This window comes from Rhizobium sp. 1399, from assembly GCF_031455475.1.
Lineage (GTDB): Bacteria > Pseudomonadota > Alphaproteobacteria > Rhizobiales > Rhizobiaceae > Rhizobium.
Window position 1 is genome coordinate 1,094,829 of record NZ_JAVDSU010000002.1, and the last position, 56,262, is coordinate 1,151,090.

Genomic DNA, 56,262 nt, shown 5'->3' on the forward strand with positions numbered 1-56,262 from the left:
TGTACTGCCGGGGGCGACGCTCCGTCAATTCAGCGAGGAGGAGATGGCCGTCTATCGAGCGCCGTTCCCGATACCGGCCTCGCGCCTGCCGACCTGGCGATTTCCCAATGAGCTGCCGATCGCCGGCGAACCGGCAGATGTCTATGCGACCATGGAAAAGGCGCATGAGGCTCTGGCGGTATCGAACTATCCGAAGCTTCTCTTCGCTGGCGATCCCGGCGCCCTCATTCCGACCGCCTTTGCCGAGGATTTTGCAAAACGTCTGCGTAATTGCCGGCTGATCAAGCTGGGCAAAGGCCTGCACTACCTGCAGGAAGATCATCCTGAAATCATCGGCGAGACGGTTGCCGAGTTCATCGCCGAGATCGAGGCGCAGAGCCTGGTCGCATAAGGCAGCGGAGCGATTGCCGCCACTGGAGAACGAAGGCGAGCCTCGACTTCGTTCTCTTCTCTATCCGGCTACCGCAGATGCTAATGTATTCTTTTTGCGGGGCGAACGGTGCGTTGTTCGATCCGCCCTGCGATGGAGAATATCAGCACATCGACATCGGCATCGATCGTCGACCCATCCAATAGCCGGACGACGTCGTCTATCCCCGACACCGGATGGCCGCCGATTGCGAGCAGATAATCACCCTCGCGAAGGCCGGCCCTGGCTGCAGGACCATCGTCTTCGACGCGGCGCAGGCGGACCGTTGTCCGTTGGGGAACGCCGGCCTCAAGCGCAATGCGCCGATGCAGATCGACCGTATCGGCTGCGATGCCGATATATCCGCGGCGGACCTCGCCGAAGCGGAGGATTTCGGACACGACATGCTTGGCGGTATTCGATGCGACCGCAAAGGCAATGCTCTGCGCGCCCTGGATGACCGCGGTGTTGACGCCAATGACCTCACCTGACGAAGAGACCAGCGGACCGCCTGAATTGCCGGGGTTAAGCGCCGCGTCGGTCTGGATGATATCTTCCATCAGGCGACCGCTCGCAGCGCGCATCGAGCGTCCGAGAGCGGAAACGACGCCGGCTGTGACAGTCCATTCGAAGCCAAGCGGATTGCCGATGGCAACAGCGATATGCCCGCGCTTCAGCTTCTTCGAGTCGGCAAGCTGCGCCCAGGCGCCGGACCAGTCGTTGGCCCGGATCAGGGCAAGGTCGGTGTCTTCATCCCGGCCGAGCACCCGGCCTTCTACGACTGCACCATCAGGCGTCTTGATGGTGACGGCCTTTGCATCGCCGACGACGTGATTATTGGTGACGATGAGACCGTCGGGCGAGATGGCGAAGCCGGAACCATGCCCCGCCCGTCCGCCGATGCGCTCGATGCGGCTGACTGCCGGGCCGACCATGTCGACGGTATTCGACACCGTTTCGGAATAGGCATCCAGCAGTCCGGCGTCTGACGACGGCTGAATGTCACGATCAATGAATCCCATGAAATCTCCTCCGACGCGCGAGGCGTCGACGTTGAGGACCGGCAGCGACTGCTGGAGGCAAAGGGCTGTCGTTCGACAGGTGAACAATGGAGATATCAGGTGAGACTTGCAGGGCGGTCTTTCAAGAGCCGTGATTTCCGGAAGCGGCGAGGTACGAAGCCGCCACCTTGCAGGCAGCCAGCGCTGCGGCGCCGGCGTCAAGACCTCCGATGATGGCATCAATGTAACCACCAGCGAAATAATCCCCCGCTCCCGTCGTATCGCGCACGGGGGCTGCGGGCGGTAACTCGACGATGATCGAATCCTGCCGGCTGACGATCTCGATGGGTTGCATGCCGCTCGTCAGCACGAGGGTTTCAAGCCGCGGCGCAGCGATTTCAGCAGCTGCCTGCCAGGCGGTTTGCGCCGCTCCTTTCACGTCCGAGCGCGAAGCGATCAGAACATTGGCCGGCCTGCGTTCAGCCGAGAGCGGATATTGCGAAACCACCTGGTCGAAATCATCCAATTGCCGCAGGGCGGCCGGGCTCATCGCCCGTGCATTGAGGTAGACGAGCGAAGCATCGATCGGCGGCAGGGCTTCGATACCAGGCCTGCGGCGGCCAGCAGGCGCGATGATGGTGCGTTCACCGCTGGGGTCGACAAGGATGTCGACGGCTTCTGTCTTTCCGGGCACGAGGCCTACGAAATCGGTGTTGAAGCCACGCTTGCCGAGATCCTTCAGATAGGTTCGCCCTCGATCATCGTCGTGAAGACTGGTGACGAGCATCACCTCATGGCCGAGATCGAGCAGGACCAGGCCGGCATTGAAGCCGCCGCCGCCATAGCGCTCCTCAATCGATTGGCAGGCGAGCCTCCCGCCGGGCACAAGCGGTCGGTCGAGCCACCAGATTCGGTCGACATTGGCATTGCCGACCACCATTATCCTTGCCATTCCATCTCCCTTGCCGCGCTCTTCCGCCGCTTAGCGTGCGCTGTCATTCTTGCCGATGATCTTACCGCGCAGCCAGGCGGAGGAAAGATCGATAACATAAACGACGGCGACGATCAGGAAGATGATCGTCCAGGCTTCCGGCCAGCGATAGGCGGCAATGCGGTCCGCCAGCAGAAACCCGATTCCGCCGGCGCCGACAGTGCCGAGAATGGTGCCTGAGCGGGTGTTGGATTCGAAATTGTAGAGCATGATCGAGGGATCACCGGCATGGCCTGCGGCATGATGGCAAGGCGGATCGTCTGCAGCGGTCCGCCGCCCGATGCGAGAACGCCATCGACGGGTTTGCGCGAGGTATTTTCGATCGCTTCCGAAAAAAGCTTGGCGAAGGTGCCGATTTCCGAAACGGCGATGGCAAACACGCCCGGGTAGTTACGCTATTTTTTTCAAGTAATACATCCGGAAATCCCGGATGTATTTTATTCAATGGCAGCTCTCGGCGCTTCGCCGCTAGAGGCTTCTTATGCAGCCTTTTGAAATCGCGGGACAATTCCGTCCGAATAGACCTGCCTGCCCCGGCAGAAAGTGGCCCGCACCCGCGGAAGGCGGCCATGCTCGGCGATGACGAGATCGGCACGCAGTCCAACTTCGATCGCGCCGCGATCCGTCAGCCCAAGCGCCTTGGCGGGATTGGCGCTGACCAGCGCCACAGAAGCCGGCAGTCCGCCCGATCCGGCTTCCGCAAGTGCGATGGCAGCCGGCAGCATGGCGGAGGGATGGTAATCGCTCGCCAGGATGTCGAGAACGCCGCGTTCATAGGCCTCACGGGCAGAAAGATTGCCTGAATAGGAAAGCCCGCGAAGCGCATTCGGTGCGCCCATGGCCGTTGCCAGCCCGAACTTGCGGGCCTCCTGTGCAGCCGCCATCGTCACCGGAAACTCGCTGATACGCGCGCCGAGTCCCTCGACGATCGCCACTTTTTCGATACTGTCGTCGTCATGGGAGGCGATGATGACGCCATGGTCGCGCGCGGTGGCGGCGATGCCCTGCAGATTGTCGACCGCGTCATTGTTCTGGGCGCGGTTTTCCATGCGTTGCTGAACACGCTGGGCAGCCTGTTCGAGACTGATCTTGTTGTTGCGCGCGATCGTCTCGATATGGCGTTCGACATCGCGGTACTGGCCCTGGCCCGGCGTGTGGTCCATCAGCGAGACGAGATCGAGGGCGCCGGCCCGCAGCAGGTCTTCGATGACGGCGCGGGCATGGGTGAAGGTGATTTCGAAGCGTGCGTGAACCCTGTGGTCGATCAGGAGATCGTTCTTCCGGAGTTCGACCAGCGTCTGGATGATCGAGCGCGAATGCTCTTCCGAGCGAATGTGGCCATAGCTGCTATTGGCATGGAAGGACAGCGCCGCATAGGCGGTGGTGATGCCATTGCCGGCAAGCTTCTTGTCGAGTTCGAAAATGCCGAGTTCCAGCGGAAAGCGCACATTCGGCCGCGGCTCGATCTCACGCTCGATCATATCGCCATGCATGTCGATGAAGCCTGGAAGCAGCAGCCTGCCATCGCCGGAAATATCGGCCCCAGCCACCGGCTCTTCTCTGATGTCGGCGATAATGCCATCTTTAATCCTGACAGCGCCGCGCGGTATGACCCTATCGCGCAGCACGATTTCGAAATCACTCAGCCACATTCTCTGCTCCATCCTGGATCTGTCGGGTTTGAAGGCTGATTTCGCGGTCGATGAGATCCGCGACATCCTCGGGGTGGTGAAAGACGCCGATCATTGCCACGCCTGCAGCCTTCAGCTCGGCAAGGCGGGCAACGAGTGCGCGGCGCGCATTCTTGTCGAGCGAGGCAGTCGGCTCGTCGAGAAAGAGGAGCCGCTGCGGCAGGATGAGGGCGCGCGCCAGATTGACCTTTTGCTGCTCGCCGCCGGAGAAGGTAGAGGGATAAGCGGCCCACAGTCCCGGCTTGACGCCGAAGGCGGAAAGCCAACGGCGCGCCTGTTCAATCGCCTCGTCGTAAGGCTGGCCGGCAAGGCGCAGCGGCTCGGCGACCAGTTCTTCGGCCGCCACGCGCGGACGGGCCTGCAGGAACTGCGTCACGAAGCCGATCTCGCGCTTGCGCAAAAGGGCGATATCGACGTCGGCTGCGACTGTCAGATCGATGACACCTTCGCGCGTATGATAATAGGCGTGGCCGGCGCGCGGTACGTAGGAACGGTAGAGCGTGCGCAAGAGCGTCGATTTGCCGGCGCCGTTTTCGCCGGTCAGCAGGATGAATTCACCTTCGCGGAGTTCGAAATCGACCTTGTCGAAGGCGTGCAGCGTGCGTTTGAGATGATGCATCTCGAAATGCTTGGCGAGGCCCTGGACGGAGAGAATGGTCTGTGCCGAAGCGGCAGGATGTGTGTGCATGTTCACCGGCTCGGTCTCCTCTCAAAGCTTCGCATGCACGAGCTGCTGGGTATATTCATGCTGCGGATCCTGGAAGATCTGGTCGGCGAGCCCCTCTTCGACGGCTTCGCCGTTACGCATCACCATCACACGATCTGCCATCGTGCGGATAACACCGAGATCATGCGAAACGATGACGATGGTGATCCGGCGTTCGCGCTGCAGCCGCTTCAGCGTGTCGAGCACCAGCGCCTGGACGCTGACATCGAGCCCCGTGGTAGGTTCGTCGAGCAGCAGAAGCGCCGGTTCGAGCGCAATCGCCTTGGCAAGCTGCACGCGCTGCTGCATGCCGCCCGAGAGTTCCGCGGGACGGGCATCCATGCGCGCGACTGGAAATTCCGAGGCATCGAGTGCGCCCTTGGCGCGGGCGCGAAGCGTTGCGAAATTCCGCTCGCCGGCAATCAGCAGCCGCTCGGCGACATTTCCGCTGCTCGTATGGTTCATCCTCAAACCAAGATGCGGGTTCTGGTAGACAATACCGATATGGCGCGCCCGCAGCATGCGCCGCTCGAAACGGTCGAGCGTGAAGAGGTTCAGATCCTCACGGCCGGGAAGCGCCAGCCTGTATTCACCGTCATCCGGCCGGTCTTCTAGGTTCATCATCCTGAGCAAAGTCGATTTGCCGGAACCGGATTCGCCGACGATCCCGAGCACTTCGCCCGGATAGACAGTCACATCGACGCCACGCAGTGCCTGCACCTCGCCGAAGCTCTTGCGAATGCCGTTCATCGTCAGGATCGGCGAGGACAGCATCAGCCGCGGCGGCTGGCGCCCGGATGCCGAAAGATTTGCGGCAGAAAGATTGGAGGCGGAAAGGGGGGCGGCGCTCATTGCTCGATCTTGCCTTGCTTGTAATAGGTTTCGCCGATGGCAACGGTCTCGCCGTCCTGCTTGCGGATATGCTTGACGCCATACTGGCTGTCGGAAACCTGGAAGGTGGAGGAGCCATCATCCTGCGGTAGTTCGTTCATGAAATAGCCTGTTACGCCGCTGCGGTGACAAATCTTGTCAGCATGATCCTCGACCCGGTAGGGCACGTCGTCGAATACAAGCGGTTCGACGCGCGTGTAGGGTGGCACGGCATGGATGCGCTTTTCGCGGCCGGCCGAGAGGATGGTGAGGTTCGCCGCCTGGTTCATCTTCGGCACATCCCAGCGCGGGATCGGCGAAGGGGTCATCACATGGCGACCATTGACCATGCTCGGATAGCTGGAACCTTGCATGATCCGGCCGGAGCGCACCAGCTGCTCGTAGAGGGTCAACCAGAGCTGGCCGTAATCGGCATCACCATGCATGATACGCGCTTCTGACATGTCCGGCTGGACAGGCCGCAGCGGTTCGGGATTGGGAACCTGCAGCACGAGGATCTGGTCCTCGCGCAGCTTCTCTTCTGGGATGCGGTGGCGCGACTGGATGATGTCTGCCTCCAGCGTATCCAATGTCTCCCGGGCCGAGCTAACCCGGCGCAGGAACTTGCGGATGCTGCTGGCATTGACCGAATCGTCGGCACCCTGATCGATGACCTTGACGACGGATGTCGGCTTCAGGAGCGTCAGCGTCACCTGCAGGCCGCCGGTTCCCCAACCGCGGGCAATCGGCACTTCGCGGCTGGCATAGGGCACCTGATAACCGGGAATGGCGATGGCTTTGAGGATGCGGCGGCGCATCTCGCGCTTGGCGGATTCGTCCAGGAAGCCATAGCTGAAGGCCGCCCAGGGTTTTGTCAGTTGATCAAGTTTCACGGCATTGCCTTTTCGAGTTCGGCCTGCTTGACGGCGCCGTCCTGCGGTGCGCCGGTTTCATTGGCTGCCTTGTCGGCTTTGACGCGCCTGATAGCATCGAGGCTCGACTGGAAGGTCACGTAATGCGGCAGCTTGAAGTGGATGCAGAAGCCCGAGCTTTCGACGGGTTCCGTATGGTAGAGGACGAATTCCTCATTCGAGGCCGGATGGGGATTGGGCTGATTGGAGGCGAGATCGAGCGAGGCGGCGGCAATGACCTTCACCTCGTTCCAGCCGAACGTGGCGGAAAAGCCGAGTTCGAGGCCCTTGCTCTTGGAGATGACCTCCGTTTGGCTGACGCGCACGCGTCCGGCGCTGAAGAGCGTGCCGCGCGGATGGCGGATGCGCACTTCGGCTTCGGCGAGCCGCAATTCGTTGACGGTCGGATGCACGCTGCCATAACCGCGCATGGTCGAGTAGCCGAGCGCCAGCGTCCCGCCGGTATCGGCACGCGCCAGACTCTGCAGCTTGTGGGCGCGGCTTGCCGGAAAGAGCAGCGGCTCGCGCGTCACATCGGGGATCTCGTCGAGCGGTACGTCTTCCGTTGATGTCTCCTCGATCAGGCCCTGCGCCTTCTGCCAGTCGGTGAGCGACGGCTGGGTGGCGGGTGCGGGTGTCTTTGCGGCTTCCACCGGTTCTGGAACGAAGGTCGCGCCGTTCAGCACATCGACATTCAGCAGACGGTGCGAATAATCGAGCGTCGGCCCGAGGATCTGGCCGCCTGGAATATCCTTGAAGGCTGCCGAAATACGCCGCACTGTAAAGAGATCCCGCTGGCGCACCGGTTCAGCAATCGTCAGGCGCGGCTGGGTGGTGCGATAGGCGCGCAGCAGCAGCACTGCCTCGTAGAGGTCGCCGCCGGACTGGGCCAGCGCCAATGCGGCAAGCTCCGGCGCGTAAAGCGAGGCTTCGCCCATCACGCGGTCGACCAAGTAAGGCAGGCTCTCGCCGATCGCGTCGACACGGGCCTTGTCGATCTGTCCGAGTTCTTCGCGATAGAAGCGCTCGGACTGTTCAATGGCGTGTTCTCCGCCACGTGTTGCAACATAGGCCATCAGAGCACCTCTATCTTGGTGGAGCGGGGAATGCCGATCAGGCTTGCGCCGTCGGCTAGATAGATGTCCCAGCCGAGCGGATAGTGGGTGGCTTCGGCGCGCAGCGCCCAGAAATCCGGATGCACGCCGCCGACCGCGATATCGATGGAACCGTTGACGCCGGGGCCTGTCAGGCGAAGCCTCGTTCCCGATCCGATGATGGCCGGCGCGAAAATCGTTGCGGAGGCATCTGGATAGAGCAGATTGCCGCTGAGCATTACCGAAAGCGCGGAGACTTCGGCGCGGTCGCCGATCGATGCGAAGACATATTCCGCCTGATGCAGGGCAACGGCATTGGCGCCGGTCCCGACAATCTCTGCCTTCAATCTCTCATCGGTGCAGAAGAAGCTGCATTCGCGGTCGAGCAGGCTTTCGGCCAGCGCAAGAAGGCCCTGAAAGGGCAGGGGCTGGACGCGGCCGGGACGGGCAAGTGCCCACATCAGCGCATCGAAGGTGGCGTTCGTGCGCATGTCCTCATCAGTCGGAAGGAGCAAGGTCTGTGTCATCAGAAGGTCTCCATGCGCACGCGCGTCGCTTCGACCTTGCGCAGCCTGATATCGTCGTCCTGAATCTGGCGGCGCTGTTCGCTGGTCAGGAAGGTCTCGATGCCGGTCTTGCCGATCTTGCCTGCGAAACTCGCATCGATGACGGCGATCGCCATGGCGTGTTCGAGATCGCGCCCGACGACGGCGCCATAACCTTCCACGCCATGATCCGACAGGCGTATATGGGCCTCGGCCATCAGCACTTCGCCGAGATGGAAGACCGTGTTATGCACGGTGTCAGTGTAGGGCAGCATCGCAAGGCCGGTGCGGTTCACGAGAACCTCAACCGCTCCCACGTCATCGAGCAGTTCCTCTGCAACGGCTTTGATCCCTTCCGCATCCGCCCTGGCAAGTATGTCGAGCATGCTTGCATGGTTGAAGCTGGCAGGGGGCGCGCCGGCTTCCATGGTGTCATTCATCGTCCTGTCCTTTCGCCGTGGTCGCAGCGCGATCCTCCGGCTCGTTGTCAATGCTGAATTGCACGCGTTCTCCGGCCCAGACGGTCTCGGAATAGGCGATTGGCCGGCCTTCCATGTCGACGTCGGTTTTCTGGACGACGAGCACCGGCTGCTGGGGCGACTGGGCAAGAAGCTGCGCTTCGTCACCAATCGCGCGGCGGGTGAGGATCATGGTGCTCTGCCTGACATAGTCGGGGATGCCGAAGGCAGCGTAGATGCTGGTGACCGATTCACCCGCGCGGCGGCGCAGGTGCATGTTCGGGAAGCGCTCGACCGGATGGTAGGAATGACTGAGGCTGATCGGCACATCGTCGGCAAAGCCGCGGCGGGCGATCATGTAGACCTTTGCGCCCTCCGGGAGCTTTAGTGCTGCGGAGATCCCCGGCGGCGCCACGATCTCCAACTCCGAGACCGGCTGGCCGGAGGGAACGCGTCCTTGTTCCAGAAGGTTTTTGCGGAAGCGCGTTCGCCGGGCGATATTGTAGGTGATGACGGAGTGCTCTTCCACGAAGGTACCGCGCCCCTGCTCGACCCGCACCTTTCCGGCAGCAGCAAGCTCGGCGATAGCCCGTCGTACGCTGTGGCGGCCGACCTGGAACTGCTCCATGATTTCGGTTTCCGTCGGCAGGCGGCTTCCCGGCTGGAGCGCGCCTGACGCGATATCCCTGTTGATCTGTTTCTCGACGATCTGCCAGTGGCCGGACCGCGATCTTGCTTCGATCGAATGTTCTTCATTAGTCATTCGGATGAATCCAAAATTCATTCGGATGACTTAAATATAGCGGCTGTCGGTGACGCTTTTGTGTAAGCGACGGACGAACTCTTCGCTGATTGACTAGCTGACTGAAGCGAACCGGTCGCGCAGGCCCGATCCGGAAGATCCGGATGTACAAACCGGATGTACAAATAGGCTGCCGACGGATCACCATCCGATATCGGCGTCGCGTTCATGTCCGACGCCAGGAGAACCGATGGCACCAGATGACTTGGCGTGGGAGGGAAACGAAATTCAGACCGCGTAGGGATTTTCCGCGGGCGTCGTGAACCAGTGCGGGCCATCTTCGGTCATGTAGATATGGTCTTCGAGGCGAACGCCGAATGTGCCGGGGAAGACGACCATCGGCTCGTTCGAGAAGCACATGCCCGGTGCCAGCGCTGTTTCGTTGCCGCGGACGATATAGGGCGCCTCGTGGATTTCGAGGCCAAGGCCATGGCCGGCGCGATGCGGCAGACCGGGCAGGCGATAGTCCGGTCCGAGCCCATGCCGCACAAACACGTTGCGGGCGGCCACGTCCAGACTTTCGCAGGGCGTGCCGAGTTTTGCCGCATCGAAAACGGCCTGCTGGCCCTCACGCTCGATTGCCCATGCGCGTACGAATTCGCGATTGCCCTCGTCCAGCATATAGGTGCGTGTCAGATCTGAATGATAACCGTCGATCCGGCAGCCCGTATCGACGAGAATGACGTCACCCGCCTGCAGGATCTGTTCGCCATCCGCCCCATGCGGCAGTGCTGTCGCCGCACCAAAGGAGACGATGCAGAAGGTCGAGCCGCCATCGGCGCCGGCAGCGCGATGCTGCTGGTCGATGAAGCGCGCAACGTCCGAGGCGGCTATGCCGGGCGCGAGAGTGTCGTGGACCTTGCGATGAATATCGAGCGTGATACCCATCGCATACCGGATGAGGGCGATTTCAGCCGGCGATTTGATGGCGCGTAGCGCGCGGATGACAGGCCCTGCATCGACAAGGCGGGTCGCCGCCATCTCTCTGTTAAAGGCGTGATAGAAGGCAAGCGGCAATGCATCGTCGAGCGCGAGCTTGCCGGACGGACCGACGAGCCGTGATACCAATGCGGCAGGGCTTTCCTCTTCTTCCCAGACGGCAATCTCACCGGGCAGGTGCGCCAGGGTCTCGACGCGGCTGCGCTCAAAACCGGGTACGATGTAAGTGAGTTTATCGTCAGTCACGACCGCGCCGAGCAGCCGCTCGCTCAGGTGCCAGACGAGGCCGGTGAAATAGAGTAGACTCTCGGTCGGGCCGAGCAGCGTGGCGGCGATGCCATGCGCCTGCATGCGCTCGCGCAAGCGCGACAGGCGGTTGCGCCGTTCTTCATCAGTGATGGCTGCGACGGGATGGGACCAGACCGGGAGAGACACGCTATATATCCGTTATCTTTGTCAAAATTGAATGCTTGATTCCAGCATAGGGCAATTGTAGGCAGTGTGTCGACAAACATTCCACAGGATTTGATCATGCTCGTCAGCGAATATACGATCCCCGGCGTTCATGTCTGCGACCATCTCGTCGACGTGCCGCTCGACTGGAAAAAGCCTGATGGCGCCTCGGTCAAGGTCTTCGCGCGCGAGGTTTGCGATCCCGCACGCAAGCAGGAAAAGTTGCCTGTCCTTCTCTTCCTGCAGGGTGGCCCGGGCGGCAAGTCGCCGCGACCGGTCGGCGGCGGTCCGTCCTGGCTCGGCGAGGCGCTCAAGAATTACCGCGTCGTGCTGCTCGATCAGCGCGGTACGGGCAGAAGCACCCGCATCGAGAGCGCCACCATGGCTGCCTTTACGGACGGGAGGGCCGGAGCCGATTATCTCAGCCATTTTCGGGCCGACAATATCATTGCCGATTGCGAGCATCTCCGGAAGACCGTGTTCGGCGGCGTGCGCTGGGAGACGCTTGGTCAGAGCTATGGCGGCTTCCTGACGCTGACTTATCTGTCGCAGGCGCCGGAGGGGCTGGCTGCCTGCTATGTCACGGGCGGGCTGGCTGGGCTCTCGGCAACGGCAGATGAGGTTTATCGCCGCACTTATCTGCGGGTTGCTGCCAAGAACCGGGAATACTACCAGCGCTATCCTGCCGATCGCGACCGCATCGCTCGGATCGCCGAGCGCATTGCCGCCGATGATGTGCGCCTGTCTGACGGGGACCGCTTGACAGTGCGCAGGCTGCAGACCATCGGCATCGATTTCGGTATGGCGCCGGGTTACGAAAACGTACACTGGCTGGTGGACGAAGCCTTCTCCGATCCGGAGGAAACGCAATTCTCCGATGCTTTCCTTGCCTCCGTCATGTCGCTGACCTCCTATGACGGAAATCCAATGTTCGCCGTGTTGCAGGAAAGCATTTACGGGCAGGGCAAGGGTGCAACCGGCTGGGCGGCGGAGCGTATCCGGTCGGAATTCGCCGAATTCGGCGAAGAGAGCCGGCCACTCTATCTGACCGGCGAGATGATGTATCCGTGGATGTTCGAGGAAATCCGCTCGCTGCGGCCGTTCCGCAACGCGGTGGAAGCGCTGGCGCGCTACGATAGCTTCGAACCGCTCTACGATCCAGTCCGGCTGGCATCAAGCGAGATCCCGGTCGCCGCAGCGGTCTATTTCGATGACATGTATGTCGATGCTGAGTTGTCACTCGCGACCGCCCGCGATGTCGGCAATATCAAGACCTGGGTGACGAACGAATTCGAACACGACGGCGTGCGCCAGTCAGCCGCTGTCTTCACGCGTCTAAGGCAGATGGTGCGCGATCGCGGCGGCCCCCTCGGTTGATCCGAGGGGTTTCCACCTTTGCTATGTCCGCGCGTAGGCCGTCGTCAGGCCGAAAGCGACCTGCCGCCGACGGGATCGAAGAGATGCATGCGATTCATGTTAAAGGAGAGCGGCATTTTCGTGCGTGGGCGTGGGTCGCTCTCAGGATCGACATTGGCGCACATGCTGACCGAGCCGATGTCGAAATAGATCATCGTTTCCGGCCCCAGCGGCTCCACCAGGTCGACATTCGCCTCGATGGTTTCAAAGCCGGGTTTCGGCGTCAGGCTTGATATCGATTCCGGCCGGATTCCGAAGATGACCGCCTCACCGGCATGCGACTGATACTCCTGAAACCGGTTCGCGGGAACGGCAAGCCGGCTGCCGTCTTCCAGGATGACGACCAGCCCATCTCCCTCGGCCTCAAGCATCGCAGTGAGGAAATTCATCGACGGCGAGCCGATGAAGCCGGCCACGAACTGGCTGACGGGATGATGGTAGAGTTCCTGCGGCGGCCCGGCTTGTTCGATGATGCCGCCATTCATGACGACGACCCGATCGGCCATGGTCATGGCCTCGACCTGGTCGTGGGTGACATAGACTGTCGTGGTCGGCAGCAATTGGTGCAGGCGCTTGATCTCGGTGCGCATTTGCACACGCAGCTTGGCATCGAGATTAGAGAGCGGCTCGTCGAACAGGAAGACCTTGGGATTGCGCACGATGGCGCGACCCATGGCGACGCGCTGACGCTGGCCGCCCGAGAGCTGGCCGGGGCGCCGCGACAGGAGTTCGGTAATATGCAGCGTCTCGGCCGCGCGGCTGATGCGCTCGTCGATTTCCGCCTTCGGCAGCTTCTGTTGCTCTAGGCAGAAGGAGATGTTTTCCCTGACACTCATATGCGGATAAAGGGCGTAGTTCTGGAACACCATGGCAATGTCGCGCTTGCCGGGGCCAAGCCGGTTGACGACCTGATCGCCGATGACAATATCGCCGCCGGTGATGTGTTCCAGTCCGGCAATCATGCGCAGCGTCGTCGATTTGCCGCAGCCGGAGGGGCCGACGAAGACGACGAATTCGTTGTCCTCGATATCGAGGTTGATGCCGCTCACGGCTTCGTAAATGCCGTAGGATTTGACCACGTTGCGCAGTTCAAGGCGTGCCATTGTGATCTCCCTACTTTTCGTGCAGCCAGACGGCCATTGCGCCCGGCTCTCGGTTTGCCCAGAGATGGTAGGGGATCGCCTTGAATCGCCGCGGCTTCAGCGCCGGCGGCTCGGTGCGATAGAGCGAATTCTGCCAGTCGGAGGCATCGGCTTCCAGCGCATCGCCTTCGAGAACTGTGGCGCCGCCGAGGAGCGTTTCGTCGAAATTTGCGGCAATCTCGCCCTGCAAGGGCAACCTCAGCCGCTGCGGCTCCGTGCCGAGATCGGCTTCCTCGACGCAGAAGATCACTGGGCCGCGCCGCAGCGCAAAGCGGCCATTGTCATCCGTTGCCGCCGGATGGGCATAGAGGCGATCGACCGGCATGTCGAAAGCGAGGCGAACCTCGTCGCCATCCTTCCATTCACGTTCGATGGCCGCATAACCCTTGATGATATCCAGCTTGATTGCTTCGCCGTTGACGGAGGCCTTGGCATCGCGGCACCAGCCGGGAATGCGCAGGCGTAGCGTGAAACGCTTCGGCTGATCGAGGCCGAGCGAAATCCCGATATCGCCATTCCAGGGATATTCGGTCTTCTGCTTCAGACGCAGGAAGGAATTGCCGACCGTAAGCTCCGCGGCATTTTCGCCGTAGAGGTGGACAGCAACCTCATCGGCCTTGGTCGAATAGAAATATTGACCGAGCGAGGTGATGAAACGGGCGATATTGGTCGGGCAGCAGGGGCAGTAGTGCCATTTCCAGCGGCGGTTCTGACCATGGCTTTCGAGCACGTTCTCATAGAAATAATGTTCGCCGTCGCGGGAGATGCCGGAAAGCGCGCCATTGTAGAGCACGGTTTCGAGCTTGTCGGTGAACTTGCTGTCGAGCTCGATCTGCGCCATGCGGTGGCTGAAGAAGCCGAGCGCCACGGCAGCGCAGGTCTCGGCATAGGCCGTCTCGTTCGGCAGGTCGTATTCCCTGGTGAAGCCTTCGTTCGAGGCCGAGGGGCCGAGGCCGCCGGTGACATAGAGCTGGCGTCCCACCAGATTGTCGAAGAGCCGGTCGCAGGCGCTCTTCAGGTTCTCGTCGTCATTCTCGAAGGCGAGATCGGCCATGGCCGAGAACAGATACATGGCACGCACCGCGTGACCCACTACCTGCGTCTGTTCCCGCACCGGCATGTGTGCCTGGCTGTAGGCATAGGTCTGGAAGACATAGCTGGCCGGGTCCTCGCCGCGCTTGCGCGCCTCTTCATCATAGTAAGAGGGCATCTTGCCGCGTTCGTCGACGAAATAGGTGGCGAGATCAAGGTGGCGGGGATCCTTGGTGACGCGGTAGAGCTTGACCAACGCCAGCTCGATTTCCTCATGCGCGTCGTAGCCGCGCAGCTTGCCCGGCTCACGGCCGAACGTGTCGATGATATGATCGACGGCACGGATCATCACGTCAAGGAAGCGGCGCTTGCCGGTCGCTTCGAAATAGGCGACGGCGCCTTCCAGCAGATGGCCCATCGAATACATTTCATGCAGGTCGCGCAGATTGGTCCAGCGCTTCTCCGGCTCGCGGCGGATGAACCAGCTGTTGAGGTAGCCGTCAGTCATCTGGCCATGTTCGAGCTTCTCGACAATCGCGTCGATCTTGGCCTCGATATCCGGATTCGGATTGTTCTTCAGCGTGTAGCTCGCGGCCTCGATCCACTTGCCGAAATCGGAATCGAAGAAATGCTGCATCGACAGGCCACTCGGCTGGATCGGCCGCGCCAACGGACCGGCCGGCTTGTCGAAATCGAGCACTTCGAGAAAGCCTTCCTCGTCAAGCCGCATATGCTGGGTGGGGATGGTCACGTCGCGGACGGTTTCCGTCCAGCTCTTCCAGAAGCCGCCATTGAAGGCGACGCGGGTATGGTCGGCCGGCAGGTAGCGGTCGATCGGGGATCGTGACTGTGATTTCTGGGCGATGGGCATGGGAACTCCTTGAGCGGACGGGCCGCTTCTCATTTCACGGCGCCGGCCGTCAGGCCGCGCACATAATAGCGTTGCAGAAGAAGGAAGAGGATGATGCAGGGGATCATGGTCACCACGATACCGGCCTGCAGTGCACCCCAGTCGATGATGCCGTAAAGGCCGGAGGACACGTTCACCAGCATGATCGGCAGCGTGAACTTGTTCTGGTCCGACAGGAAGATGAGCGCGGCCAGGAACTCGTTCCACGAATTGAGGAAGGCGAACATCGCCACCGTCGCCACGCCAGGCAGCGCAATCGGCAGCATGATGCGGCGCAGGATCGTTGCCTGCGAGGCGCCATCGATGCGCGCCGCCTCGATCAGCGCCTTCGGCACGGCATCAAAGGCATTGCGCATCATGAAGACGGAAAACGGCAGCTGGAAGGTGACGTAGATCAGCACCAGGCCGAAGAGGTTGTTCTGCAGCCCGAGGAGCTTCAGGATCAGGAACAACGGTGTCAGGATCGACTGGAACGGGATCATCATCGTCGCCATGATCAGCACGAAGAGGATCGACTGGCCGGGAAACCGGAACTTGGAGAAGCCGTAGCCGGCCGGCACGGAGACGACCACCGTCAGCACAACCGTGCCGACTGCGATCATCACCGAATTGGCAGCGTACACATACCAGCCGGCACCGACATTCTCGAGCCGCCGGTAATTTTCCAGCGAGAAGGTCTTGGAAAACAGCGCAGCCGGGTTGGCGAGCGCCTCGGCAGCCGGCTTGAAGGAATTCGCCAGCGACCAGACGATCGGCATGATGAAGAAGATCGCCAACAGGATCGATGCCAGCAGGAAGAGCAGGTAGCCCGTCTGGCCGCCCCGCGGATTGGTGTTCATCTTGGATGGGGTCAGGGTCATTAGCCTTCCTCCGGGCGCTCGCGCAGCAGCACGAATTGAATGGCGCTGATGGCGACCAGCACGATCAGCAGCGCGAAGGAGAGCGCCGAACCGTAGCCGAGCCGATAGGATGAGAAGGACGCCAGGTAGATGGAAAACACCGCCGAGATCGTGCTGTTTTCCGGCCCACCCTGGGTGATGATGAAGAATTGGTCGAAGGCGAGCATCGAGGAGGTGACATTGAGGACAAGAGCCAGCACCAGCGAATTGCGCATCAGCGGCAGGGTAATACGGCGGAACCGGCTGAAGACGCTGGCGCCGTCGATCTTGGCGGCCTCGATGACATCGTTGGAAATGCCCTGCAGGCCGGTCAGCAGGATGACCATGGTGAAGCCTGCGGTTTTCCAGACGACCATCAGGATGATCACGGCCATCGCTGGCCAGAAGCTTTCGAGCGGGCGCGGTGCCGAGCTGATGAGACCTATGCCACGCAGGACCTGAGCGAAGACGCCGCTGTCAGGATTGAGCAGCCACATCCAGAGTGTGGAGGCCGCGCCGAAACCGATGACGACAGGCATGAAGAAGATGGTGCGGAAAAAGCCGGCCGAGCGCAGTGGGCGATCGACGAGCAGCGCCAAGGGAAAGGCGACGGCGAAGATTGCCGCCGTCACCAGCACGGTATAGAGCATCGTGAAGCCCAGCGAATGCCAGAGCTGCATGTCGCCCAGCAGTTCGCCGTAGTTGGCAAGACCGATGAATTTCTTCCGGCCAAGCAGCGGCCAGTTGTAGAAGCTCATCCATATCGTCATGGCGAGCGGAACGAGAAACAGCACCAGGATGAACAGGAAGCCGGGCAAGATGAAGGCCAGTCCTAGCCAGCCCTTCGGCTCCGGCTCTCCGGAGATCGGCTGTTTTATGTGTGTTGTCGGCGTGTCGACCACTGTCATTCCTCGAAGATTTCAAAACCGCGCGTCGGCATCCGCGGAAGGAGCGGGGCGGAAGGCCGCCCCGCTTGAGACGCGATTACGGATTGGTGCGGTCGAGGATCTTGGTGAAGTCGTCCTGCGCCTTCTTGATCGAGCCGTCGACATCATCGCCGAAGATCGTGCCCTGAATCAGGTTGAGGAACGGGCCGGTGCGGCTGACGAACAGTTCATCCGAGGAAAAGGTATAGGGCGTGCGCGCCTTTGCCAGGATATCATAGGCGATCAGGTTGCGCGGGTCGAACTTGGCATAGGCTTCCTTGGCAAGATCCGTGCGCGACGGCATGCCGGATTCCTGGGTAATGTAGACCTGCTGCTCGGGCTCCATGTAGAATTTCACGAAGTCGAGCGCGACCTTCTTCTTCTCCTCGCTGATGCCCTTGATGAGGGCCACCGTATCGCCGCCGGCAAAGCTCGATGCGCCGCCCTTAGGACCAGGGATCGGAGCGACGGCGAACTTGACGTCGGGATATTTGCTGGTCAGCAGGTTGACGATGTAGGAACCGGTCATGAGGATGCCGACCTTACCGGAGGCGAAGGCTTCGACGGCGTTATTGCCGTTGCCTGAACGGGAGGTCGGATGAATGGCGCCTTCCTTCCACATGTCACGATAAGCAGCAATGGTGTCGCGCAGCGCCGGTGTATCGACGGTCGCCGTGCGGCCGTCATCGGAGAGCACGTCGGCATTGGCGGCCCAGAGATGCGGCAGGAAATCGTAGATCAGCCAGCTGCCGGAATTGGCAACAAAGTAGAAGCCATAGGTCTCCTTGTCGAGCGCATGGATCTTCTTGGCATCGGCGGCAATCTCCTCGAGCGAGGCTGGAGCCTTGTCCGGGTCGAGGCCGGCCTTCTTGAAGAGTTCGGTGTTGTAGGCGATGATCGAGGCATCGGGCAGCGCCGGCACGCCGTAGACCTTGCCGTCATAGGTAGCAAGGCGGATATGCGACGGGCTGAGTGCGGCCGAGTAGGGCAGGCCCTTGACGAAGTCGCTGATGTCCTCAAGGCTGTCATTGGCCGCAAAGGTCGGCAGGTAGATCAGATCGAGGACTGCGCCATCAGGGGCTGCGCCGCCGGCAATTGCGGCGCCGAGCTTCGGCACCATCTGCTCGGCGGTGATCTGGGTGACGTTAACCTTGTCGGAATGCGAAGCATTGTATTTTTCGGCCAGGCCCTGAAGCACGGCACCCGAAGATGTGCGCACCCATAGCGTGATTTCTTCTGCGCTGGCGAGAGAAGAGCTCGCCAGCAGCGCAACAGCGGCAATCGTGGTTTTCAAATGTAACATGTGGGTTCCCCTTCTCTTATGCGAGGCTCCTCTGCCTCGAGACGAAGATGACGTTAAAGGAGAAAATTTTTCATGTCGACAGGCTGTATGCATTAAACGGTCATCTTTTTGTTAAAACCTTTTATCAGCTAATTTATTTCTGCTAAAAGGTTTTAACAACTCAGTTGAATGGGTGCGAATTTGAAGGAATCGGGTGGCGGCCGGCATACGATCCGTGACGTGGCGAAGGCTGCGGGCGTGAGTATTTCAACGGCTTCGAATGCGTTGAACGGCACTGGAAGAACCAATGCCGAAACGCGCGAAAAGGTGAGGCGGATCGCCGAGGAGATCGGATTTCGACCGAATGCGCTCGCGCGTGGGTTGTTGACCAAGCGCAGCCATGCGATCGGCATGCTGACCAACGATACGTACGGGCGCTTGACCCTGCCGATGGCGTCGGGCGTGTCGGAAGTGCTGGTCGATCATGGCGTCTCCCTCTTCCTTTGCGCCACCAACAACGATCCAAGGCTGGCAAGACTGCATCTCGAAGCGCTGCGCGACCGGCAGGTCGACGGCATCATCTTCACCGCGACGCGCATTGACCTGGAACCACCGGCGGAATTGACCCAATTGGGCATTCCGGTCGTCTATGTCTTCGCGCAGGGACCGGCACTTAGCGTCAGTTTTCATCCCGATGACGCTCAGGGTGCGCGGCTGGCGGTCGAACATCTCCAGCGCCTCGGCCGGTCGCGCATCCTGCATATTACCGGCGAGCAGAACTATCGCGCCGCCTGCATTCGCGCCGAGGCCTACCGGCAGCTTGTCGGGCCGACGGCCGAGGTCATGTTCGGCGACTGGTCGGAAGAATGGGGGCATGCGGCGATCGAGACGGTATTCTCGCGATCCGGGGCCAAACCGGATGCGATCTTCTGTGGCAGCGACGAGATCGCTCGCGGCGTCATCGATGCGCTGCGCGACAGAAACGTCTCCATCCCCGGCGACGTTGCGGTCGTAGGGTTCGACAATTGGGAAGTCGTCTCACGGCAGACACGCCCGCCGCTCACGACCGTTGACATGGAACTCAAGGAACTCGGTCACAGGGCCGGGCTTGCGATCCTCGGTCTCTCGAAAGGTGAACCGATCCAACCTGGCGTCGAGAGATTGCCCTGTACGCTCGTCATTCGCCGGTCTGCCGGCCAGGGCGATCAATCCTGAGGCCGGCACGGCTGACCATTTATCCGCATGCGGCCTGGCTGGCTTCGTCCTCGGCACCCTCCTTGTTGTCAACGGCGCGCGGCTTCAACGCCTTTGTCAAACAAAGGGCTGCGACGATGATCGGCAGGCAGACAAGGTAGGAAACTCTGATGCCGGCATGCTCGGCGACAAAGCCGAGAAGGGGCGGAGCCAGGAAGAAGACGACGAAGGACATCTGCCCGAGAGCTGCGACATTGAGATGGGCTGGGCGATCAGTTCGCTGTGCCGCGGCAGACACGGCGAGCGGATAGACCGCGCTGCAGCCGCCGCCCATCAGCGCAAAACCGAACAGCGCGACATAGGGGTGTGGCGCAAGCCAGACTGCGCAAAGCCCGACCACCGCGAGAACCAGCAGAAACGTTGCGACGGCGCGCGCGCCAAATCGGTCGACTTGCGGATCGACGAACAGTCGGGCGACCGCCATGAAAAAGGTGAACAGCGTCAGCCCAAGGCCGCCGATAAAGGGTTCGACCGCGAAGGTGTCACGCATATAGATCGCCGACCAGTCGATACCTGCGCCTTCCACCAGAAAGGCGGCAATGCCGATCACGCAAAGTGGCATCAGCCCCCATGTCGGCAGCGCGATACTTGGGCCTTCCACATGCTCAACTCCGGCACGGGCCGGCGCATTCTCTATGCCCGAGATGACGACAATGCCGACGATCAAGACGAAAGCGAATGTCAGCGCAAGATGCAGATGCATTGGCACGCCCGCCTGACGAACGGCAGAGCCGACGAGTGCGGTCAGGAAGAATCCAAGGCTCCAGAAGCCATGTGCCCTGTTCATCACGCCGCGGCCGAGTTGGGCTTCGATGCGATCGATCTCGACATTGAGATTGATCTCCAGGGCGCCGGCCAGCAAGCCCTCACAGAAGAGGATGAAGAAAACCAGCCAGGCGGCATTGGCCCAGGGGATGGTTGCCAGTAGCGCGGACGTGCCGAGCACCGTCAGGAACGCCGTCTTGCGCGCGCCGAAGTGCGCAATCAGCGGCGACGCGAATGTCAAGGAAATCAACGCACCGATCGCTGCGCCGATCAGCGTGAGGCCGAGTTCCGACTTGTTGACGCCCAGGGCGTCCTGTAGGTCGGGCAGGCGCGAAAGCAGTGCTCCCATCGAAATGGCGAAGAGAAAGAAGCAGACATAGATCCGGTGTTGCGGCTGGATATGCATTCGATCGCTCCGGGATGATCGGTTCGGGAGTTTGGTCTCAATCGCAGCGACGGCGAGAAAAGACAATTTCGAGTGGCATTTCCGAGATATATCTTGTTGACGGCAACCGCAACAACAACCTTAACTAGTTGTCGACAGACTGGTGGACTGTGTCATCACAGCCGGAGGGCAGCGCGTTAAACCATCGTATATCTGACCTTTCCTCGTGCGTGGACTTAGCTTGCCCAGGTCGTAGCGAGCCTCAGAGGAGAAAGATACGATGCTCAAGTCCATGACCACTGCCGCGCTGGCGCTGTCACTTGCCGCAGCCCCGGCTTTCGCGGCCCAGAAGGCCCACAATGCCAAGATCACGGTCGTCTTCGACCATGAATTGCCAAACGTCCCGGGCAAAAGTATGCGCGGCGTTCTCGTTGAATACGGGCCGGGCGGATATAATCCCGCGCATACCCACGCGAAGAGTGCTTTCATCTACGCGACCGTCATTGAGGGTCAAATCAAAAGCAAGGTGAACGACGGCAAGGAAAAGGTCTTCAAAACCGGTGAGAACTGGATCGAAGTACCCGGCGATCATCACTTGGTAAGTGCGAATGCCAGCAAGACGAAGCCGGCAAAAATTCTGGCCGTATTCGTCGTCGATACCAAGGAAACGGAACTGACGACGCCCGATCCCTGATCGAGAAGTCGATGCTTTGAGCGGGAAGGGGATGTCCCTTCAGCACCTTCCCGTATTTTTCGGTCTTACAATGCCTCTCGTTATCACTTTGCGACGGAAACGGGATTAGGGCCGGCCGGGCCGCGCGGGAACGGACGCCATCAGTCGCGCAAATGCCGCTTGAGATCGCACACCCGTCTTGGATAGGAGCCTTGCTGTATGTGTTTTGACGGTGTTGGGAGACAGGGCAAGCATCCTCGCGGTCTCTGGAACCGAAAATCCGCAGCCGACAAGCACAGCCACCTTCGTTTCCGCGGCGGTTAGGCTGAAGATGCTGCGAAGCTGCTCTGCCTGCCCGGTGGCGCGGCTTTCTGCATCGACGATCTGAAGAAGCACGCGGGCGCCGGAATCTGCCGAGTCCCATGCGACGAAGGAATTTGGCGGTAGTGGAGTGACCTGCGCGAGGTAGGGCGGCAGGCCCGACGGTCGGAGAATCTGGACAGCGCCCTGCAATTGCGTGGCGGTTCCGGTTGCGATTTCGATGGCTTGCCGTATCGCATGAGCCAGAGCCTTGGAGCTGCTGGAAACGCTTGGAAGCGCCGAGCGCTCATGTCTGTTGATGGAAAGGCCGTCGCCCCGTCTCAGGATGTCTTCTGCGGCGGAATTCAGCAAGACGATTTCGCCCTGGCCATCGAGCAGCATGGCCGCATCGGGCAGGGCCTCGAGCAGCCGCTGCAGAAGGCTGGCTTCTCGTCTTATGCTTCCGACATGAAGGGAAAGCTCTATCGAGCGGGAAAGATGCGGCGTCAATTGCAGGAGCTTCCGGGCCGCCTGGGCGTTTTCGGTGTCCTGGGTCTTGGAGAGAAAAAGCGCTACCCCGCCGATACCGCCGCGTTCGTGCAGGCTGGCGTGAGGAACGAAGAGCTGATTGTAGATATTTTGAGGCGCGCAGATGTCGGCATAGTATGCGGTGCGCCGAACGGCGGCATCATCGATGAGCTCATTGCCGATCGCCACCTGATCCGGCTGAACTTTCTCGAACGCCTTTGCATAGGGATTGCCGGCGTAATGCTGCAAATAAAGGTCATTCAGATCTTCGCGCATCCGGCCGGGGATCAGAAAGCTGCTTTTTCCATCAGGGGCCTGATAGACAATATTGCCGGCTGTTGCCCCGACATAGTCGACAACCGAGCATAATGTGCTGGACCACAACTGTATGTTTACGGAAGCCCGATAGATGGCATCGACAATATCCGCATGCTCCATTTGACTGTCTTTCGATTGGCAAAGTCATATGAGCGGCCGAAGCCGAATATTAGTCTAGTCAAATCTTTTAGAGGAGAGACTGATACTTGAGCATCACCCGATTGGGTGATGATAGAAAACTCCGTGGCCTATCAAGGAATAAGGCCGAGTATCTCAACCCATCTGGTCGGTTCCTGCCATGAGACGCCGATGGAGTCTGGCATGGAAGGCGATACGGGATGTTGCGTTGTTGATGCTCGTCCATCCCTTAGGCGTGGAGTTTCGAACTCGCCAAAGCGACGGAAATAGACGCAATCTATACGGGATAAAGCGCCGCTTGCTAGCGCTGACGGCGATATGCGCCCGCAGATTATGTCCATAATGTTGACCATTCAAAATTAAGTAAAAAACAAGTTTTCCCCTCAAGAATTAAGGTATTCGACGCATGAGAGGACGATATGAGCGAAGAACAGATTAAGCGGCCGATTTGGATCCGCATCACAGCCTACGGGTTCGCTGCGGTTTTGTTTGCGAGCGCAGCAATCGGTGGTCTTGCCTGGCATCGCCAGAGCGCGATGAGCGATCAATCGCTTCAGAAGGAGCTCTCGGCCGACCTGCACGTCATCCAGACCGATATGGATGCGCAGAAACGCGCTGCTGCCGGGCTTGCAGTAGCCCTTGCCGGTGAGCCCGAAACGGCCGATCTTATCGCCAAGAATGATCGGGCATCCATTCTTGCAAAATACACAGCCAGCCTGCCGGCGATCAAAGCGCAGGGCCTTCAGCTCATCACCTTCAGCAATGGCGATGGCCTCGCAGTCGCACGTATCCATACGCCTGACACCTTCGGCGATGACCTCAAGGGACGTCGCAAGATGATCGTTGCGGCGCTGACGCAGGGCAAACTGAACGCGGGCATTGAACCCGGGCGGACCGCCGTCAGCATGTTTGCCTCGGCCCCCGTTATCAAGGACGGCAAGACTGTCGGCGTCGTCGATGTCGGCACCTCGCTCACGAATGACTATTTTGCGCCGCTCGCAAAATCCGTCGATGCCGAAGTTGCGGTCCATATCCTGCAGGACGGGAAATTTGTGCCGCAGGCCTCGACCTTCGGAGACAAGACGATCCTCACCCAGGAACAGTTGCAGGCGGGTTTCAACGGCGACCGCGTCCGTGTCCATGCCGTTCTCGGCAACAACGACTATGAAGTCACCGCCATTCCCTTCGAAGATTTCTCCGGCCGCAAGATCGGTGTCTTCGAAATCGGCTCCGATGTTACGGAAGTCGTCGAAGCATCGCAGCAGGCGCTCTGGATGGCTGGGATCGGCGCAGTCGTCGTCTCACTTATTTCACTGCTCGGTTTCCTCGTCTTTGCGCGTTCGATTGCGTCGGTCATGAAGAAGACGACAGGCACGATGGCGCGCCTGGCCGCAGGCAATATCGATGTCGAGGTCGAAGGTCAGGGCCGGCCTGACGAAATCGGCGCGATGGCCCGTGCCGTTCAAGTCTTCAAGCAGAACGCGATCGAGCGGGTTCGCCTCGAACAGGAGGCGGAAGCCAATCGCAGCTTGAGCGAAAGAGAACAGATCGAGCGCGAGAAGGAAAAGGCGAAGGACGCTGCCGATGTGCAGTTTGCCGTCGACAATCTCGCTGCCGGCCTGTCAAAGCTTGCCGAGGGCGATGTGTCCTACCGGATCGCGCAGCCCTTCGTGGCAAGGCTCGATGGCGTCCGCAGCGACTTCAATGACTCCGCCGACAAGCTGCAATCCGCGTTGAACCGGGTGTCGCAGAATGCCCGCGGCATCGACTCGGGAGCAAACGAGATCAAGTCGGCTGCCGACGATCTCGCCAAGCGCACCGAGCAGCAGGCGGCGGCTCTCGAAGAGACGGCTGCGGCTCTCGAAGAAATCACCACGACCGTCAAGGGTTCCAGCAAACGCGCCCAGGATGTCGGCCAGCTCGTGGCCCGTGCCAAAACCGGCGCCGAACATTCTGGTGAGGTGGTCCGCAAGGCCGTGCTCGCCATGGAGCAGATCTCCAAGTCTTCCGGTGAGATCGGCAATATCATCGGCGTGATCGACGACATCGCCTTCCAGACCAACCTGCTGGCGCTCAACGCCGGTGTTGAAGCAGCCCGAGCCGGCGAGGCCGGCAAGGGCTTTGCCGTCGTCGCACAGGAAGTGCGCGAACTGGCGCAGCGCTCCGCAACGGCGGCCAGAGAGATCAAGGATCTGATCACGGCCTCGAATGCACAGGTGCATGCAGGCGTGCAATTGGTCGACGATACCGGCAAGGCGCTTCAGGCGATCGTTTCGGAGGTTCAGGAAATCAACCGCCATATCGCTGCGATCGTCGAAGCATCGCAGGAGCAGTCGTTGGGCCTCGACCAGATCAACACGGCCGTCAATCAGATGGACCAGGATACGCAGAAGAACGCTGCCATGGTCGAAGAGTCGACCGCTGCCAGCTACAATCTTGCGAAGGAAGTTGCATCGCTCAACCAGCTTCTCGCTCAGTTCAAACTGAACGAAGCAGGCTATGCTTCGCATTCGGCGCCTGCTCGAAGCGCCGGGCGAAACGATGCGCCGACGCCGTCACCCGCCCGGGCGCTCGGCCGCAAGATTGCCTCCGCATTCTCAGGAAACGCCGCACTGGATACGAAGGGCGGCAACTGGGAAGAGTTCTGAGGTTCGATCCGTCAAAGCAAGACAAGGTGCGGCGATCATCGCCGCACCGTTTTCATTCAGTAGCGCAAAGCAGCCGTTAGCCGCTCGTCAGGCGCTTTTCGGTTTTGGCGTCGAAGAGATGCAGTTTAGTGAGATCCGGCATCATTCTGACGGTATCGCCGGCCTGCAGGGAAAGCCGGTCTCGCACCGTCGCCACCAGGGAATCCGATCCAAGCTTAGCGTTAATCTGGGTTTCAGCACCTGTCGGTTCGATGACCGCCACCTCGGCGCTCACGCCTTCCTGGCTGACGATCAGATGCTCCGGACGGACGCCATAGACCACCTCCGCGCCGCGTATTGCCACAGCAGCCTCCGGCAGCGGCAAGTGTGCCCCTCCGTCGGCGATGAATTCAAGCGGTCCGGACGCGCTGATCCGGCCCTTGATGACATTCATGCCCGGCGAACCGATGAAACCGGCCACGAAGAGATTGGCCGGCCGGTCGTAGAGATCGAGTGGTGAACCGATCTGCTCAACATAGCCGTCGCGCATGACGACGATCCGGTCGGCCATGGTCATGGCTTCGATCTGATCATGCGTCACATATATGGTCGTCGTTTTCAGCCGCTGATGCAGCTGCTTGATCTCGGAGCGCATCTGCACGCGAAGCTTGGCATCGAGGTTGGACAGGGGCTCGTCGAAGAGGAAGACTTGCGGCTGGCGGACGATGGCGCGGCCCATGGCAACACGCTGACGCTGACCGCCGGAGAGATTTCTCGGGTAGCGGTCGAGGAGATGTTCGAGACCGAGGATCTGCGCCGCATCGCGGACACGCGCCTTGATCTGCTCCTTCGGTGCTTTCGCCAGTCGCAACGAAAATCCCATATTCGCTTCGACCGTCATATGCGGATAAAGCGCATATGATTGAAAGACCATGGCAATGTCGCGCTCCTTCGGGGCGACGTTGTTGACGACCTTGCTGCCGATCGAGACGTTGCCACCGGAGATTTCCTCAAGCCCTGCGATCATGCGCAGCAAGGTCGACTTGCCGCAGCCGGAAGGGCCGACAAGGATGACGAATTCTCCGTCGCGGATATCGATGTCGACCCCGTGCAATACTTCGAAGTGACCATAGTTCTTGCGGACATTTGCCACGTTTACGGACGCCATAACTGTCTCCGGCTGAAAATCTGATTTCGGATCTGCGCTCGCTCGGGCAGAGCGATATGCAGCGCCTCGCTTATCGAGGCGCTGTCGCGGCGGCATAGGGAGCGAGTGCCGCATCAACAGCGGCAAGGCAGAGATCGCGGGCTCTCGGTGCGACACGCTTTTCGACCACACCAGGATAGAGGCGGGCGAGATGCTGGCTGATCAGCGTTTCCGGGATTTCGTCAGGCAACCGGGCGAGTAGTTCGTCGACTGCTGCCGCCGCACGCGCGTCGGGCCAGTAGTACCGGATGCGGTCGCTGTAGCTGAAATGCCGCTGCAATCGCTGCTCATCAGCCGTACCACCATAGTGGCCAGCCCAGTGGCTGGGCTCAGCGAGCATGATCTCTTCCATCGCCGCCGCCAGTCCGCTGCCTGGCCTACCATCGCCAAGAATACCGGCGATCGCATCGAGGCCGTAGAGCGCCTCCCGCAATGCGAAGGTCAGGCCGGGGCCGACTTTCAGGATCGCAAACCCGCCGTCGACCAGAGCCGAAAGCGCGGCTGTCGGCTGGTAGTCGGTGGAATGGGCTTCGAAAAGCAGTCCCTTCATCTCATCGAGCGCAGAGATCAGATTTTGCGCGCGCTCGGGCCTGTAGAGCGCGACATTGGCGTTGCCGAACTCGACACCCGGCTGGACGACGATGGCGATAACGCGCTCCAAAGCTGGACTGACGCCGGCTTCGGCAAATGCCCAACGGTGAACATCAAGCGTCCTCAAAGCTGCTTCCCGCCGCGTGATCTCCAACTCGTCCAGTGCATGGGTCGCACCGCCGGGCGGCGGCACCTCGGTGCCAATGACATAGACCGGCAGACGTCGACCGCTGCGACGGGCAGCCTCTTCGGCAGCTTTCGCCAGACGTGCCGCTCTTGCGGCGGTCAGTTCGTCGGCAAGCGCCACAGGCTCGCCAGCACAGCCCATCGACGTGTCGAGATGCAGCTTTTCGAAGCCGGCCTCGACATAAGCCGTCACCATAGCCTCAGCACGCGCCATCGCATCCTCGGCAGCAAGCTTTCGCCATGGGTTTGGACCGAGATGGTCGCCGCCGAGAATGATGCGGTTTGCGGGAAAGCCGACCTCTGTCGCGATGCGCTCGATGAAGGCCCGGAAGTCCACCGGCTTCATGCCCGTATAACCGCCTTCTTGATTGACCTGATTGCAGGTCGCCTCGATCAGGACGACATCACCCCGCCGGGCCGCGTGTCGCAATGTCGCCTCGATGACCAGCGGATGGGCCGAGCATACGGATGTGATGCCGCGCGGCAGGGGCAGGCCCCTTTCGCCGAACAGTTTCGCCAGTGCGGTCTGGCGGTTTTGATCGATCACGGCGCTCATACGAGTGTGACGACCTTGGTAAGATGACGCGGCGAGACGGTATCAATCTGTCTTGCTTGCGCTGCGCGTTCGCCAAGGATCTGCAGCGCCGGCAGGACAATGAGACCGGCAAGCGACAGATCGACATCAACAGGAAGCTCCAGATCGCCGGGGCCGCCGATACCGATGACCACGGCGCCTTTCTCGCGTAACTCGCCGACGAGCTTGGCCTCGGCTTGTCTCTGGTCCGTGCTGTAAAGCATGATGGCAGCCGTCTTTTCGTCGACGAGACTGATCGGCCCGTGGCGGTATTCGAGCGGATGAAAGGCCTGCGTCATCAGCTGGCTCATTTCCATCAACTTGAGCGCTCCTTCGAGCGCGATGCCGAAAAGGGGGCCGCCGCCGAGAAAAACGAAGTGAGAGCGATCCTTGATAATTTCGGGCAGGGCGGAGTCGAGTTTATTCGCGAGCTGACGTGCCGATGCAACGGCCGAGGCAGGCACGGTCTGACCGATCAGCTGCAGGCTGAGCAATACCATGAGGCTTGCCGAAACCGTCATGACGATGCCTTCCTCGGGATGGGTCGGAGAGCAGATCAGCTGGTCACAGTTTTTGGCGAGTGCGCTTTCGGGCTCGACCGTCACAGCGGTCACGAAGGCGCCGACAGCGCGGCTCGCCTTTGCGGCGGCGACCGTTTCCGTCGTTTCGCCGCTGCGCGAGAGCGCGACCACATGGGTCTTCTGCCATTCCGGCCAGAAGTAAGAAGGCCGGTTCAGCCATTCCGCTCCCGGGACGGCGATCGCCTTGCGCTTGAGGCTGTTGGCATAGGCGGCCAGAGACAAAGCGAGGTTGAAGGAGGTGCCGCAGCCGACGAAGACGAGGAGGTCGTCCGCCTTGCCGCTTGCCGTATTCGAGCCGATGGCTTTTTCCCAATAGGGGAACTGCTCGAAGATTACCTTTTCGGTCGTGTTCATGATGTCTCCGATTATTTGACCGAACCAGCCAGCAGACCGCTGACGAGGTATCGGTTAAGAAAGATGACGACGAGGGCAGGGATGACGATCGCGATCGATCCGCTTGCCGTGATCAGCCCGTAGTCGATGAAGTTCTTGGTGACGAATTCAGGAATGAGAACCGTCAGCGGTTTCGTCGCCTGCGGCGAGAAGATCAGGGGAACGAGATACTGGCCCCACGCCCCCAGGAAGGTGAGGATAGCGGCCGCCGTCAGGCCGGGTCCGGCGAGTGGCAGCACGATGTGGAAGAAGATGAAGAGGCGACCCGCGCCATCAAGCTGTGCCGCCTCTTCGAGCGCGATCGGAAGCTGCTCGAAGACGCTGCGCAACAGCCAGAGGGAGAGCGGCAGATAGGCTGAGACATAGATCAGCGAGACGCCGGTATAGGTGTCGACCAGATGCATCTTGATCATGATCTGATAGAGCGGGATCAGCACAGCATAGGCAGGGATGGCCAGCGTCGCGACGACAGCGCCAAACAGAAGCTGACGCCCGGGAAAGCGCATCCGGGTGAAGGCATAGGCGCCGAGTGCCGAGATTGCGACGCACAGTAGCGTGGCCGCCACCGAGGTGATCACGCTGTTGAGCAGTGCGGCGCGGAACTGTTTCCAGACTTCGACCCCGCCGATCCGGGCGATGTTGATGCCGAGCAGGCGCGAATAGTGGTCGAGCGTGAAGTGCTGCGGGACGAAGTGGATCGGCCGCGTGGAAAAATCTTCCGTCGGCGTCACGGAGCTTGCCAGCGTCCAGTAGATCGGGCCGAGCGACCAGATCAGCAGGACGGCAAGCCCGGCCCAGATCATCAGGCGATAGAGAATGGTTGGTTTCATCAGTCAAACCGTGTGTTGCGATAGACGCGGAGGACGTAGACGAGCGAGACAAGCAGCGACACCAGCGTAATGGTGACCGACAATGCCATCCCGTAAGAGAAGCGAAGGTTCTGGAATGTCTCGAGATAGATCTGCACGAGGATCGGCCGCGTCTCGAGGCTCGACCCGGCAAGCACCCAGGCCTCGTCGAAGAGGTTGAAGGCGTTGACGGTCGCATTTGTCATGGCAACGGCGATGGCGCTGCGCACAAGGGGAAGCGTGACTAGGCTGAACATCTGCACGCGCGTCGCGCCGTCGATGCGGGCCGCCTCGTAAAGATGCGCCGGGATGCTCTGCATGGCAGCAAGCACGATGACGATCGTCAGCGGCATCATGCGCCAGACATGCACGACGGTCACGGCGATGATCGCGCTCGTCCGGTCGTTGAACCAGACATGATTTTCGAAAGGCAGGCCGAGTGCGACGAGGATGCCGTTCAACAGGCCGGCGCCCGGCTGATAGATCCATAGCCAGATGACGGAATTGACGACGCCGGGCAGAGCCCATGGCAGGATGACCGCCGCAAGCACCCATTGGCGCCCAACTTTCATCTGGTTGATGAGGGCTGCAGCGAGCACGCCGAATACGGTTTCGGCAACGACGGCAAGGACGACATAGATGAGCGTGTTCGTCCAGGTCGTCGCCAGTTGCCCATCCGACAGCATACGACTGTAATTTTCCAATCCGACAAAGGGCGTTCCGGGCTGCATCGGGTTGACCCGGTGCAGCGAGTCCCAAACGGTTCGGCCCATCGGATAGAAGACCAGCGCTGCCATCGTCACGAGGATCGGCAGGACCAGCAGCAGTCCGAGCATGGTGTCGGCGTTGAGGCCGACACTACGCTTGGCTGCGACACCTTCAGCGGTGGCTGCCGTCATTGGGCCATCGCCTGCTTGGCTGCATCGGCGATGCTCTGCATGGCCTGATCAACGGTGACCTGGTCCTTCGCTGCGCTGTTGATCGCCGTGTTTACCGCGCTCGAAAACTGCGGGTACCATGGCGGCGTTCCCTGCTGGAACAGCGGCTCGACGGTCTTGGACTGTGCGACAAGTGCGTCGCCGCTCGTCAACTTGCCCTCGGTATTCAGTTCGGCGAGAGCCGAAGTGCGCGTCGGCAGGAAGCCGTTGGCCGCGTTTTTCTTCTGGAACTCCTTGCTGGTGAACCACTTGACGAAGGCGACCGCCGCTTCCTTGTTCTGCGAGACATTTGGAATGGCAAGCGCTTCCGGAAGGCCGAAGCTGCGCGTCTGGCCGCTTGCGGTCGGCACGAGGATCGCTTCCACCTGGCCGGCGACCTTGGACTGCTTCGGATCGTTCATCTGACCCAAACGGCCAGGCTCACCCGAGATCATGATGCTGGTCAGCCCCTGGGCGAACATGCTCTCGTTGATCTGACTGTCCTTGAGGCCTGTCGAGGCCGGGTCGACCAGGCCGTCCTTCAAGAGCTTCAGTTCGAAGGCGAGCGCCTTGTAGCCGGCTGAATCGGGGGTAAGGAAAAGCGGCTTGAAATCCTTGTCAAAGAGTTCGCCGCCAAAGGCCTTGGTCAGCAGATACCAGCTCGTGGAAGCGCCTTCGGTCGCCGAGAGCGGCAGGCCGATCGGATAGGTGGAGATGCCCTTCTCCTTGATCTTCTTTGCGGCCTCGACCAGCGCGTCGAGCGTCTTCGGCATTTCGGTAATGCCTGCATCCGTGAAATGCTTCTTGTTGACGAGCATGACGCGGAAGTCGTTCGTGTAGGGTACGCCGAGCAACTGACCGTCGACGGTGAAGATCTTGGCGACGCCAATATCATCGACACTATCCTTGTCGATCACTTCGTTCAGCGGCATGTACCAGCCGGCGGCGCTGAACTGACCCGTCCATGACCAGTCGAATTCGGTGACATCGGCTGGTGCCGTGCCGGCGACCAGCGCCGTTACCAGCTTCGGGCGGATATCGTCCCAAGAGAGGGTCTGGAGATCGACATGAATGCCGGTCGCGGCTTCAAAATCGGCCGCAACCGTGGCGCCCTGCGGCGACGGCATCAGCACCGTGATAGACTGGCCGGCAAGCGGTTTGGCGTCGTCCGCCAAGGCAGGCAGGGCGATCGCAAGGGCGGCGGAGGCAAGCAAAGGCAATATCAATTTACGCATGTTCCCATCCTTCTTTATCGTTGACAGTCATTGTCTTGATCGCGCGATCACGGTTTCGGCCGCGACCGCGATTTGCCCGAACCAGCGCTCGTCAAGCGGCCAGTCGAGAAGTTGGGCGGCGGCCAGAAGCGCGCCGCCAATGGGGGGAAGTACGGGTGAAACCGCCCGCCGGCCAATCCGCCGTTCGACGGCTTCAAGCAAAAGACGGCTGGAAAAGGTGCCGCCCGCGTAGGTCCAGTCCGTGCCGGTTTCACAATGGCTGGCGATTGCCCAATGGTGTTTGGCAAGCTCTTCGGCCGCCGTCTCGATCAGGCCAATGGCCGTCTCATCACCTTGCTGAGCGGTTCGATCGACAAGGATGGAGAGCGCGGCGATACCCGCACGGGGCCTTGCGAGCCCGTTGATCCAGCCGCCGAGCGCGTTCATCGGGTCGGCAATATCCAGCTGGAGATGATCGTAAATGGCTCGCGCCATCGCCGTCGGCTTGGCACGTCCATCGAGGCTCTGGCTGATGAGATGCAGAGCTTCGCGGCCGATCCAATAGCTACTGCCCTCGTCGCCGATCACATCGCCCCAGCCGCCTGCGCGTGCGGAGGCGCCCGCGCCATTGCGCGCCCAGGACATGGAACCGGTACCCGACAGAACGAGGATGCCCGGGCGCCCGGCAAAGGCGCCGAGATGGGCGGCGTCGACGTCATTCAGCACGATCCCGCGGATATCCGGAAAGGCGTCATCAATGCATTGCTTCTGGAGCGCGGAGAGATGCGCTACTTCACCATAGGCAGGCAGGGCAGCGCCGACGGCGGCCAGGCCCGGCTCATTGCGGAACGGTTCGATATGCCGCTCCAGCTCCTGTTGCCAGTCCGGATTGTCCATCGGATTGACGCCGCCGCCGAGCGCTGTGCGCAGAATTCGGCCGTCTTTGTCGGCAAGTGTAACGAGCACCTTGCTGCCGCCGCCATCGATGCCGAGGATCAGCTCGTTACTCATTCTTTTGCTCCGAGCTCGGCATAGGTCGCGTCAATACCGAAGTTGGTGAGTTCGGCGCGCCATTGGGGCGTCAGGCCCTTGTCGGTGATGAGCTTTGCAGCGTTCAGGGGCGCGACCTTGTAGGTTGCCATCGTCCCGAATTTCGAGGAATCGGCGAGCACATAGCCGTTGGCAGAGCGGGTGAGCATGCGACGGTTCAGGCTAGCTTCGGCACTGTCCACGCTGTAGATCGCGCCGTCGGGGCTGATGGCGCTTGCTCCGAGAAACAGCTGATCGAACCAGATCGTTTCGAGCATCGCCTCGGCCTGCGGGCCGACGAGGGAGGCGTTTTCGCTGCGCAATTGGCCACCGAGAAGCACGACCTCGAGGTTCGGAATGTTGAGAAATTCCTGAGCGACAATCAGGCCGTTCGTGAAGATGCGGAGCGGCATCGGATTGATGCGGATTAGGCGTGCAAGCTGAAGAACCGTCGTGCCGGCGTCGAGGAAGATCGCCGTGCGGGGCAGAAGCAGTTCATAGGCCGCATTGGCGATCGCACGCTTGGCCGAAAGCTGGCGCTTTTCCCGTTCCTGGAAGGCCATTTCGACCGAGGAACCCTCGGCGATACGGGCACCGCCGTGCACACGGTCAATCGCGCCATCCTGTTCGAGAATTTGCAGGTCGCGCCGCACGGTTGCCAAGGAGGCGCCGACAGCGTCGGCCAGGTCCTGAATGGTGGAAAAGCCATTCGCGTAGAGATGGCTGCGGATGGCATCGAGCCGATCAGTCTTCACGCCGCCAGTCTGGTTCACAGATTGTCCCCTGCTGCAATTGTGCTTCTTGCATCAAAGTTCCCACTCAATACGATCAATGTCAATCAAGAATCTGATCGTTTATGATCTTTTCCATGTTGGCCGATCTGGTGATGCAGGATCAAAAAGAAAGGCACGTCGTCTCTGATGACGACGTGCCTCTTGGCTGTTGTTTGGTGAGCGAATAGGCCTGTGGCCGATCTCAGCTATATCTGGGCAGGAGGTCGCCGTGTGCCTCGATCAGGTCGTCGACCAGGCCCCAGATCTCGTCCGGCGACAGTTCTGCCGATGTATGCGGATCGAGCAGGGCTGCCTGATAGATGCGGTCGCGTTTTCCCGTCAATGCTGCTTCAACGGTCAGTTCCTGAACCGAGATGCTGAGCTTCATCACAGCGGCGAGCTGCGTGGGGATCCTGCCGATGCGGGTTGGCTGGATGCCGTTCCTGTCCACATGGCAGGGCACTTCCACGATACATTCGGCCGGAAGGTTCTCGATCAGGCCGTTGTTCGGAACATTGCCATAGATCAGCGCTGGATTGCCGGTGACGGCGGCGTGGATGATGCCCGCGGCATATTCGTTGCTGCGGCAGACCTCGATCGGCTTGTCGCCTTCGAGATCCCGGCGCAGCGCATGCCATTCTGAAATCTGCCGCTCGCAGCGGCTGATATACTCGTCGAGCGGGATGTTGAGCTTGTCGATGAGCTCCGGACGGCGGTCCTTGATATACCATGACGTATATTCGGAGAAATGCTCGCTGGATTCCGTCACGAAATGACCGAGCCGCTTCAGCACATCGAAGCGCACCCGATCGTCGGGCGGCACGTGTCCCTCGCCGGCGAGAGCCTTCAGGCGGGGGTAAAGATCCTCGCGCCGGCCATCGGCATGCAGCTTCTCGTATTTCAGGAAGAAGGCGACGTGGTTGATGCCAGCCGAGATGTAGTTGATGTCGGCAATGTCTTCGTCGAGGCAGGAGGCGAGATGGGCGGCGGTATGCTGTACGCTATGGCAAAGGCCAACCATGCGGATACTGGGCGCCAGCTCCTTGATCGCCCAGCAGTTGATCGCCATCGGGTTCACATATTGCATCAGCAGCGCGTCAGGGCAGACCTCTTCCATATCGCGGCAGATCGCTTCCAGCACCGGAATGGTGCGAAGTCCGCGGAAGATCCCGCCGATGCCGAGCGTATCGGCAATGGTCTGCCGCAGGCCGTATCGCTTCGGCACGTCGAAATCCGTCACAGTAGCCGGCTTGTAGCCGCCGACCTGCATCATCAGGATAACGAAATCCGATCCGCGCAGCGCCTCGCGACGATCGAGGGTTGCCTCTACCCTTACCCTCTGCAGATTGAGCGCCTCGCAGATGCGCCGCGCAACGATCTCCGATGTCATCAACCGTTCGGGGTCGATATCAAACAGGCTGATCACATAATCGCTGCCCGAAGGTGTGGACAGCACATCCCCCAGAATGTTCTGCGCAAAAACGGTGCTGCCCGCACCCACGAGGCAAATCTTCGGCATTTCAGTCTCCCACAAATCAAGGTCACCATAGTCGTGCCTCTTCCAAATCAGAATTTCTTCCTGTTATTGAAGGGAGTATTCCCGGATTGAAGCGCTGGACGCATGAAAGACGATCATTTCAACAGGAGCGGCGAGTGGGCGGGGTCGCCGCGGAGCTTCCTGATCGAGCGCCACACGGCCGATGCCATGAGCGCAGCGCATTGGCACGACCATGTCGAGATCAACCTGCTTCTCGATGGTGCCATGACCTATCTCTTCAATGGTCGGCAGGAGCGGGTCGAGGCCGGGCGTCTTGTCCTCTTCTGGGCGGCCATTCCCCACCAGACAATCCTGGTGACGCCGGAGGCGCCGCTCATCTGCGTCTACCTTCCGCTCGTCGACTTTCTTGCGCTCTCCATCGACAAGAAGGCGAGACAGGCAATCATGCAGGGTGCCTTCGTGGTCGAGCCCCGCCGCCGCGAGACGACGCCGCTCACCGTCTCTGCCTGGGTCGAGGAATGGGGCAGGGGCGATCCCGTCCGGCGCCAGCTGATCGCGGACGAGACCAAGCTCAGGGTGCGCCGGCTCATCCTTGATCACGCCGATGATCGAGGCTCGTCCGTCGCAGCCGCCGCGACGCCGGTAAGCCCCGCCATCCGCCATTCAGAGGTGCTGACCGACCTGATCAACCGGCATTTTTCCGAACCGCTCAGCCTGGCGGATCTTGGAAAGCGCGCCAATGTGCATCCAACCACCGCCAACCGGGCGTTTCGCGATGTGCTCGGCATTTCCGTAATGGAATATCTGACGCGTTATCGTCTCGCGAGAGCAATGCAGCGGCTGGCCGAGACCGAGGATTCGATACTGGAGATTGCCCTCGACTGCGGCTTCGGCTCCAGTAGCCGGTTTTACGACATCTTCAAGCAGCGGACCGGCACGACACCCCGGCAGTTCCGCCTGTCGCTCGGCAAGCCGTGACGTTTGCACAGGTCGGACAGGGGTTTGAAAGAAGTGCAGGTTCAGGCGCGATGCGGCTATCGAATCTTCTCGCCAGCGCGTTAGAGTCTGCAGACGATCCACCCGAACGGATTGAGGCCGATGACGACTGACAGCAAAAAAACCGCTGGCGCCCTAGCGTCCCTGGCAACGATCGAGGATTTCTGCCGAGAGATCTTTATCGCGGCCGGCGCCGACCAACAGACTGCGGATGCAGCGACGCGGGGAATGCTGCATGGTACGCGCTATGGCATCGACAGCCACGGTGTGCGCCTGCTTCCTCACTATGTGAAAGGATTGACCGAAGGACGCCTCAATCCGCGCCCGCATCTCGCGCTGGTAAACACTTTCGGCGCCGTCGCTTCGCTCGATGCGGATAATGGCCATGGTGCGCTCGCGACCTATGCGGCCATGGAGTATGCGACGCGTCTTGCCGGGGAATTCGGAATCGGTGCGGTTGCGATCCGCAATTCCTCGCATTTCGGACCGGCAGGTGCCTATGCGTTCGATGCCGCCCAACGCGGCTTTATCGGTTTTGCCTTCTGCAATTCCGATAGCTTCGTGCGTCTGCACGACGGCGCCATGCGCTTTCATGGAACCAATCCGATCGCCTGCGCTGTCCCGGTCAAGGGAGATAACCCGTGGCTCTTCGACATGGCGACGAGCGCCGTGCCCTATAATCGCGTGCTGCTCTATCGCAGCCTCGACCGCCAACTGCCCGAAGGAGTCGCCTCCGATGAACGGGGGTATGACACGACCGATCCCGATGTGGCCGACATGCTGGCGCCGCTCGGCGGCGAATTCGGCTTCAAGGGCGCAGGGCTTGCAGGCATTCCCGAGATTTTGAGTGCTGTGCTCACAGGCATGAAGCTGAGTTTCGATATCGCTCCGATGCCCGGGCCGGATTTTTCGACACCGCGTGGGCTCGGTGCCTTCGTCATCGCGCTGAACCCTGCAGCCTTCCTCGATATTGAAATCTTTGACGCTGCCATGAAACGCTACGTCGAAACCTTGAGGGCATCTCCGCCGCGTGAGGGCTTCAGGGTGATGGCGCCTGGCGATCGGGAATGGGCTGTCGCCGCCGAGCGGGAAAGACATGGCGTGACGCTGGATCCGGCGACGGTCGAGGCCCTTAGGGCCCTTGCATCCACTTATCAACTGGCCAGCCCGGTCTGAGTGCATGCGTCGGATTGACGCACAACTTCCTCGATGATAGCTTCGGATCAATTGGTCAGGCCAGTTGGCCAGTTGTGCGCTTGAGGAGAAGCGCGCCGAGGAGGCCATAATGTTTTCGGCAGTTGAATCACGCCGCCTCTACAGGCAGGTGGCGGACCAGATTCGTATGATGATTATCCGAGGCGAACTCGCCGTCGGCCAGAGGCTGCCGGCCGAGCGCGAGCTTGCGGAGCAGCTTTCGGTTTCGCGCCCCACGCTGCGCGAAGCGCTGATCGTGCTGGAAGTCGAGGGATACATCAATATCCGCATGGGCTCGGGCATTTATGTCACGCGCAAACATGCGGCCGAAGCGACCGGCAGTGAGCGCGAACCCGTGGAGGGGCCTTTCGAGCTGCTGCAGGCCCGCGCCATCATCGAATGCGCGATATCAGAGGAGGCCGCAAAAAGCGCCCGCCCTGAGGACATTGCCGTTCTCGATGAGGCGCTGAGAGCGATGAGCGGTGTGGTAGAGGATGCGCGCGCCGTGCTTGTCGCCGACCGCGCTTTTCATACCGGCATCGCCGCAATCGTCGGCAATGCGACTTTGATCCGCGTTACCGGCGAGATGTTCGACATGCGCATGACGCCGTATTTCGAAAAGCTTGCCAGCCATTTCGAAGGACCGGTGTCGTGGCGCAGCGCGCTGGAAGAGCACCGGGCTATCCGCGACGCGATCGCCGCCGGCGATACGGTGGGGGCGAAGGCCGCCATGCGCACGCATCTCACGAATTCGCAGAAGAGGTTTTCCGAAAGCTTCGGGGAGGAGTTTTCGGGCGAGCAGGGGCGCGGCCACACGGCCGGGCCAAACAAGGGAAAAGCAGCCACTTAACGAGATCTCAGGAGGAGAGAGTGATGAAGTTGAAACTGACGATACTCTGCACTGCCGCCGCAATCATGGCGACGACGGCGATCGCACATGCCCAGACGGTGCTGAAATGGGCCCATGTCTACGAGACATCGGAACCTTTCCACACGGATTCCCTCTGGGCTGCGGAAGAGATCAACAAGCGGACCAACGGCCGCTACAAGATCGAGGTCTATCCGGCCTCGCAGCTCGGCAAGGAAGCCGATATTAACCAGGGTCTCAAGCTCGGAACGGTCGACATCATCATTTCCGGATCGAGCTTTGCCGCCCGCGACTATAAGCCGATCGGCGTCACCTATTTCCCCTATATCTTCCGCAGCCCGGAACACTTGATCGCCTACACCAAGAGCGACGTCTTCAAGCGTCTGGCCAAAGGTTATGAGGACAAGACCGGGAACCATATCGCCGCCGTCAGCTATTACGGGACGCGCCATACGACGGCCAACAAGCCGATCGCCAAATGCGCCGACATGCAGGGCCTGAAGATCCGCGTGCCTGATGTTCCGGCCTACCTCGCCATGCCGCGCGCCTGCGGCGCCAACACCACGCCGATCGCCTTTGCCGAGGTCTATCTCGCTTTGCAGAACGGCACGGTCGAGGCCCAGGAAAACCCGCTGACGACGATCGAGGCCAAGAAGTTCTACGAAGTCCAGAAGAACATCATTCTGACCGGCCACATCGTCGATCACTTGAATACGGTGATCTCGAAGACGCTCTGGTCGAACCTTTCGGACGAGGACAAGAAGATCTTCGGCGAGGTCATGCAGGAAGCTGCCGAGCGCACGACCAAGACCATCGAAGGCAAGGAAAACAGCCTGATCGCCACCTTCAAAGAGAAGGGCTTGAGCGTCACCGAGGTCGACAAGGCCGATTTCGAGAAGACGGTCGCGGAAAAGGTCAAGTTCGAGGACTTCGGCTACGAAAAGGCCGATTGGGAGGCGATCCGCGCGATCCAGTAAGTGCCCGAGGGCGCGCCGCCTGAGCGCCGCGCGCCCTTCCTTCCTAACCGGAATAAGGCCGATCATGTCACAAGAAGTCCATACGCAAGTCACTGCCGAGGAGATCGGCCACGAATTCGAAGGGCATGCGCCCACCGCCAATATCTCGGACTACGCCATCGAAGACTGGATCACGCTGCTCGTCTTCTGGCTGATGGCCGGTTGCGTCTTTCTGCAGTTCTTCACCCGCTATGTGCTGAACAACAGCTATGCCTGGACCGAAGAGATCGCCGTCAACTGCCTGATCGGCGTCGTCTTTCTCGGCGCCGTCATGTGCGTGCGCACGTCGCGCCATATCCAGGTGGACGTCTTCTATCATTACATGCCGGCAGGTCTTGCGCGCGTTCTCGCAACCCTCGTGGATATCGTCCGCATCGGTTTCTTCGCCTATGGCTGCTATCTGATGTGGCGCTACGTGCAGATCGTCGCCGACGAGCAGATGGTCACCGTCGACTTGCCGCGCAACATCGTCTTCTACAGCGTGCTTGCAGCTTTCGTGCTGATGCTGATCCGTGCGGTAATCGTCTTCATCGCCAATATGCGCCGCGGCTACTCCGTTCTGGAGCGCCCCGAAGAATTCCACGCTGTCGAAGGATGACCCGATGCTGCTCTTGCTTGGCTCATTTCTGGTGCTGATGCTGATCGGCGTGCCCGTCGCGATATCGATGGCCGTCGCCTCCGTTCTCTATATCGTCCTCTACGGCGTTGCGCCCGATATCATCGTCGCCCAGCGTATGATTGCGGGTGTCGAAAGCTTCCCGCTTCTCGCTGTTCCCTTCTTCATCCTTGCTGGCAACCTGATGAATTCGGCGGGTGTCACCGGCCGCATCTATTCCTTCGCCGTCGCGCTCGTCGGCTGGATGAAAGGTGGTCTCGCACAGGTCAATATCATCGGTTCCGTCATATTCTCGGGCATGTCGGGCACTGCGCTTGCTGATGCGGCCGGCATCGGCACGATCGAGATCAAGGCAATGAAGGATCACGGCTACCCCGTCGAGGCCGCGGTCGGGGTAACGGCGGCGTCTGCCACGCTCGGTCCGATCTTCCCGCCATCCTTGCCTTTCGTGATCTACGGCATGATGGCGAATGTTTCGATCGGCGCTCTTTTCATGGCGGGCATTCTGCCGGGCATCGTCATGACGCTGCTGATGATGATCACAGTCGCAGCCTTCGCCTACGTGAAGCGCTGGGGTTCTGATGCGCCCTTCGACGTCAAGCAACTCCTTTCCGCAGGTCTCGAGATCGTCGTTGTCCTGCTGGTGCCGCTGTCGATCTACGTGATGATGCGAGCCGGTGTGTCAATGAATGCCGCAGCGGGCATCGCGCTTGTCGTGCTTCTGGCGCTCGACTGGTATTTCCGTTTTTCCGCAGTCATGGCGCTGATGACGCCGGTCATCCTGATCGGCGGCATGACCATGGGTTGGTTCACGCCGACGGAAGCGGCCGTCGCTGCCGTCCTCTGGTCGCTCTTCCTCGGCCTCGTGCGCTATCGCACGATGACGCTCTCGACACTTGCCAAGGCGAGCTTCGACACGATCGAGACTACGGCTTCCGTTCTCTTCATCGTCACTGCCGCTTCGGTCTTCGCATGGCTGCTGACGGTGAGCCAGGCTGCGCAGCTTCTGTCTGATGCGATCCTGTCGATTACCAACAATAAGTGGGTGTTCCTGATCCTTGTGAACCTGCTGATGCTCTTCGTCGGCTGCTTTCTGGACACAATCGCCGCCATTACCATCCTCGTGCCGATCCTTCTGCCGATCGTCGCGAAATTCGGCATCGATCCGGTACAGTTTGGCCTTATCATGACCCTGAACCTGATGATCGGCCTGCTTCACCCTCCGCTAGGCATGGTACTCTTCGTGTTGTCGCGGGTGGCGAAATTGTCCGTCGAACGCACGACGATGGCGATCTTGCCCTGGCTTGCGCCGCTCTTCATCGCCCTGATCCTGATCACCTTCGTTCCCTCGATATCCCTGTGGCTGCCCCAGCAGCTTGGGCTTCTGAAATAGGAGAATGTGATGCACACCCGTCTGGCACGGCTTTATGCAAAGGGCGATCTCAGGATCGAGACTGATCCGGTCGCAGCCCCCGGTCCGGGCGAAGTGCTTTTGAAGATGGCAGCCGCAGGCATCTGCGGCTCCGACCTGCACTATTACCAGGATGGCGGTTTCGGTCCGGTCAGGGTTCGCGAGCCGATGATACCCGGCCACGAGGCCGCCGGAACCGTGGAGCAGGCAGGTGAGGGCGTCACCCTGAAGGCCGGAACACTGGTCGCCGTCAATCCGAGCCAGCCCTGCGGTGCTTGCGAATATTGCCGCATCGGCTTGCCGATCCACTGCCTGGAAATGCGCTTCATGGGCAGTGCGATGCGCCTGCCGCATGAGCAGGGCATGTTTCGGGAATGGCTGGTGGTGCCGGCCAAACAATGTGTTGAGGTTGGAGCCTCGATAACGCCTGCGGAAGCAGCCTGCAGCGAGCCGCTGTCCGTCTGCCTGCACGCCGCATCGCGCGCCCCCGGCATTGCCGGCAAGAAAGTCCTGGTGACAGGTGCCGGACCGATCGGCTCTTTGATGGTTGCCGTTATCAGTCATTATGACGCCGGCGAAATCGTCGTCACGGATCTCGCCGACGCAGCGCTCGCGCGGGCGAAAGCCATGGGCGCCAGCCGCACGATCAACGTGGCGCGGGATGCAGAGTCATTTGCCGAATTCCAGGCAGGAAAAGGCTATTTCGATCTCGTGTTCGAATGTTCTGCTGCCGCGCCGGCCATCCATAGCGCGATTGCGGCGGTCCGGCCGCGCGGCGCCATCGTCCAGGTCGGCGTCACCGGCGACGTTCCTGTGCCGCTCAACGCCATTGTCGGCAAGGAACTGCACATCCACGGAACGCAGCGTTTCCATGAGGAGTTCGCAACCGCCGTCGACCTGATTTCCCGCCGTGAAATCGATGTGCGGCCGATCATCAGCCACAGGATGCCCCTCGAGGACGCCGTTTCAGCCTTTGAAATTGCTGGCGACCGTTCGCTGGCCTGCAAAGTGCAACTGACTTTCCAGTCAGCCTAAACGACGGTCTCGCCGCCATCGACGACGAGGATTTGCCCCGTCATGTAGGACGAGCGGTCCGAGACCAGGAACAGGATCGGTTCGGCTATCTCCGAAACATCCGCCCAGCGGCCGAGCGGCACCTTCTCGGCGATGTAGCCTTCGATCGCGTCGCGCCCGCCCATCTGCGCGATGAACGGTTCGTTGAATGGCGTGTCGACCCATCCCGGGCAGAGCGCATTCACGCGGATGCCGAACTTCGCATAATCGCCCGCCATCTGCCGGGTCATGGCGATGACAGCATGTTTGGTCGTCGTGTAGGCGATCATTTCGCGGTCGTAGAGCACGCCCGACGACGAGGACGTGTTGAGGATTACGCCTTTGCCTGCGTTTTTCATGATGGGCATGACGAGGCGCGCGGCCATGAAATGCGCCCGCACATTCAGGCTCCAGGACTTGTCGAAGCCTTCGATGGCAACCTGTTCCAGATCGCCGGCCACCTGCGCGCCCGCGTGATTGTGCAGAATGTCGATCCGGCCGAGACGCGCAGCAACAGCGGCAATGCCGGTTTCAAGCGCCTGGTCGTCGGTGACATCGACCGTCATGCTTTCGGCGCTGCCGCCCGCCTCGGCAATCAGACCGACGGTTTCTTCGGCATTTGCGAAATTGATGTCGGCAACGACGACATGGGCGCCTTCGCGCGCCATGATCTGTGCGCCGGCCCGTCCGATGCCCGAACCTGCGCCCGTAACGATTGCAACGCGATCTCTGAGTATCATGGCATTTCCCCGGTCAGTTTGTCGTTGTCTTTTCGCGCATCAGGAAGCGCGCGATGAAAATGAGGGCAAGCGAAGCGATCAGCACCATCGTCGCGACTGCATTAATTTCCGGCGTCACGCCGCGGCGAATGGAGGCGAAGACGTAAATCGGCAGCGTCGTGTTGGAGCCCGCCACGAAGAAGGCGATGATGAAATCGTCGAAGGAAAAGGTGAAGGCGAGCAGAAAACCCGCCAGGATCGACGGCATGATCTGCGGCAGCACGATCTGCCGAAAGGTCGTGAAGGGTGTGGCGTAGAGATCGCTGGAGGCTTCGACGATGTCGCGCCCGAGGCTCGCAATACGCGCCTTCACGATCATCGTCACCAGCGCCATGGTGAAGAGCCCATGTGCAGCGATGATCGAGCCGTAGCCGAGTGCCAGCTTCGGCGGCTGGTCGCCTGGCCAGAGGGCGGCGATAGCAGGATTGACGAACCCGAAGACCTCGACGAGGGCAACCAGCGTTGCAATGCCGATGACGACACCCGGTACCACGATCGCGGCTGCAAAGAGCCCGTCGAAGATCGCTCGGGTCCGTGCCCCGAGCCGTTCCATGCCGATCGCGGCCATAGTGCCGAAGATCGCCGCGAGCGAGGCGCTGGTGACCGCGATGATCAGGCTGTTGCGCAGCGCCTCCATCAGGAAGGTATTGGACAGAGCCCGGCCATACCATTGCGTCGAGAAGCCGGTGAGCTCGCTGGCGTTGCGGCCGGCATTGAAGGAGAAGAGCACGACGAGCGCGATCGGCGTGTAGAGGAACAGATAGACGAAGGTGACGAGCGCGCGCATCAGATGAGATCCACCTGCCGCGTACCGGCGACGCGCCAGGCAATGCGCATGGCGACGAGCAGGACGATGACGACGACAGCAACTAGCGTGACAGCAATTGCCGAACCGAACGGCCAGTTGCGTGATTGCAGGAAGAGATCGACGAGCGCATTGCCGATGAAAAACACCTTGCCGCCGCCCAGAAGCTGCGGGATCAGATATTCGCCGAGAAGCAGGATCGTGACCAGCGCAACGCCGGTCATCACACCCGGCAGCGATAGGGGCAGGGTAATACCGAAGAAGGTCGAGATAGGCTTTGCACCAAGGTCGGCCGAAGCTTCGAGCAGCCGGCGGTCCAGCTTTTCAAGGCTGACATAGATCGGCATGATCATCAGCGGCAGGTATCCGTAGACGATGCCGAGCAGCACAGCGCCGGGTGTATTGATCAGCCTGACATTTTCGATGCCGACGAATTCGAGCAGATGCGGAATGCCGCGTGCGCCGAGCAGATACATCCAGGCATAGGTGCGCACCAGCAGGCTGGTCCAGAAGGGAACGACGACAAGCGAGACGAGCAGCAGCCGGCGCTGCGGGCTTGCCTTGACCGCGAGGTAGTAGGCGACTGGGTAGGCAACGATGAGGCAGGCAGCCGCCCCGATCGGCGCCAGGATCAGTGTATTGACGAAGGCTGCCGACCGCGCGCCGAGATTGGCGAACTGCTCGAAGGTAAAGGCCGCCTGATAACCGCCTTCTGGCGCCCGCTCGCCAAAGGCAAAGACGATGATGGCGATGAAGGGCAGCACCAGGAAGACGAACAGCCAGATACTGGCCGGGCCGACAAGGGCGACGGTGATCAGGCGCCGTTTGGTGGCGTGGGGCAGGGGCATGGCTTTGGTCTTCATCCGCCGGATCAAGGAGCTGAACCGGCTCCCGCAGTAAGCCGCGGGAGACCGGCATTCAGAGGTGGTGTCAGGCCGACTTGAAACGCGCCATTAGTTCAGCGCGACCCGGATCGGTGAGCGTGACGGCGGCGCCGAATTCCAGTGGCGTAAGGGCTGCTTCGTCCGGATAGACGATCTTGTTGGACGTAACCTCCTTCGGCAGCAGCGCAATGATGCGGCTGTCGGTGGTCGGCGCACCGTTGGCGATGTGCTCCTTCACCGCGTTCTGCGGGTCCATCAGATAGTTGAGCAGCGCGTAGCCGGCTGCCTTGTTCGGCGCATCCTTGGGGATTGCGTAATAGTCGGTCCAGATTTCGCCGCCGTCGGTGCCGAGGATGTAGGCAAGCTCCGGCATATCGCGGTTGAGCTGCGCGCCGTCATTGGTCCAGCACATGGTCAGCCATGCATCGGTCGAACGCATCGACGGCTGATAGTCGGAATTGATGGCGAAGAGATGCGGCTTGACCTTGATCAGCAGTTCTTCCGCCTTGGCAAGCTCGTCAGCCTTGATCGAATTGAAGTCATAGCCGAGCGAAACAAGCGCGCTGCCGATCGTCGTCAACTGATAGTCATGCACCATGGCACGGCCGTCGGCTTCCGTTTGGGCGATCTCGAAAAAGTCCTTCCAGCTCGAAAGCTTGGTCTTGATCTTAGACGTATTGACGGAGAAGCCGGTCGTGCCCCAGTTCTTCGGCACGGCATAGGTCTTGCCGTCGATCTGCCCTTCCTTGGTGAAGCGCGGGCTTTCGCTTGCCTGGCTGAAGTTCGGGATCTTCGAGAGATCGAGTTCTTCGATCAGGCCGAGTTTATGATGGGTCGAAATCGTATAGTTGGTTGGCACGAAGAGCGACCAGCCGGAAGCGCCGGCCTGCAGCTTGGCGAGCATTTCCTCGTTCGAACCGAAGACGTTGACCTCGACCGCAACGCCGGTTGCCGCCTTGAAGTTCTCGAAGGTCGCCGGGTCGTGGTAATTCGGCCATGTAGCGATCGACATCTGCGTGCCGAGATCTTCTGCGGCATAGGCGGGCGTCGATAGTGCACCGGGGAAGCGAGACAGCACGGCGGTCGCAAGACCGAGGCCGGTAATGCCGAGGAAGTGGCGGCGGCTGACGGAACCGCGCTTCAGGCGCATGAACTCGTCTATGAAACCTTCGGCGGAAATGGGCAGATTGTCCTTATAATCCTTGCTCATGATGCTGTTCCCTTGTTTTGGTTTATGCATTCGATGCTGGAAAGACATGGATGGCGGCAGGGTCGAAGCCGAGAAAAACCTCTTCGCCCGGCTCCACGAGATCACTCTCGTTCATGCTGCGGCGATCGGCCGTGATCAGGAAGTCGCCAAGCCCCGGCACACTGACGGCATATTCGGCAGAGGAGCCTAGGAAGATGCGGTGCGTCACCGTCCCCTTGAACGACGTGCCTGATGACGCCGCTTCGCGCGTCAGATGGATCGCCTCCGGGCGCAGTGCAGCGATGACGTCGCCTGACGCAAACCACTTGCCGGAGGCGATCGCCGAACCGTCGGCCAGCCGCAGCGTCGTACCATCAGGCTCCATCGCGGCAGTGATGCGGTTGGTCTTGCCGACGAAATCGGCGACGAAAAGATCGGCCGGGCGGTCATAGACTTCCTGCGGGCTGCCGAGCTGACGGATGCGCCCGGCACTCATGACGCAGACGACATCAGCCATCGAAAGCGCCTCTTCCTGGTCGTGGGTGACGAGGACGAAGGTGATGCCGAGTTCGCGCTGCAAGGTCTGCAGCTCGATCTGCATCGCCGAGCGCAGCTTCTTGTCGAGGGCTGCCAGCGGCTCGTCGAGCAGCAGGACGGAGGGGCGATTGACGATGGCACGAGCGAGCGCCACACGCTGCTGCTGGCCACCCGACATTTCATGAATCCGCCGCTTGGCAAAGCCGCCAAGCCGGACCATCTCGAGCGCCTCGGCGACACGGCGGTCGATCTCCGCTGACCCGACCCTCGGGCGTATCTGCTTCAGCCCGTAGGCAACGTTCTGCTCGACATTGAAATGCGGAAACAGCGCGTAGTGCTGGAAGACCATGTTGACGGGTCGGCGATAGGCCGGAACGCCGTTCATCTCACGTCCGTCGATCAGCACGGTGCCCTCGCTCGGCTGTTCGAAGCCGCCGATCATGCGCAGGCAGGTCGTCTTGCCGCAGCCCGAAGGCCCGAGCAGCGCCAGGAACGCGCCCTTGGGCACAGTAAGGTTGATGTCCGTTACGGCGGTCACAGCGCCATAGTTCTTTGTGACCGAACGGAATTCGATATCGTTCGTCGAAGCGGATGCCACGTCTGTTCCCTGCGGTTGGTTGGAATGGCAGTCTGTCGCTGCCTTATTGCCACCGTCGTTAAGGAAAGAGTAAGCCGGAGCTTCCTGCGCGGTATATACCCCGAGAGAGGTATTTAGGCGCACAACGTTTCGTGGAAGGTGTATATCCGGGCTGTGTGAAATTGTGCGGTACGGCGAAGGGGAAGGGCTAGTGAGTATCGACCTGGAGACGCTGTTTGCCGCTTTCAATGCTACGGTCGGCAAGTCAGCCATGACGGATGCGGGCTTCGGCGATACGTTCCGCCAGATGATGGCCGCACTCGTGCGCTTCGACTATGTCGTCGTCTTCGCCTATCGCGGAAAAGAGCGGCCCATCGATCTCTACAGCACCTTCGATCGCGAAGAGCACGTCGTTTTCGTGACGCTCTATCAGGCCGGTCCTTACCTGCTCGATCCCTTCTATCATACCGCTCGGGAGAGGCGTGAAGGCGTCTTCAGGATGCGCGAGCTGGCGCCGGACCGGTTCTTTTCCAGCGAATATTATCGCACCTATTACGTCCAGACCGGACTTGCCGAGGAAATCGGCTTCTTCGTACCTGTCGATGGCGATATCACGGTCGTGTTGTCGCTGATGCGGCGCGAAAAGACCGGCGTTTTCCCACCCGCCGAATTCGCCACGCTGAAAAAGGTCGAGCCGCTCGTGGCCAGCATGGTGAAACAGTATTGGGCTGGGCTCGCGCCGCGGTTCGACACGCAGCTTGCCGCAAGAGGCAGGAGTCGCCGCAAAAGCGAGGGCATCCCGCGCGCCGATACCGTCTGGCACGACCTCAACCTCACGGGCCGCGAAACGGCAATCGTCGAACTGGTGCTGCAGGGCCATTCGTCGGAATCGATCGGCCTGAAGCTCAACATTTCGACGGGAACGGTGAAGGTTCACCGCCGCAACGTCTACCGCAAGCTCGGAATCTCCTCACAGACGCAGCTGCTCTCGCTTTATCTGAAAAATCTGAGCTGACCGATTGCTGCGCGCGCCGGGGCTGCAGTTAGGCGCGCGCCTCTGCCTCGCGCAGCGAAATCAGCCGTCGTGCGGTCTCGTCCCAGAGGATGAGTTTCACGCAGCTGAGGCTGTCACGAATGTTGATGCGCCCAAGCTTCGCCAGCTCCGGATAGTCACGCAGCACTTCCGGCAACCGGTAAAACGGCACTCGGCTCGATAGATGGTGGACATGGTGCATGCCGATATTGGCGGTGATCCATCGCAGCGGGCGCGGCAGATCATAATGCGAGGCGCCATGCATGGCGGAATAGGGGAACGTCCATTCCGGAGGCTTGGACCAGTGGGTATCTTCGAATTGGTGCTGAACATAGAACAACCAGACACCAGCCGATCCGGCAAGCAGAACGATTGGCAGATGGATCAGCAGAAAGGGAACGATGCCGACGGCCCAGATGAGGAGAACGGCCAGCGCAGCGATGCCTGCGTTGGTCGCCATCGTCGAAAGCCAGGGCAACACCCCGGAGCGCATCATGCCGAACGGCAGTCTTTGCTTGAAGAGAAAAAGATAGGCAGGGCCAATGCCGAACATGACCAGGGGATGCCGATATAGGCGATAGGTGAGTTTTCCTCGCCTCGTCAGGGCGCGATATTCCTCGACCGTCAGCGTGGTGATATCGCCGACCCCCCTCTCGTCCAGATTGCCGGCTGAGGCATGGTGTTCCGCGTGCGCGCGTCGCCAATAGTCGTAGGGTGTGAGCGTGAGAACGCCGATCGCGCGCCCTGTCCAGTCATCCCACTGACGCCGTCCGAAGAACGAGCCGTGCCCGCAATCATGTTGCAGCATGAAGAGCCGCAGCAGGAATCCGGCGGCAGGGATGACGAGGATTAAGCCGAGCCAATAGCCGAAGTGGATCGCAACCCACGCTGCTGCCCAAAGAAGGATAAATGGGATCAGCGTCACGGCCAGTTCGTACAGGCTTCGGCCTGTATTGGGTTTTCGGTAATTCGAGAGAATCTTGAGCCAGGCTTTTTCGGTACCGACGTCTTGGCCGGCCGTCATCGTTGCGTTCATAGTCGGTCGGCGTCTTTCTGTTGGGCAGCGCTGCGGAAGAAGTGTTCGGCATGCTGGTAGTCATTTTCTGCGCCGATCCGGTCGCCGGCCAAAGATTTCAGCTCGGCAAACTGAAGGTACTGCTTGTGTCGATCCAGCAGGCGCTGCCTCGATGGTGTAGCACTTCTATTGGGGTGGGCGAAATGGTGATTATTCATGATAGATCCGAACCGCGCGGGTTCGCTCCCGATTGTCTGAAAATGATTGCTTGAGCGCGCTGCTCGGCGATGATCCGCCGTCGCAGCTTGCAACTGATACCTTGTCTTAGGAGACTGCGGCAAGGTGCGTTAGCGATCAGCGAGGCGGCGTTTCCGCCAGCAGATGGGGTCGTTCTGATCTGGTCTGTATGAGATCCACGCGCAGAAGCAATACTCCACTGCGGCTGCTACAAATCGCTGATGGGAAGGTGGCAAGCGCGCGTCGGCAATCGGGCAACGGAGCCTACATCATCGCGGATACAATATCCTCGGATGTTTACGGTATTACTGCAGCATTGTGGCTGCATCACGTCCAACATGCCTGCAAGCTATCCGGATCTAAAGAATTCTGTCGCTTCCCGCACCCGCTGTTGAGCTCGCGACCGACGCAGGCTATCAGGACGGGCAACAAAGTCCCGGTTCCGAGAGACGCATCTGACAATGACCCCTTCATACTTGGTTACGCATTCCGGCGGCTTCCACGCCGATGAGTTGCTTTCGAGCGTCATCCTGACCCGGCTGTTCCCTGAGGCCAGGATCATTCGCAGCCGAAATGTCGAATGGATCACACCGGCCACCGATCGCGTCATCTACGACGTCGGCGGGCAGTATAATCCCGCCGCAGGTATTTTCGACCACCATCAGCGTGGCGCGCCCGTGCGTCAGGACGGACGGCCCTACAGTTCCTTCGGCCTGGTATGGAAACACTATGGAGCGGATTATCTTGCAGCTCTGGGAGTGCCCGAAGCGCATGTTTCATCGGTGCATGCTTCGTTCGACGCCAAGTTCGTCTTGCCGGTCGATCTGACCGACAATGGTGCACTTGATCCTTCGATCGCAGGCGAGCTGGCCGGCCTTACGCTGCCGGCTTTGCTGGAAACCCTGAAGCCGGTTTTCGATGCCAAGGATCCCGAGGCCGATGACAGGGCGTTCCATGCCGCCCTTTCGATCGCGCGAAGCTTCGTCGAGGCCGGTATCGCGACGCAGGATGCCAAGCTGCGCGCCGAAGCCCTCGTTCTCAAGGCGATCAACGAAACAGGCGAGGGGCGCGTCCTCGAACTGCCGATGGGCATGCCTTTTCGTGCGGCGATCGTCAGGGCGAAGGCCGATCATCTGCTTTTCGTCGTTCACCCCCGGGAGAACGACTGGTGCCTGACCGGTATCCGCCGCGCAGACGAGGGCTTCGAGCTGCGCGCCGATTTGCCTGCATCCTGGGCGGGATTGACCGGTCAGGAACTCGAGCGCGTCTGCGGCGTCGCAGGAGCAACCTTTTGCCACAAAGGCCTCTTCGTCGCGGCGGCGACAACCCGCGAAGCAGCACTTGCGATGGCACAAATCGCCGTAGACGAGGCCCTTTCGTAGGACGATCGGCGTGCGTCGGCGACGTCGTTCCGCGCTTATAAGGAAAGCCGGTCCAATGGCGGGCGACGAAGCGATTTGTCGGCCGGCTTGCGCACAGCTTCGCTTGCGATCATGGTCACCGGCATGATGATTGTTGAGGTTATGCAACGTCCTCGTCTACTGCCGCAGAGAAGCTTTCCGCGCTACGCCTATTTGCCCGGCCGAATGCCCCATCCCGTCAGGGATCCGGCAGGGCACAGTTACCGGGTCGAGCCTGCGCCGATTCTTCCGACACTCGATTCCGATGAATTCGCGTGGGGCTCTGACCTTTTCAACCACGGCTATTACTGGGAAGCCCATGAGGCCTGGGAAGGGATCTGGCAGGTCGCGGCGAGAGGCAGTGCGCTGCGCACCTTGCTTAAGGGCTTGATCCTGCTCTCTGCTGCCGGCGTGAAGATCCGCGAAGGCAAGCGCGCACCGGCCATGCGTCATGCCGGCCGCGCCGCCGGGTTGTTTCGTGAACTATCGAAAGTCCCGCATGAGGCCTTTTCGCAGGCACTCGGAATGTCGCCGGCGATGCTTGCTGACAGAGCAGAAGCATCAGCAAGCGTTCCGCCGGTTTTGCGGACGACCGGGCCGGGACAGCCTGAACCGGTTTACGATTTCATTCTTGGAAATCCACGAAGCTTCGCGCCATAAGGGATTTATTGGCAGCTCTGTTTGAGACAACAACATGGGCAATCGCTATGTGCTCGGTTTTCCGATGATGATGGCCATGGACCCAACGCTCAGTGCCCATCGTCAGCACTCTCATCAAACTTCCATGACATCTTCAAACGCTTCCGGGAAATTCTGACGTGCTACCTTTTCGTCGATGACCAGCATCGCCTCATAGGACGTCGGATCGAAATCCTTGTCCACGGCCACCACTTCTCGTCCAAAGAGCAGGTTGAGCCGAGCCGCGTCCAGATTGCCACGCTCGAAGGGCTCTGCCCCGAAATGATGCCAGAGTGCATGCAGGAAGGCTGCATCGACCTGGTGCTCTGCCGTGCCGGGTCGGGCGCGGCGGGGCAGGGCCTTGATCGGCGTCACGCCCCTGGGATTGGCACGGCGGATGGTGAACTGAATGCCGCTCCCCGGCATGCCCGATGGAAAGCCGCGGTGTTTCGTCATATCGGGAAGATTGGCCATAGCTTACTCCTTCGCAATGGGTTCGGTCCCAATATCGGGCTTGTCGATCGCAATATTCGCAGCCACACGAATAGCGGTAAAGGCGCTGCTTTACGAGCGCTGCAAGGCTCTATCCATTGAATATTCCGCGACGGAACGTTGAGCACTACGGCTGGTCCGACGTCTCCGCCATCAAGGAGATCGGCGGGACGCTAAGCGCAGGCGCCGATGCCAGGCTGAATGGCGATACCCGGCGAATTTCACTCGCCGGGTATCAATCGTAAATTTTTTCACTTCGGCGTGACGTCGAAGCCGAACCACTTTTCCGACAGCGTTTTGATCGTGCCATCCGCCTTTGCGGCGGCAATTGCGTCGTTGAACATGGCCTTCAACTCGGTGTCGCTCTTGCGCAGGCCAACGGAGCTGCCGCGGCCGAGCAAGCCGCCCTGGAAGCGCGGGCCGGTGGTCGTCATGTCCTCGTTGCCTGGCTTCTCGGAAGCCGTGGTCAGATAGGCCATGGACGCCATGACGATATCGACACGACCGGCCTTGAGATCGAGATCATGCTCTTCCGTCGTCTTGTATTCTCTGACATCGACGATACCCTTCAGATATTTGTCAACGAAGGTCGCTGCGGTTGAGGCCGTCTGAACGCCGATCGTCTTGCCCTGGAGCGCCGGCTTGATCTTTTCGATCTCGGCAGCAGCGCCCGCTTCATCGCTTGCGAGCGAGAACACCTGGCCCTTTTCAGGCAGGTTTGCGAGATCGCCCGTCTTCGAGGTCGCAAAGGCCTGGCCGGTGGAGCCGTAGGAATCGCTGAAGGCGATAACCTCTTCGCGCTTGGCCGTCGCCGACATGCCGGAGATGATGGCGTCGAACTTGCCGGCGTTCAGCGCCGGGATCATGCCATCGAAATTCTGGACGACGATCTTGCACTCGACCTTCATGTGGTCGCAGAGATATTTGGTCAGCTCGATCTCGTAACCATCGAGCGAACCATCCGGCTTGGTGAAGTTATAGGGCTTGAAGGCGCCTTCGGTGGCGATCGTCACCGTCGTCCACTTCTTGTCTTCGGCATGCGCGATGCCGGCCGTCGCGATGATGGCTGCGGCTGATGTCGCCGTCAGAACCCGTGAAAAGAACGTCATGTTTTTGCTCCCCTTTTCTTTGTTTGGGCTGAGAAACTATTTGCTGATGAACTGGCGGAAACGGTCCGACCGGGAATTGGCGAAGACCTCCTGCGGCTTGCCGTCTTCTTCGACGACGCCCTGATGCAGGAAGACGACCCGGCTGGAGACATCTCGGGCAAAGCCCATTTCGTGGGTGACGACCAGCATGGTGCGACCTTCCTCGGCGAGCGCGCGCATGACGCGTAGTACTTCGCCGACGAGCTCCGGATCGAGCGCCGACGTCGGCTCGTCGAACAGCATCACCTTCGGCCGCATGGCAAGCGCGCGTGCGATCGCCGCGCGCTGCTGCTGGCCACCGGAAAGATGTGAGGGGTAGAAATTCCGCTTCTCGGCAATGCCGACCTTGGCAAGTAGCGCCTCTGCTTCCTCGATGCATTCCGCCTTCGAGCGGCCGAGGACATGCACCGGCGCCTCGATCACGTTCTCGAGCACCGTCTTGTGAGACCAGAGATTGAAACTCTGGAAGACCATGCCGAGCTGCGAGCGGATACGGTCGACCTGCCTGCGTTCCGCTGGCCGACTGCCGCCTTTGTGGTCGGCCACCATGCGGATCGTCTCGCCTGCGACGGTCACCTCGCCGGAATTCGGCATCTCCAGAAGGTTGATGCAGCGCAGAAAGGTGGACTTTCCCGAACCCGAGGAGCCAAGGATCGAGACGACATCGCCTTCATGTGCATCAAGCGAGATGCCTTTCAGGACCTCCATAGGCCCGAAGCTCTTGTGCAGATCCTTCACGCTGAGCGCGATCGGAGAAAGAGGGGCATTCGACGCAGTCATCGGGCGTCTCCTTCGAGTGCGGGTGCCGCCGCCGGATGGTGGGGAACAGGCTCGCGCAAGTGCGGGCTCAGCCAATATTCGACAAGATGGACGAGGCGCGTCAGCAGGAAGTTGATCGCCAGGTAGACGGCGCCTGCAACGATGAAGACTTCGATTGCCCGGTAAGTCTCGGAAATGATCCTGGCGGCCACGCCTGTCACCTCCATCAGGGTGATGATCGAGGCGAGCGACGTTGCCTTCACCATGGCGATCATCTCGTTGCTGTAAGCCGGTAGCGCCTGCCGGATTGCAAGCGGTAGAACGATGCGACGGAACTGCATAAGCCGGGGCATGCCGCAGGCGCGCGCCGCCTCGATCTGGCCGAAAGGCACAGACTGAAGTCCGCCGCGAATGATCTCGCTGGTGTAAGCGGCCGTATTCATTGTCAGCGCAAGCACGGCGCACCAATAGGGTTCACGCAGGAACGGCCAGAAGATGCTGTGCCTGACCTCGGGAAACTGGCCGAGCCCGTAATAGATCAGGAAGATCTGCACGAGCAGCGGCGTTCCGCGGAAGACGAAGACATAGGCGCGCGCAAACCATTCGAGCACCATGATGCCGGAGAGCCGGCACAGTGCGATCGCGAGCGCCAGGATGGCGCCGAGCGCGATCGAGGTCGCGGCAAGTTGAAGCGTCAGCGGGATTGCGGAAACGAGACTGACGAAGGTTTCGCCGAGAAATTGCCAATCCATCAGCCTCTCCTCACGCCGCGAGAGAAGTGCTTCTCAGCGCGTCTCAGAAAAAGGCTGGAACAGGTTGAAATAATTAGATAGATCGCTCCCGCGACGACATAGAAATCGAAGGGGAGACCGGTCGAACCTGCCGCCACCTGTGTCTGGCGAAGCAGTTCGGCGACGCCGGTGATAGAGACGAGCGCGGACTCTTTCAGAACGACCTGCCAGACGTTGCCAAGGCCCGGCAGCGCGTGGCGAAGCGTCAGCGGCGCGACGATACGGCGGAACCGCAATATACGGCCCATGCCGCAGGCAATTGCAGCTTCGATCTCACCAGGATGGACCGCCCTGAACGCCCCACGGAAGACTTCGGTAAACTGCGCACCTGAGGTGACGCCGACGGCGAGCGATCCGGCGAGGAAGCCCGGAAAACCGAGGAAGCCTTCCGCGCCGAAAAGCCGGCCGAGAGCGGTGACGGCGGCGCTGCCTCCAAAATAGAAGAGGTAGATGACCAAGAGATCCGGTATGCCGCGAAGGACCGTCGTATAGGTGTCGGCGGCGATCCGGAGGCGGCGCCCGCCCGATATCTTCGCCCAGGCACCGAACGTGCCGATCACCGCGCCGATGGCATAGCCGGAAAGCGCAACAAGAATCGTCATCCACGCGCCGGCCATAAGCGCCTTGCCCCATCCATCGGGGCCGAAGCTAATCAGCTCGAGGATGCTGGGCTGGTTCATGATGCGTGCTTCTCCGGCAGCGGCGGCTGAACATCATCCGGAATCGGATTGACGAATGGCGTCTCGTCGAGGCGGCCCTTCAGGTCCGCCTTGGCCGCTTCGATGAGAGCCGGATTGCGGATCAGGTCGATGGCGGTGATGGCCATGACCTTTGCCGCGTGCTCCGTGCCTTTGTGGGCTGCCGGAAGCTTGCCCTGAGCGACCAGCTGCCAGGAATGACCGGGCGTGCCGATCGCATAGGTCGCGCCGCGCATCTGCACCGTCGGCACGACCCAGCTGACGCTGCCGACATCGGTTGAACCGACAATCGTGCTGTCACCGGCATAAAGCGGGAAGATTTCCTCGCAAAGCGGCTGGTCCCTCTTCGGCTTAAGGCCGAAGCGTGCGTAGGAAGAGGCGATGTCCTCGGCGCTCATGGTCGCCTGGAATGTCCGGGCAGTGGCGCGGTCGTTGTCATCGAAGACGGGCGGGCCGAGGCGTTCGAGGTTGGCAAACATCAGTTCTTCGAGCGGCACATTGCCGACGAGATTGGCGTCACCGCTGATCACTTCGCTGCGCACCGACGTCTCGGTCATGAGGGCTGCGCCCTCTGCCACCTTCTTGACACGGGCGACAAGCGACAGGAGTTCGGGCAGGTTCCGGGCGCGGATGAGATAGCGCACCGTCGCACGGGCCTGCACCACATTCGGCGCCGACCCGCCGGTATCGGTCACGGCATAATGGATACGCGCTGTCGAGGGCATATGTTCGCGCATATAGTTGACGCCGACATTCATCAGCTCAACGGCATCGAGTGCGCTGCGGCCGAGATGAGGCGTTGCCGAGGCATGCGAGGAGCGGCCGGTGAAG

Annotated in this window: 56 protein-coding genes (2 of these 56 running past the window's edge); 15 read left to right on the plus strand and 41 right to left on the minus strand. The window is 60.6% G+C overall.

Annotated features, from left to right (window positions below):
* On the plus strand, positions 1–391 hold the 3' end of the coding sequence (locus J2X71_RS11065) for a haloalkane dehalogenase (protein ID WP_310382101.1). It extends 503 nt beyond the left edge of the window; only the last 391 of its 894 coding nucleotides appear in the window; the start codon falls outside the window, past its left edge; the stop codon is at positions 389–391.
* An 80-nt stretch (positions 392–471) separates the two neighbouring features.
* On the opposite strand, the gene J2X71_RS11070 is transcribed toward J2X71_RS11065, so the two are convergent.
* The 12 genes from J2X71_RS11070 to J2X71_RS11125 all read right to left on the minus strand — a co-directional run bounded on the left by J2X71_RS11070 (position 472) and on the right by J2X71_RS11125 (position 10,852).
* Positions 472–1,431, minus strand: a complete 960-nt coding sequence (locus J2X71_RS11070) for a S1C family serine protease (RefSeq protein WP_007826940.1) — start codon at positions 1,429–1,431, stop codon at positions 472–474.
* A 121-nt stretch (positions 1,432–1,552) separates the two neighbouring features.
* Entirely contained in the window at positions 1,553–2,362 is an 810-nt protein-coding gene (locus J2X71_RS11075; protein WP_310382102.1) for a PfkB family carbohydrate kinase, read from the minus strand.
* A 30-nt stretch (positions 2,363–2,392) separates the two neighbouring features.
* Positions 2,393–2,611 (minus strand): hypothetical protein, encoded by a 219-nt coding sequence (locus J2X71_RS11080; RefSeq protein WP_310382103.1) that lies wholly within the window; start codon positions 2,609–2,611, stop codon positions 2,393–2,395.
* Positions 2,612–2,880: 269 nt separating this feature from the next.
* The gene (locus J2X71_RS11085) at positions 2,881–4,053 is read right to left on the minus strand and encodes an alpha-D-ribose 1-methylphosphonate 5-triphosphate diphosphatase (protein ID WP_310382104.1); all 1,173 of its coding nucleotides are present in this window, start codon (positions 4,051–4,053) and stop codon (positions 2,881–2,883) included.
* The gene (locus J2X71_RS11090) at positions 4,040–4,780 is read right to left on the minus strand and encodes an ATP-binding cassette domain-containing protein (protein WP_310382191.1); all 741 of its coding nucleotides are present in this window, start codon (positions 4,778–4,780) and stop codon (positions 4,040–4,042) included. Before J2X71_RS11090 ends, J2X71_RS11085 begins: the two co-directional genes overlap by 14 nt.
* A 21-nt stretch (positions 4,781–4,801) precedes the next feature.
* On the minus strand, positions 4,802–5,650 hold the full coding sequence (locus J2X71_RS11095; protein WP_310382105.1) for an ATP-binding cassette domain-containing protein: 849 nt from the start codon (positions 5,648–5,650) through the stop codon (positions 4,802–4,804).
* Complete coding sequence (locus J2X71_RS11100) at positions 5,647–6,561, minus strand: alpha-D-ribose 1-methylphosphonate 5-phosphate C-P-lyase PhnJ (protein WP_310382106.1); 915 nt, start codon at positions 6,559–6,561, stop codon at positions 5,647–5,649. Before J2X71_RS11100 ends, J2X71_RS11095 begins: the two co-directional genes overlap by 4 nt.
* Positions 6,558–7,655, minus strand: a complete 1,098-nt coding sequence (locus J2X71_RS11105; protein WP_310382107.1) for a carbon-phosphorus lyase complex subunit PhnI — start codon at positions 7,653–7,655, stop codon at positions 6,558–6,560. The genes J2X71_RS11100 and J2X71_RS11105 overlap by 4 nt, the downstream gene beginning before the upstream one ends.
* The gene (gene phnH / locus J2X71_RS11110; protein ID WP_310382108.1) at positions 7,655–8,200 is read right to left on the minus strand and encodes a phosphonate C-P lyase system protein PhnH; all 546 of its coding nucleotides are present in this window, start codon (positions 8,198–8,200) and stop codon (positions 7,655–7,657) included. Before phnH ends, J2X71_RS11105 begins: the two co-directional genes overlap by 1 nt.
* Positions 8,200–8,658, minus strand: a complete 459-nt coding sequence (locus J2X71_RS11115; RefSeq protein WP_310382109.1) for a phosphonate C-P lyase system protein PhnG — start codon at positions 8,656–8,658, stop codon at positions 8,200–8,202. The genes phnH and J2X71_RS11115 overlap by 1 nt, the downstream gene beginning before the upstream one ends.
* Positions 8,651–9,439: a phosphonate metabolism transcriptional regulator PhnF gene (gene phnF, locus J2X71_RS11120; RefSeq protein WP_310382110.1), complete on the minus strand. Its 789-nt coding sequence runs from the start codon at positions 9,437–9,439 to the stop codon at positions 8,651–8,653. The genes J2X71_RS11115 and phnF overlap by 8 nt, the downstream gene beginning before the upstream one ends.
* Before the next feature lie 267 nt (positions 9,440–9,706).
* Positions 9,707–10,852 carry a Xaa-Pro peptidase family protein gene (locus J2X71_RS11125; RefSeq protein WP_310382111.1) on the minus strand — a complete coding sequence of 382 codons (1,146 nt, stop codon included), beginning with the start codon at positions 10,850–10,852 and terminating at the stop codon, positions 9,707–9,709.
* 96 nt (positions 10,853–10,948) lie between these two features.
* Here J2X71_RS11125 and J2X71_RS11130 point away from each other — a divergent pair, with 96 nt between their 5' ends.
* Entirely contained in the window at positions 10,949–12,247 is a 1,299-nt protein-coding gene (locus J2X71_RS11130; protein WP_310382112.1) for an alpha/beta fold hydrolase, read from the plus strand.
* A 44-nt stretch (positions 12,248–12,291) separates the two neighbouring features.
* On the opposite strand, the gene J2X71_RS11135 is transcribed toward J2X71_RS11130, so the two are convergent.
* The 5 genes from J2X71_RS11135 to J2X71_RS11155 all read right to left on the minus strand — a co-directional run bounded on the left by J2X71_RS11135 (position 12,292) and on the right by J2X71_RS11155 (position 18,477).
* Positions 12,292–13,389 carry a sn-glycerol-3-phosphate ABC transporter ATP-binding protein UgpC gene (locus J2X71_RS11135; protein ID WP_310382113.1) on the minus strand — a complete coding sequence of 366 codons (1,098 nt, stop codon included), beginning with the start codon at positions 13,387–13,389 and terminating at the stop codon, positions 12,292–12,294.
* A gap of 10 nt (positions 13,390–13,399) precedes the next feature.
* Complete coding sequence (locus J2X71_RS11140; RefSeq protein ID WP_310382114.1) at positions 13,400–15,331, minus strand: beta-L-arabinofuranosidase domain-containing protein; 1,932 nt, start codon at positions 15,329–15,331, stop codon at positions 13,400–13,402.
* A gap of 29 nt (positions 15,332–15,360) precedes the next feature.
* Entirely contained in the window at positions 15,361–16,209 is an 849-nt protein-coding gene (locus tag J2X71_RS11145; RefSeq protein ID WP_029868568.1) for a carbohydrate ABC transporter permease, read from the minus strand.
* Positions 16,210–16,229: 20 nt separating this feature from the next.
* On the minus strand, positions 16,230–17,156 hold the full coding sequence (locus J2X71_RS11150) for a carbohydrate ABC transporter permease (RefSeq protein WP_051942136.1): 927 nt from the start codon (positions 17,154–17,156) through the stop codon (positions 16,230–16,232).
* 76 nt (positions 17,157–17,232) lie between these two features.
* On the minus strand, positions 17,233–18,477 hold the full coding sequence (locus J2X71_RS11155; protein ID WP_029868571.1) for a sugar ABC transporter substrate-binding protein: 1,245 nt from the start codon (positions 18,475–18,477) through the stop codon (positions 17,233–17,235).
* Between the two features lie 168 nt (positions 18,478–18,645).
* Between J2X71_RS11155 and J2X71_RS11160 the strand changes: the two genes are divergently transcribed.
* Entirely contained in the window at positions 18,646–19,671 is a 1,026-nt protein-coding gene (locus tag J2X71_RS11160; RefSeq protein ID WP_405049699.1) for a LacI family DNA-binding transcriptional regulator, read from the plus strand.
* A gap of 19 nt (positions 19,672–19,690) precedes the next feature.
* Here J2X71_RS11160 and J2X71_RS11165 read toward each other — a convergent pair whose 3' ends face one another.
* Positions 19,691–20,881, minus strand: a complete 1,191-nt coding sequence (locus J2X71_RS11165) for an MFS transporter (RefSeq protein WP_310382115.1) — start codon at positions 20,879–20,881, stop codon at positions 19,691–19,693.
* Positions 20,882–21,140: 259 nt separating this feature from the next.
* On the opposite strand from J2X71_RS11165, the gene J2X71_RS11170 reads away from it, so the two are divergent.
* Complete coding sequence (locus J2X71_RS11170; RefSeq protein WP_029868574.1) at positions 21,141–21,554, plus strand: cupin domain-containing protein; 414 nt, start codon at positions 21,141–21,143, stop codon at positions 21,552–21,554.
* A gap of 105 nt (positions 21,555–21,659) precedes the next feature.
* On the opposite strand, the gene J2X71_RS11175 is transcribed toward J2X71_RS11170, so the two are convergent.
* Positions 21,660–22,799, minus strand: coding sequence for a helix-turn-helix transcriptional regulator (locus J2X71_RS11175; RefSeq protein WP_029868575.1), 1,140 nt, complete (start codon positions 22,797–22,799; stop codon positions 21,660–21,662).
* Positions 22,800–23,236: 437 nt separating this feature from the next.
* Here J2X71_RS11175 and J2X71_RS11180 point away from each other — a divergent pair, with 437 nt between their 5' ends.
* On the plus strand, positions 23,237–25,465 hold the full coding sequence (locus J2X71_RS11180; protein ID WP_310382116.1) for a methyl-accepting chemotaxis protein: 2,229 nt from the start codon (positions 23,237–23,239) through the stop codon (positions 25,463–25,465).
* 76 nt (positions 25,466–25,541) lie between these two features.
* Here the strand turns inward: J2X71_RS11180 and J2X71_RS11185 are convergent, their stop codons facing one another.
* The 9 genes from J2X71_RS11185 to J2X71_RS11225 all read right to left on the minus strand — a co-directional run bounded on the left by J2X71_RS11185 (position 25,542) and on the right by J2X71_RS11225 (position 35,276).
* Entirely contained in the window at positions 25,542–26,612 is a 1,071-nt protein-coding gene (locus tag J2X71_RS11185; RefSeq protein WP_310382117.1) for a sn-glycerol-3-phosphate ABC transporter ATP-binding protein UgpC, read from the minus strand.
* Positions 26,613–26,682: 70 nt separating this feature from the next.
* Entirely contained in the window at positions 26,683–27,984 is a 1,302-nt protein-coding gene (locus J2X71_RS11190) for a D-tagatose-bisphosphate aldolase, class II, non-catalytic subunit (protein WP_310382118.1), read from the minus strand.
* Positions 27,981–28,937 (minus strand): SIS domain-containing protein, encoded by a 957-nt coding sequence (locus tag J2X71_RS11195; protein WP_310382119.1) that lies wholly within the window; start codon positions 28,935–28,937, stop codon positions 27,981–27,983. The genes J2X71_RS11190 and J2X71_RS11195 overlap by 4 nt, the downstream gene beginning before the upstream one ends.
* Positions 28,938–28,948: 11 nt before the next feature.
* Positions 28,949–29,806: a carbohydrate ABC transporter permease gene (locus J2X71_RS11200; protein ID WP_310382120.1), complete on the minus strand. Its 858-nt coding sequence runs from the start codon at positions 29,804–29,806 to the stop codon at positions 28,949–28,951.
* The gene (locus J2X71_RS11205) at positions 29,806–30,723 is read right to left on the minus strand and encodes a sugar ABC transporter permease (protein ID WP_310382121.1); all 918 of its coding nucleotides are present in this window, start codon (positions 30,721–30,723) and stop codon (positions 29,806–29,808) included. The genes J2X71_RS11200 and J2X71_RS11205 overlap by 1 nt, the downstream gene beginning before the upstream one ends.
* Positions 30,720–31,976, minus strand: a complete 1,257-nt coding sequence (locus J2X71_RS11210; protein ID WP_310382122.1) for a sugar ABC transporter substrate-binding protein — start codon at positions 31,974–31,976, stop codon at positions 30,720–30,722. The genes J2X71_RS11205 and J2X71_RS11210 overlap by 4 nt, the downstream gene beginning before the upstream one ends.
* A gap of 27 nt (positions 31,977–32,003) precedes the next feature.
* Positions 32,004–32,966: a BadF/BadG/BcrA/BcrD ATPase family protein gene (locus J2X71_RS11215; RefSeq protein WP_310382123.1), complete on the minus strand. Its 963-nt coding sequence runs from the start codon at positions 32,964–32,966 to the stop codon at positions 32,004–32,006.
* Positions 32,963–33,757, minus strand: a complete 795-nt coding sequence (locus tag J2X71_RS11220; protein WP_113320346.1) for a DeoR/GlpR family DNA-binding transcription regulator — start codon at positions 33,755–33,757, stop codon at positions 32,963–32,965. The genes J2X71_RS11215 and J2X71_RS11220 overlap by 4 nt, the downstream gene beginning before the upstream one ends.
* A gap of 202 nt (positions 33,758–33,959) precedes the next feature.
* Complete coding sequence (locus J2X71_RS11225; protein ID WP_310382124.1) at positions 33,960–35,276, minus strand: alpha-glucosidase/alpha-galactosidase; 1,317 nt, start codon at positions 35,274–35,276, stop codon at positions 33,960–33,962.
* Between the two features lie 102 nt (positions 35,277–35,378).
* Between J2X71_RS11225 and J2X71_RS11230 the strand changes: the two genes are divergently transcribed.
* The 7 genes from J2X71_RS11230 (at position 35,379) to J2X71_RS11260 (ending at position 42,391) form a co-directional block, all read left to right on the plus strand.
* Entirely contained in the window at positions 35,379–36,233 is an 855-nt protein-coding gene (locus J2X71_RS11230; protein ID WP_310382125.1) for a helix-turn-helix domain-containing protein, read from the plus strand.
* Between the two features lie 120 nt (positions 36,234–36,353).
* Positions 36,354–37,427 (plus strand): Ldh family oxidoreductase, encoded by a 1,074-nt coding sequence (locus J2X71_RS11235; protein WP_310382126.1) that lies wholly within the window; start codon positions 36,354–36,356, stop codon positions 37,425–37,427.
* A gap of 109 nt (positions 37,428–37,536) precedes the next feature.
* The gene (locus J2X71_RS11240; RefSeq protein WP_310382127.1) at positions 37,537–38,295 is read left to right on the plus strand and encodes a FadR/GntR family transcriptional regulator; all 759 of its coding nucleotides are present in this window, start codon (positions 37,537–37,539) and stop codon (positions 38,293–38,295) included.
* 23 nt (positions 38,296–38,318) lie between these two features.
* A complete protein-coding gene (locus J2X71_RS11245; protein ID WP_310382128.1) occupies positions 38,319–39,290 on the plus strand; it encodes a sialic acid TRAP transporter substrate-binding protein SiaP in 972 nt (323 codons plus the stop codon).
* Positions 39,291–39,354: 64 nt separating this feature from the next.
* Positions 39,355–39,927, plus strand: coding sequence for a TRAP transporter small permease (locus tag J2X71_RS11250; protein WP_310382129.1), 573 nt, complete (start codon positions 39,355–39,357; stop codon positions 39,925–39,927).
* A gap of 4 nt (positions 39,928–39,931) precedes the next feature.
* Entirely contained in the window at positions 39,932–41,338 is a 1,407-nt protein-coding gene (locus tag J2X71_RS11255; protein WP_310382130.1) for a TRAP transporter large permease, read from the plus strand.
* Between the two features lie 9 nt (positions 41,339–41,347).
* Entirely contained in the window at positions 41,348–42,391 is a 1,044-nt protein-coding gene (locus tag J2X71_RS11260; protein ID WP_310382131.1) for an L-idonate 5-dehydrogenase, read from the plus strand.
* Here the strand turns inward: J2X71_RS11260 and J2X71_RS11265 are convergent.
* From J2X71_RS11265 to J2X71_RS11285, 5 genes are all read right to left on the minus strand, one after another.
* A complete protein-coding gene (locus J2X71_RS11265) occupies positions 42,388–43,149 on the minus strand; it encodes an SDR family oxidoreductase (RefSeq protein WP_310382132.1) in 762 nt (253 codons plus the stop codon). The genes J2X71_RS11260 and J2X71_RS11265 overlap by 4 nt on opposite strands.
* 13 nt (positions 43,150–43,162) lie before the next feature.
* Positions 43,163–43,975, minus strand: coding sequence for an ABC transporter permease (locus J2X71_RS11270; protein WP_310382133.1), 813 nt, complete (start codon positions 43,973–43,975; stop codon positions 43,163–43,165).
* Positions 43,975–44,841 (minus strand): ABC transporter permease, encoded by an 867-nt coding sequence (locus tag J2X71_RS11275; RefSeq protein ID WP_310382134.1) that lies wholly within the window; start codon positions 44,839–44,841, stop codon positions 43,975–43,977. The genes J2X71_RS11270 and J2X71_RS11275 overlap by 1 nt, the downstream gene beginning before the upstream one ends.
* Before the next feature lie 82 nt (positions 44,842–44,923).
* Positions 44,924–46,087 carry a spermidine/putrescine ABC transporter substrate-binding protein gene (locus tag J2X71_RS11280; protein WP_310382135.1) on the minus strand — a complete coding sequence of 388 codons (1,164 nt, stop codon included), beginning with the start codon at positions 46,085–46,087 and terminating at the stop codon, positions 44,924–44,926.
* Positions 46,088–46,109: 22 nt separating this feature from the next.
* On the minus strand, positions 46,110–47,201 hold the full coding sequence (locus J2X71_RS11285) for an ABC transporter ATP-binding protein (protein WP_310382136.1): 1,092 nt from the start codon (positions 47,199–47,201) through the stop codon (positions 46,110–46,112).
* Positions 47,202–47,391: 190 nt separating this feature from the next.
* On the opposite strand from J2X71_RS11285, the gene J2X71_RS11290 reads away from it, so the two are divergent.
* A complete protein-coding gene (locus tag J2X71_RS11290) occupies positions 47,392–48,195 on the plus strand; it encodes a LuxR C-terminal-related transcriptional regulator (protein ID WP_310382137.1) in 804 nt (267 codons plus the stop codon).
* A 28-nt stretch (positions 48,196–48,223) separates the two neighbouring features.
* Here the strand turns inward: J2X71_RS11290 and J2X71_RS11295 are convergent, their stop codons facing one another.
* Together J2X71_RS11295 and J2X71_RS11300 are read right to left on the minus strand one after the other, a co-directional pair.
* Positions 48,224–49,249, minus strand: a complete 1,026-nt coding sequence (locus J2X71_RS11295) for a fatty acid desaturase (RefSeq protein ID WP_310382138.1) — start codon at positions 49,247–49,249, stop codon at positions 48,224–48,226.
* Entirely contained in the window at positions 49,246–49,446 is a 201-nt protein-coding gene (locus J2X71_RS11300; protein WP_113320331.1) for a DUF4167 domain-containing protein, read from the minus strand. The genes J2X71_RS11295 and J2X71_RS11300 overlap by 4 nt, the downstream gene beginning before the upstream one ends.
* Positions 49,447–49,926: 480 nt before the next feature.
* On the opposite strand from J2X71_RS11300, the gene J2X71_RS11305 reads away from it, so the two are divergent.
* Together J2X71_RS11305 and J2X71_RS11310 are read left to right on the plus strand one after the other, a co-directional pair.
* Positions 49,927–50,847, plus strand: coding sequence for an MYG1 family protein (locus tag J2X71_RS11305; protein WP_310382139.1), 921 nt, complete (start codon positions 49,927–49,929; stop codon positions 50,845–50,847).
* 111 nt (positions 50,848–50,958) lie between these two features.
* A complete protein-coding gene (locus J2X71_RS11310; RefSeq protein ID WP_310382140.1) occupies positions 50,959–51,525 on the plus strand; it encodes a DUF309 domain-containing protein in 567 nt (188 codons plus the stop codon).
* A 114-nt stretch (positions 51,526–51,639) separates the two neighbouring features.
* Here J2X71_RS11310 and J2X71_RS11315 read toward each other — a convergent pair whose 3' ends face one another.
* The 6 genes from J2X71_RS11315 to J2X71_RS11340 all read right to left on the minus strand — a co-directional run.
* The gene (locus J2X71_RS11315; protein ID WP_310382141.1) at positions 51,640–52,017 is read right to left on the minus strand and encodes a hypothetical protein; all 378 of its coding nucleotides are present in this window, start codon (positions 52,015–52,017) and stop codon (positions 51,640–51,642) included.
* Positions 52,018–52,286: 269 nt separating this feature from the next.
* The gene (locus tag J2X71_RS11320; protein ID WP_310382142.1) at positions 52,287–53,144 is read right to left on the minus strand and encodes a transporter substrate-binding domain-containing protein; all 858 of its coding nucleotides are present in this window, start codon (positions 53,142–53,144) and stop codon (positions 52,287–52,289) included.
* A gap of 36 nt (positions 53,145–53,180) precedes the next feature.
* A complete protein-coding gene (locus J2X71_RS11325) occupies positions 53,181–53,963 on the minus strand; it encodes an ABC transporter ATP-binding protein (RefSeq protein ID WP_310382143.1) in 783 nt (260 codons plus the stop codon).
* Complete coding sequence (locus J2X71_RS11330; RefSeq protein ID WP_310382144.1) at positions 53,960–54,694, minus strand: ABC transporter permease; 735 nt, start codon at positions 54,692–54,694, stop codon at positions 53,960–53,962. The genes J2X71_RS11325 and J2X71_RS11330 overlap by 4 nt, the downstream gene beginning before the upstream one ends.
* The gene (locus J2X71_RS11335) at positions 54,694–55,413 is read right to left on the minus strand and encodes an ABC transporter permease (RefSeq protein ID WP_310382145.1); all 720 of its coding nucleotides are present in this window, start codon (positions 55,411–55,413) and stop codon (positions 54,694–54,696) included. Before J2X71_RS11335 ends, J2X71_RS11330 begins: the two co-directional genes overlap by 1 nt.
* Positions 55,410–56,262, minus strand: partial view of a M20 family metallopeptidase gene (locus J2X71_RS11340; RefSeq protein WP_310382146.1) — the 3' portion only. Its footprint extends 572 nt past the window's final position; 853 of the gene's 1,425 nt are visible here — the last part of the coding sequence; its start codon lies beyond the right edge, outside the window; it ends in the stop codon at positions 55,410–55,412. The genes J2X71_RS11335 and J2X71_RS11340 overlap by 4 nt, the downstream gene beginning before the upstream one ends.

Coding starts and splice junctions, on each gene's coding strand:
- J2X71_RS11210 (WP_310382122.1), bottom strand. CDS start 31,976: ATGCGTAAATTGATATTGCCTTTGCTTGCCTCCGCCGCCCTTGCGATC.
- J2X71_RS11230 (WP_310382125.1), top strand. CDS start 35,379: ATGAAAGACGATCATTTCAACAGGAGCGGCGAGTGGGCGGGGTCGCCG.
- J2X71_RS11310 (WP_310382140.1), top strand. CDS start 50,959: ATGGTCACCGGCATGATGATTGTTGAGGTTATGCAACGTCCTCGTCTA.
- J2X71_RS11255 (WP_310382130.1), top strand. CDS start 39,932: ATGCTGCTCTTGCTTGGCTCATTTCTGGTGCTGATGCTGATCGGCGTG.
- J2X71_RS11150 (WP_051942136.1), bottom strand. CDS start 17,156: ATGACAGTGGTCGACACGCCGACAACACACATAAAACAGCCGATCTCC.
- J2X71_RS11250 (WP_310382129.1), top strand. CDS start 39,355: ATGTCACAAGAAGTCCATACGCAAGTCACTGCCGAGGAGATCGGCCAC.
- J2X71_RS11205 (WP_310382121.1), bottom strand. CDS start 30,723: ATGACGGCAGCCACCGCTGAAGGTGTCGCAGCCAAGCGTAGTGTCGGC.
- J2X71_RS11320 (WP_310382142.1), bottom strand. CDS start 53,144: ATGACGTTCTTTTCACGGGTTCTGACGGCGACATCAGCCGCAGCCATC.
- J2X71_RS11260 (WP_310382131.1), top strand. CDS start 41,348: ATGCACACCCGTCTGGCACGGCTTTATGCAAAGGGCGATCTCAGGATC.
- J2X71_RS11160 (WP_405049699.1), top strand. CDS start 18,646: ATGGGTGCGAATTTGAAGGAATCGGGTGGCGGCCGGCATACGATCCGT.
- J2X71_RS11315 (WP_310382141.1), bottom strand. CDS start 52,017: ATGGCCAATCTTCCCGATATGACGAAACACCGCGGCTTTCCATCGGGC.
- J2X71_RS11145 (WP_029868568.1), bottom strand. CDS start 16,209: ATGAACACCAATCCGCGGGGCGGCCAGACGGGCTACCTGCTCTTCCTG.
- J2X71_RS11330 (WP_310382144.1), bottom strand. CDS start 54,694: ATGGATTGGCAATTTCTCGGCGAAACCTTCGTCAGTCTCGTTTCCGCA.
- J2X71_RS11265 (WP_310382132.1), bottom strand. CDS start 43,149: ATGATACTCAGAGATCGCGTTGCAATCGTTACGGGCGCAGGTTCGGGC.
- J2X71_RS11200 (WP_310382120.1), bottom strand. CDS start 29,806: ATGAAACCAACCATTCTCTATCGCCTGATGATCTGGGCCGGGCTTGCC.
- J2X71_RS11170 (WP_029868574.1), top strand. CDS start 21,141: ATGCTCAAGTCCATGACCACTGCCGCGCTGGCGCTGTCACTTGCCGCA.
- J2X71_RS11185 (WP_310382117.1), bottom strand. CDS start 26,612: ATGGCGTCCGTAAACGTGGCAAATGTCCGCAAGAACTATGGTCACTTC.
- J2X71_RS11070 (WP_007826940.1), bottom strand. CDS start 1,431: ATGGGATTCATTGATCGTGACATTCAGCCGTCGTCAGACGCCGGACTG.
- J2X71_RS11275 (WP_310382134.1), bottom strand. CDS start 44,841: ATGCCCCTGCCCCACGCCACCAAACGGCGCCTGATCACCGTCGCCCTT.
- J2X71_RS11140 (WP_310382114.1), bottom strand. CDS start 15,331: ATGCCCATCGCCCAGAAATCACAGTCACGATCCCCGATCGACCGCTAC.
- J2X71_RS11180 (WP_310382116.1), top strand. CDS start 23,237: ATGAGCGAAGAACAGATTAAGCGGCCGATTTGGATCCGCATCACAGCC.
- J2X71_RS11190 (WP_310382118.1), bottom strand. CDS start 27,984: ATGAGCGCCGTGATCGATCAAAACCGCCAGACCGCACTGGCGAAACTG.
- J2X71_RS11075 (WP_310382102.1), bottom strand. CDS start 2,362: ATGGCAAGGATAATGGTGGTCGGCAATGCCAATGTCGACCGAATCTGG.
- J2X71_RS11295 (WP_310382138.1), bottom strand. CDS start 49,249: ATGAACGCAACGATGACGGCCGGCCAAGACGTCGGTACCGAAAAAGCC.
- phnH (WP_310382108.1), bottom strand. CDS start 8,200: ATGACACAGACCTTGCTCCTTCCGACTGATGAGGACATGCGCACGAAC.
- J2X71_RS11225 (WP_310382124.1), bottom strand. CDS start 35,276: ATGCCGAAGATTTGCCTCGTGGGTGCGGGCAGCACCGTTTTTGCGCAG.
- phnF (WP_310382110.1), bottom strand. CDS start 9,439: ATGACTAATGAAGAACATTCGATCGAAGCAAGATCGCGGTCCGGCCAC.
- J2X71_RS11155 (WP_029868571.1), bottom strand. CDS start 18,477: ATGTTACATTTGAAAACCACGATTGCCGCTGTTGCGCTGCTGGCGAGC.
- J2X71_RS11095 (WP_310382105.1), bottom strand. CDS start 5,650: ATGAGCGCCGCCCCCCTTTCCGCCTCCAATCTTTCTGCCGCAAATCTT.
- J2X71_RS11105 (WP_310382107.1), bottom strand. CDS start 7,655: ATGGCCTATGTTGCAACACGTGGCGGAGAACACGCCATTGAACAGTCC.
- J2X71_RS11270 (WP_310382133.1), bottom strand. CDS start 43,975: ATGCGCGCGCTCGTCACCTTCGTCTATCTGTTCCTCTACACGCCGATC.
- J2X71_RS11135 (WP_310382113.1), bottom strand. CDS start 13,389: ATGGCACGCCTTGAACTGCGCAACGTGGTCAAATCCTACGGCATTTAC.
- J2X71_RS11130 (WP_310382112.1), top strand. CDS start 10,949: ATGCTCGTCAGCGAATATACGATCCCCGGCGTTCATGTCTGCGACCAT.
- J2X71_RS11085 (WP_310382104.1), bottom strand. CDS start 4,053: ATGTGGCTGAGTGATTTCGAAATCGTGCTGCGCGATAGGGTCATACCG.
- J2X71_RS11325 (WP_310382143.1), bottom strand. CDS start 53,963: ATGACTGCGTCGAATGCCCCTCTTTCTCCGATCGCGCTCAGCGTGAAG.
- J2X71_RS11240 (WP_310382127.1), top strand. CDS start 37,537: ATGTTTTCGGCAGTTGAATCACGCCGCCTCTACAGGCAGGTGGCGGAC.
- J2X71_RS11335 (WP_310382145.1), bottom strand. CDS start 55,413: ATGAACCAGCCCAGCATCCTCGAGCTGATTAGCTTCGGCCCCGATGGA.
- J2X71_RS11235 (WP_310382126.1), top strand. CDS start 36,354: ATGACGACTGACAGCAAAAAAACCGCTGGCGCCCTAGCGTCCCTGGCA.
- J2X71_RS11195 (WP_310382119.1), bottom strand. CDS start 28,937: ATGAACACGACCGAAAAGGTAATCTTCGAGCAGTTCCCCTATTGGGAA.
- J2X71_RS11300 (WP_113320331.1), bottom strand. CDS start 49,446: ATGAATAATCACCATTTCGCCCACCCCAATAGAAGTGCTACACCATCG.
- J2X71_RS11165 (WP_310382115.1), bottom strand. CDS start 20,881: ATGCATATCCAGCCGCAACACCGGATCTATGTCTGCTTCTTTCTCTTC.
- J2X71_RS11245 (WP_310382128.1), top strand. CDS start 38,319: ATGAAGTTGAAACTGACGATACTCTGCACTGCCGCCGCAATCATGGCG.
- J2X71_RS11115 (WP_310382109.1), bottom strand. CDS start 8,658: ATGAATGACACCATGGAAGCCGGCGCGCCCCCTGCCAGCTTCAACCAT.
- J2X71_RS11215 (WP_310382123.1), bottom strand. CDS start 32,966: ATGAGTAACGAGCTGATCCTCGGCATCGATGGCGGCGGCAGCAAGGTG.
- J2X71_RS11305 (WP_310382139.1), top strand. CDS start 49,927: ATGACCCCTTCATACTTGGTTACGCATTCCGGCGGCTTCCACGCCGAT.
- J2X71_RS11175 (WP_029868575.1), bottom strand. CDS start 22,799: ATGGAGCATGCGGATATTGTCGATGCCATCTATCGGGCTTCCGTAAAC.
- J2X71_RS11280 (WP_310382135.1), bottom strand. CDS start 46,087: ATGAGCAAGGATTATAAGGACAATCTGCCCATTTCCGCCGAAGGTTTC.
- J2X71_RS11080 (WP_310382103.1), bottom strand. CDS start 2,611: ATGCTCTACAATTTCGAATCCAACACCCGCTCAGGCACCATTCTCGGC.
- J2X71_RS11090 (WP_310382191.1), bottom strand. CDS start 4,780: ATGCACACACATCCTGCCGCTTCGGCACAGACCATTCTCTCCGTCCAG.